The sequence below is a fragment of the Rhizobium sp. CF122 genome, assembly GCF_000282035.1.
Taxonomy (GTDB): domain Bacteria; phylum Pseudomonadota; class Alphaproteobacteria; order Rhizobiales; family Rhizobiaceae; genus Rhizobium.
In genome coordinates, this window is sequence record NZ_AKKA01000074.1 from 1 (window position 1) to 55,195 (window position 55,195).

The 55,195-nt window shown below is 61.1% G+C and carries 47 protein-coding genes; 9 read left to right on the top strand and 38 right to left on the bottom strand.

Features of this window, described 5'->3' with window-relative positions:
* Nucleotides 1-204 precede the first annotated feature (204 nt).
* From PMI09_RS17270 to PMI09_RS17280, 3 genes are all read right to left on the bottom strand, one after another.
* Nucleotides 205-1,002 carry an FAD binding domain-containing protein gene (locus tag PMI09_RS17270; protein WP_007796883.1) on the bottom strand — a complete coding sequence of 266 codons (798 nt, stop codon included), beginning with the start codon at nucleotides 1,000-1,002 and terminating at the stop codon, nucleotides 205-207.
* 12 nt (nucleotides 1,003-1,014) lie between these two features.
* The gene (locus PMI09_RS17275) at nucleotides 1,015-3,360 is read right to left on the bottom strand and encodes a xanthine dehydrogenase family protein molybdopterin-binding subunit (protein ID WP_007796887.1); all 2,346 of its coding nucleotides are present in this window, start codon (nucleotides 3,358-3,360) and stop codon (nucleotides 1,015-1,017) included.
* 82 nt (nucleotides 3,361-3,442) lie between these two features.
* Nucleotides 3,443-3,934, bottom strand: a complete 492-nt coding sequence (locus PMI09_RS17280) for a (2Fe-2S)-binding protein (protein ID WP_007796890.1) — start codon at nucleotides 3,932-3,934, stop codon at nucleotides 3,443-3,445.
* A gap of 266 nt (nucleotides 3,935-4,200) precedes the next feature.
* On the opposite strand from PMI09_RS17280, the gene PMI09_RS17285 reads away from it, so the two are divergent.
* From PMI09_RS17285 to PMI09_RS17295, 3 genes are all read left to right on the top strand, one after another.
* Nucleotides 4,201-4,467, top strand: a complete 267-nt coding sequence (locus PMI09_RS17285) for a YMGG-like glycine zipper-containing protein (protein WP_007796893.1) — start codon at nucleotides 4,201-4,203, stop codon at nucleotides 4,465-4,467.
* 172 nt (nucleotides 4,468-4,639) lie between these two features.
* Nucleotides 4,640-6,571 (top strand): autotransporter assembly complex protein TamA, encoded by a 1,932-nt coding sequence (locus tag PMI09_RS17290; protein WP_193385405.1) that lies wholly within the window; start codon nucleotides 4,640-4,642, stop codon nucleotides 6,569-6,571.
* A 66-nt stretch (nucleotides 6,572-6,637) separates the two neighbouring features.
* Nucleotides 6,638-12,748: a translocation/assembly module TamB domain-containing protein gene (locus tag PMI09_RS17295; RefSeq protein WP_007796898.1), complete on the top strand. Its 6,111-nt coding sequence runs from the start codon at nucleotides 6,638-6,640 to the stop codon at nucleotides 12,746-12,748.
* Here PMI09_RS17295 and PMI09_RS17300 read toward each other — a convergent pair.
* A complete protein-coding gene (locus PMI09_RS17300; RefSeq protein ID WP_007796901.1) occupies nucleotides 12,745-13,173 on the bottom strand; it encodes an Lrp/AsnC family transcriptional regulator in 429 nt (142 codons plus the stop codon). The two genes, PMI09_RS17295 and PMI09_RS17300, sit on opposite strands and share 4 nt — an antisense overlap.
* 128 nt (nucleotides 13,174-13,301) lie before the next feature.
* Between PMI09_RS17300 and rocF the strand changes: the two genes are divergently transcribed.
* The 4 genes from rocF (at nucleotide 13,302) to PMI09_RS17320 (ending at nucleotide 16,953) form a co-directional block, all read left to right on the top strand.
* Entirely contained in the window at nucleotides 13,302-14,237 is a 936-nt protein-coding gene (gene rocF / locus PMI09_RS17305; RefSeq protein WP_007796904.1) for an arginase, read from the top strand.
* An 11-nt stretch (nucleotides 14,238-14,248) separates the two neighbouring features.
* Nucleotides 14,249-15,448, top strand: coding sequence for an ornithine--oxo-acid transaminase (rocD, locus tag PMI09_RS17310; protein WP_007796908.1), 1,200 nt, complete (start codon nucleotides 14,249-14,251; stop codon nucleotides 15,446-15,448).
* A 94-nt stretch (nucleotides 15,449-15,542) separates the two neighbouring features.
* The gene (locus PMI09_RS17315; protein WP_007796911.1) at nucleotides 15,543-16,301 is read left to right on the top strand and encodes a glycerophosphodiester phosphodiesterase; all 759 of its coding nucleotides are present in this window, start codon (nucleotides 15,543-15,545) and stop codon (nucleotides 16,299-16,301) included.
* Nucleotides 16,302-16,476: 175 nt separating this feature from the next.
* On the top strand, nucleotides 16,477-16,953 hold the full coding sequence (locus tag PMI09_RS17320; RefSeq protein WP_007796914.1) for a chemotaxis protein CheW: 477 nt from the start codon (nucleotides 16,477-16,479) through the stop codon (nucleotides 16,951-16,953).
* 153 nt (nucleotides 16,954-17,106) lie between these two features.
* Here PMI09_RS17320 and PMI09_RS17325 read toward each other — a convergent pair whose 3' ends face one another.
* The 19 genes from PMI09_RS17325 to PMI09_RS17415 form a co-directional block, all read right to left on the bottom strand.
* Nucleotides 17,107-17,352 carry a formate dehydrogenase subunit delta gene (locus tag PMI09_RS17325; RefSeq protein ID WP_007796916.1) on the bottom strand — a complete coding sequence of 82 codons (246 nt, stop codon included), beginning with the start codon at nucleotides 17,350-17,352 and terminating at the stop codon, nucleotides 17,107-17,109.
* The gene (fdhD, locus tag PMI09_RS17330) at nucleotides 17,342-18,169 is read right to left on the bottom strand and encodes a formate dehydrogenase accessory sulfurtransferase FdhD (RefSeq protein ID WP_007796919.1); all 828 of its coding nucleotides are present in this window, start codon (nucleotides 18,167-18,169) and stop codon (nucleotides 17,342-17,344) included. Before fdhD ends, PMI09_RS17325 begins: the two co-directional genes overlap by 11 nt.
* Complete coding sequence (gene fdhF / locus PMI09_RS17335; protein ID WP_007796922.1) at nucleotides 18,169-21,048, bottom strand: formate dehydrogenase subunit alpha; 2,880 nt, start codon at nucleotides 21,046-21,048, stop codon at nucleotides 18,169-18,171. Before fdhF ends, fdhD begins: the two co-directional genes overlap by 1 nt.
* A 4-nt stretch (nucleotides 21,049-21,052) precedes the next feature.
* On the bottom strand, nucleotides 21,053-22,609 hold the full coding sequence (locus PMI09_RS17340; protein WP_007796924.1) for a formate dehydrogenase beta subunit: 1,557 nt from the start codon (nucleotides 22,607-22,609) through the stop codon (nucleotides 21,053-21,055).
* Nucleotides 22,606-23,085, bottom strand: coding sequence for a formate dehydrogenase subunit gamma (locus PMI09_RS17345; protein WP_007796927.1), 480 nt, complete (start codon nucleotides 23,083-23,085; stop codon nucleotides 22,606-22,608). The genes PMI09_RS17340 and PMI09_RS17345 overlap by 4 nt, the downstream gene beginning before the upstream one ends.
* Before the next feature lie 168 nt (nucleotides 23,086-23,253).
* On the bottom strand, nucleotides 23,254-24,147 hold the full coding sequence (locus PMI09_RS17350; RefSeq protein WP_007796929.1) for a LysR family transcriptional regulator: 894 nt from the start codon (nucleotides 24,145-24,147) through the stop codon (nucleotides 23,254-23,256).
* A 70-nt stretch (nucleotides 24,148-24,217) separates the two neighbouring features.
* On the bottom strand, nucleotides 24,218-24,559 hold the full coding sequence (locus tag PMI09_RS17355) for an ArsR/SmtB family transcription factor (protein WP_007796932.1): 342 nt from the start codon (nucleotides 24,557-24,559) through the stop codon (nucleotides 24,218-24,220).
* 106 nt (nucleotides 24,560-24,665) lie between these two features.
* Nucleotides 24,666-25,436: an SDR family NAD(P)-dependent oxidoreductase gene (locus PMI09_RS17360; protein ID WP_007796934.1), complete on the bottom strand. Its 771-nt coding sequence runs from the start codon at nucleotides 25,434-25,436 to the stop codon at nucleotides 24,666-24,668.
* Between the two features lie 69 nt (nucleotides 25,437-25,505).
* Nucleotides 25,506-25,970: a redox-sensitive transcriptional activator SoxR gene (soxR, locus tag PMI09_RS17365; RefSeq protein WP_007796936.1), complete on the bottom strand. Its 465-nt coding sequence runs from the start codon at nucleotides 25,968-25,970 to the stop codon at nucleotides 25,506-25,508.
* A 140-nt stretch (nucleotides 25,971-26,110) separates the two neighbouring features.
* Complete coding sequence (locus tag PMI09_RS17370; RefSeq protein ID WP_007796938.1) at nucleotides 26,111-26,518, bottom strand: F0F1 ATP synthase subunit epsilon; 408 nt, start codon at nucleotides 26,516-26,518, stop codon at nucleotides 26,111-26,113.
* Nucleotides 26,518-26,754 carry a hypothetical protein gene (locus PMI09_RS17375; RefSeq protein WP_007796940.1) on the bottom strand — a complete coding sequence of 79 codons (237 nt, stop codon included), beginning with the start codon at nucleotides 26,752-26,754 and terminating at the stop codon, nucleotides 26,518-26,520. Before PMI09_RS17375 ends, PMI09_RS17370 begins: the two co-directional genes overlap by 1 nt.
* A complete protein-coding gene (atpD, locus tag PMI09_RS17380; protein WP_007796943.1) occupies nucleotides 26,754-28,202 on the bottom strand; it encodes a F0F1 ATP synthase subunit beta in 1,449 nt (482 codons plus the stop codon). The genes PMI09_RS17375 and atpD overlap by 1 nt, the downstream gene beginning before the upstream one ends.
* A 23-nt stretch (nucleotides 28,203-28,225) precedes the next feature.
* A complete protein-coding gene (locus tag PMI09_RS17385) occupies nucleotides 28,226-29,110 on the bottom strand; it encodes a F0F1 ATP synthase subunit gamma (protein ID WP_007796945.1) in 885 nt (294 codons plus the stop codon).
* Nucleotides 29,111-29,134: 24 nt separating this feature from the next.
* The gene (atpA, locus tag PMI09_RS17390; protein ID WP_007796947.1) at nucleotides 29,135-30,664 is read right to left on the bottom strand and encodes a F0F1 ATP synthase subunit alpha; all 1,530 of its coding nucleotides are present in this window, start codon (nucleotides 30,662-30,664) and stop codon (nucleotides 29,135-29,137) included.
* Entirely contained in the window at nucleotides 30,664-31,224 is a 561-nt protein-coding gene (locus PMI09_RS17395) for a F0F1 ATP synthase subunit delta (RefSeq protein WP_007796949.1), read from the bottom strand. Before PMI09_RS17395 ends, atpA begins: the two co-directional genes overlap by 1 nt.
* Nucleotides 31,225-31,484: 260 nt before the next feature.
* Nucleotides 31,485-31,874, bottom strand: coding sequence for an AGROH133_08824 family phage infection protein (locus PMI09_RS17400; protein ID WP_007796951.1), 390 nt, complete (start codon nucleotides 31,872-31,874; stop codon nucleotides 31,485-31,487).
* A gap of 79 nt (nucleotides 31,875-31,953) precedes the next feature.
* On the bottom strand, nucleotides 31,954-34,170 hold the full coding sequence (locus PMI09_RS17405; protein WP_007796955.1) for a primosomal protein N': 2,217 nt from the start codon (nucleotides 34,168-34,170) through the stop codon (nucleotides 31,954-31,956).
* 60 nt (nucleotides 34,171-34,230) lie between these two features.
* A complete protein-coding gene (locus PMI09_RS17410; protein ID WP_007796958.1) occupies nucleotides 34,231-35,367 on the bottom strand; it encodes an AAA family ATPase in 1,137 nt (378 codons plus the stop codon).
* Nucleotides 35,368-35,388: 21 nt separating this feature from the next.
* Nucleotides 35,389-36,336, bottom strand: a complete 948-nt coding sequence (locus PMI09_RS17415) for a GNAT family N-acetyltransferase (RefSeq protein ID WP_007796961.1) — start codon at nucleotides 36,334-36,336, stop codon at nucleotides 35,389-35,391.
* 142 nt (nucleotides 36,337-36,478) lie between these two features.
* Between PMI09_RS17415 and PMI09_RS17420 the strand changes: the two genes are divergently transcribed.
* On the top strand, nucleotides 36,479-37,414 hold the full coding sequence (locus tag PMI09_RS17420) for a tyrosine recombinase XerC (protein WP_007796962.1): 936 nt from the start codon (nucleotides 36,479-36,481) through the stop codon (nucleotides 37,412-37,414).
* Between the two features lie 81 nt (nucleotides 37,415-37,495).
* A complete protein-coding gene (locus PMI09_RS17425; RefSeq protein ID WP_007796965.1) occupies nucleotides 37,496-38,575 on the top strand; it encodes a TraB/GumN family protein in 1,080 nt (359 codons plus the stop codon).
* Here PMI09_RS17425 and PMI09_RS17430 read toward each other — a convergent pair.
* From PMI09_RS17430 to sdhA, 15 genes are all read right to left on the bottom strand, one after another.
* The gene (locus PMI09_RS17430) at nucleotides 38,572-39,075 is read right to left on the bottom strand and encodes a cytochrome b (protein ID WP_007796967.1); all 504 of its coding nucleotides are present in this window, start codon (nucleotides 39,073-39,075) and stop codon (nucleotides 38,572-38,574) included. The two genes, PMI09_RS17425 and PMI09_RS17430, sit on opposite strands and share 4 nt — an antisense overlap.
* Nucleotides 39,076-39,171: 96 nt before the next feature.
* Nucleotides 39,172-40,578, bottom strand: a complete 1,407-nt coding sequence (gene lpdA / locus PMI09_RS17435) for a dihydrolipoyl dehydrogenase (RefSeq protein ID WP_007796969.1) — start codon at nucleotides 40,576-40,578, stop codon at nucleotides 39,172-39,174.
* A 26-nt stretch (nucleotides 40,579-40,604) separates the two neighbouring features.
* Nucleotides 40,605-41,243, bottom strand: coding sequence for a LysE family translocator (locus PMI09_RS17440; RefSeq protein ID WP_007796971.1), 639 nt, complete (start codon nucleotides 41,241-41,243; stop codon nucleotides 40,605-40,607).
* 20 nt (nucleotides 41,244-41,263) lie between these two features.
* Complete coding sequence (locus PMI09_RS17445) at nucleotides 41,264-42,016, bottom strand: SDR family oxidoreductase (RefSeq protein ID WP_007796972.1); 753 nt, start codon at nucleotides 42,014-42,016, stop codon at nucleotides 41,264-41,266.
* Nucleotides 42,013-42,567: a hypothetical protein gene (locus PMI09_RS17450; RefSeq protein ID WP_007796976.1), complete on the bottom strand. Its 555-nt coding sequence runs from the start codon at nucleotides 42,565-42,567 to the stop codon at nucleotides 42,013-42,015. Before PMI09_RS17450 ends, PMI09_RS17445 begins: the two co-directional genes overlap by 4 nt.
* A 52-nt stretch (nucleotides 42,568-42,619) precedes the next feature.
* On the bottom strand, nucleotides 42,620-43,873 hold the full coding sequence (odhB, locus tag PMI09_RS17455) for a 2-oxoglutarate dehydrogenase complex dihydrolipoyllysine-residue succinyltransferase (protein WP_007796979.1): 1,254 nt from the start codon (nucleotides 43,871-43,873) through the stop codon (nucleotides 42,620-42,622).
* A gap of 29 nt (nucleotides 43,874-43,902) precedes the next feature.
* Nucleotides 43,903-44,220 (bottom strand): YciI family protein, encoded by a 318-nt coding sequence (locus PMI09_RS17460; protein WP_007796982.1) that lies wholly within the window; start codon nucleotides 44,218-44,220, stop codon nucleotides 43,903-43,905.
* An 11-nt stretch (nucleotides 44,221-44,231) separates the two neighbouring features.
* On the bottom strand, nucleotides 44,232-47,216 hold the full coding sequence (locus PMI09_RS17465) for a 2-oxoglutarate dehydrogenase E1 component (RefSeq protein ID WP_007796984.1): 2,985 nt from the start codon (nucleotides 47,214-47,216) through the stop codon (nucleotides 44,232-44,234).
* 161 nt (nucleotides 47,217-47,377) lie between these two features.
* Nucleotides 47,378-48,283: a succinate--CoA ligase subunit alpha gene (sucD, locus tag PMI09_RS17470; protein ID WP_007796987.1), complete on the bottom strand. Its 906-nt coding sequence runs from the start codon at nucleotides 48,281-48,283 to the stop codon at nucleotides 47,378-47,380.
* A gap of 19 nt (nucleotides 48,284-48,302) precedes the next feature.
* Entirely contained in the window at nucleotides 48,303-49,496 is a 1,194-nt protein-coding gene (gene sucC, locus PMI09_RS17475; RefSeq protein WP_007796991.1) for an ADP-forming succinate--CoA ligase subunit beta, read from the bottom strand.
* A 40-nt stretch (nucleotides 49,497-49,536) separates the two neighbouring features.
* Complete coding sequence (gene mdh / locus PMI09_RS17480) at nucleotides 49,537-50,499, bottom strand: malate dehydrogenase (protein ID WP_007796993.1); 963 nt, start codon at nucleotides 50,497-50,499, stop codon at nucleotides 49,537-49,539.
* Nucleotides 50,500-50,679: 180 nt separating this feature from the next.
* On the bottom strand, nucleotides 50,680-51,843 hold the full coding sequence (gene zapE / locus PMI09_RS17485) for a cell division protein ZapE (protein ID WP_007796996.1): 1,164 nt from the start codon (nucleotides 51,841-51,843) through the stop codon (nucleotides 50,680-50,682).
* A 48-nt stretch (nucleotides 51,844-51,891) separates the two neighbouring features.
* Complete coding sequence (locus PMI09_RS17490) at nucleotides 51,892-52,401, bottom strand: protease inhibitor Inh/omp19 family protein (RefSeq protein ID WP_007796999.1); 510 nt, start codon at nucleotides 52,399-52,401, stop codon at nucleotides 51,892-51,894.
* 223 nt (nucleotides 52,402-52,624) lie between these two features.
* The gene (locus tag PMI09_RS17495) at nucleotides 52,625-53,404 is read right to left on the bottom strand and encodes a succinate dehydrogenase iron-sulfur subunit (protein WP_007797002.1); all 780 of its coding nucleotides are present in this window, start codon (nucleotides 53,402-53,404) and stop codon (nucleotides 52,625-52,627) included.
* 12 nt (nucleotides 53,405-53,416) lie between these two features.
* The coding region (sdhA, locus tag PMI09_RS17500) for a succinate dehydrogenase flavoprotein subunit (RefSeq protein ID WP_052026552.1) at nucleotides 53,417-55,195 on the bottom strand (1,779 nt) is incomplete at its 5' end.

Sequence of the window (55,195 nt, forward strand, 5' to 3'; positions counted from 1 at the left end):
TTCGAAATCCATCATCTGCTCCAGTATCGTGCGAGCGTTCTTGCCAACGGACGCGCGCACGTCAACCCCTTCCCCTCGCTTTACCATCAACTGCGGCAAAAGGCCCATAGTCTTGAATTATCTTAATTCGAAAAAGCTGGTTTTGGCCAGACGCAGCGAAGAATCGCGAGGCACCAATGCCACCTCGCGATCAGACTGGTTTCGTCAGCCTGCCTCGGCGACAGCGCGTTTGGCCATCACTTTGATCAGGTTGGCGCGGTATTCCGCGCTGGCATGCAGGTCCGACATCAGCCCGGCAGGATTGACATCGACGCCTGCCACAGAGCCCGGAGACCAGTTGGCGTTGAGTGCGGCTTCCATGGCCGTCTCGCGGAAGACGCCGTTCGATCCGGCCCCCGTGACGGCAACCCGCGCGCCGCCGGCCCCTTTGGCAACGAAGACCCCCGTTATCGCATAGCGCGATGCCGGATTTGGAAACTTCGCGTAGCCGGCCTTGTCAGGCGCCTCGAAGCTTATCGCCGTCACCAGTTCGCCATCCTCCAATGCCGTCTCGAACAGACCGGTGAAGAAGTCATCGGCGGGCATCTCACGCTTGTTGGTGATGATGTGGGCATTCAACGCCAACATGGCGGAGGGGTAGTCGGCCGCAGGGTCGTTGTTGGCGATCGAACCGCCGATCGTACCCATGTGGCGGACATGCGGATCGCCGATCGTACCGGCGAGGTCGCAGATCGCGGGACAGATCGCACGCAGAGCCGCCGACGCGGCGACTTCGGCATGCGTCGCCGCCGCCCCGATGGTCACCTTGCGACCATCGACTTTGATGCCCTGCATCGCCGGAATATGCCTGAGATCGACGAGGTCGCTAGGCGCGGCGAGGCGTTGCTTCATCGTCGGGATCAGTGTCATGCCGCCGGAAACATATTTGCCTTCCGACGTTCCCGAAATCATCCTGACGGCTTCATCGACCGAGGACGCGCGGTGATAGTTGGTCTGATACATCGTCGTTCCTCCTCAATGAACCGCGCGCGCCGCCATCCACACCTTCTGCGGCGTGGCCGGCATCGTCAGCATGTTGTTGCCGATGGCATCGGTGATGGCATTGATGAGTGCTGGGGGAGACCCGATCGCGCCGGCCTCGCCGCACCCCTTGATGCCGAGCGGGTTGCTCGGGGACGGCGTCACCTGATGCGAGACCTTGAACGACGGCAGGTCGTCAGCGCGCGGCATGGCGTAATCCATGAAACTTGCCGTCAACAGCTGGCCGTTCTCGTCATAATGCACGGCCTCGAGCAGGGCCTGACCGATACCCTGTGCGATACCGCCATGAACCTGCCCCTCGACGATCATCGGGTTGATGATGTTGCCGAAATCGTCCGCTGCGACGAACTGGATGATCTCCGTCTTGCCCGTTTCCGGATCGACTTCGACTTCACAGATGTAGCAGCCGGCCGGGAAGGTGAAATTGGACGGGTCGTAGAAGGCGGTCTCCTTCAGCCCCGGCTCCATGCCGCCCGGCAGATTGTGCGCGGTATAGGCAGCAAGCGCCACCTGGAACCACGGGAGGCTCTTGTCGGTACCGGCAACTTTGACCTCGCCGTTCTCGATGACGATATCGCCCTCGTCGGCCTCCATCAGATGGGCGGCAATCTTCTTGGCCTTGGCTTCGACCTTGTCGAGCGCCTTGACCACGGCAGACATACCGACGGCACCTGAACGTGAGCCGTAGGTGCCCATGCCCATCTGCACCTTGTCGGTGTCGCCATGCACGATCGACACGCTCTCCAGCGGAACGCCGAGACGATCCGACACGAGCTGCGCGAAGGTCGTCTCATGCCCCTGGCCGTGGCTGTGGGACCCGGTGAGCACTTCGATCGTGCCGACCGCATTGACCCGCACCTCGGCCGATTCCCACAGGCCGACACCGGCACCAAGTGAGCCGACCGCCTGCGAGGGGGCAATTCCGCACGCCTCGATGTAGCAGCTCATGCCGAGACCGCGTTTCATCCCACGGCTCGCCGCTTCGGTCTTGCGCGCCTGGAAGCCGTTCCAGTCGGCGGCCTGCATCGCAGCATTGAGGGATGCTTCGTAATCACCGGCGTCATAATTCATGATGACAGGCGTCTGATGCGGGAAGGAACGGATGAAGTTCTTCCGCCGCAGCTCGGCCGGTGAGATGCCGAGCTCGCGTGCGGCCGTTTCCATCGTCCGCTCGAGCAGGAAGGTCGCCTCCGGCCGGCCGGCACCGCGATAGGCATCAACCGGTGCGGTGTTGGTATAGACCGTACGCACATTGGCATGGATCGCCGGAATATCGTACTGGCCGGACAGCAGGGTCGCGTAGAGATAGGTCGGAACCGCCGACGAAAAGAGCGACATATAGGCGCCGAGATTGCAGATGGTGTCGACCTTCAGCCCGATGATGCGGTTGTCGCTGTCAAAGGCCATTTTCACCTTCGACACATGATCGCGGCCATGTGCGTCCGTCAGGAAGGCCTCCGTGCGATCGGAATTCCACTTCACCGGCACGCCCGTTTTCTTGGAAGCCCACAGACAGACGATCTCTTCTGGATAGATGTAGATCTTCGATCCAAATCCGCCGCCGACATCGGGGGCGATCACCCGCAGCTTGTTCTCGGGCGCGACATTGTAGAACGCGCTCATCACGAGGCGCGCGACATGCGGGTTCTGGCTGGTGGTGTAGCAGGTATAGTGATCTTCGGCGGCGTCGTAGATACCGAGCGCAGCGCGGGGCTCCATCGCATTGGGCGACAGGCGGTTGTTGTGAATCTCGATCTCGGTGACGTGTGCCGCTTCGGAAATAGCCTTGTCGGTTGCGGTGCCATCGCCAAGTTCCCAATCGAAGATCAGATTGTTCTGAGCTTCCGGGTGAAGCTGCGGCGCCCCCAATTTCAGCGCCTCGACCGCCTCGACGACAACGGGCAATTCCTCATAGTCGACGACGACGGCTTCTGCGGCATCCCGTGCCTCCGCAAGGGAATCGGCGACAACCACGGCGACGGCATCGCCGACATAGCGGACGGTCTCCACTGCCAGCGGGCGCCAGGCCCCCATCTTCATCGGCGAACCATCCTTCGAATGGATCATCCAGCCGCAAATGAGGTTGCCAATCCCGTCGGCGATCAACTGCTTGCCATCGAGCACGTCGATGACACCGGGCATGGCCTTGGCGGTGGCTGCATCGATCCCGTTGATTTTGGCGTGTGCATGCGGACTGCGGATGAAATAGGCGAATTTCATGCCCGGCACGACCATGTCGTCCGTATAACGGCCCTTGCCGGTCAGGAACCGCTTGTCTTCCTTTCGTGCGACGCGTGCACCAATTCCTTCAACACCCATGATGTCCTCCCAATGGGGTTTCGGGCCTGGCATTCCGCCAAAGAGAATCGTGTTCGGCAGTCAGCCAGACAATTCCTGAGAGCTATTCGGCCGCCTGCTTGGCAGCGCCATGCATCTGCTCGTTGGCAGACAGGACGGCTTTGACGATGTTGTGGTAGCCGGTGCATCGACAGATATTGCCGTCGAGCTCGTGGCGAACCGTCTCCTCGTCCAGGTGACCGCCGTGACGCGAGATCATGTCGACGGCCGTCATCACCATACCAGGCGTGCAAAAGCCGCATTGCAGGCCGTGATGCTCCTTGAAGGCGGCCTGGACAGGATGCAATTCGCCGTTGCTGGCAAGCCCCTCGATGGTGGTGATCGTCGACCCCGACGCCTGGACGGCAAGGATCGAGCAACTCTTCACCGACTTGCCATCCATGTGAACGACACAAGCACCGCATTGGTTGGTATCACAGCCGACGTGCGTTCCCGTCAGACCGAGTTTTTCGCGAATAAAATGGACAAGAAGCGTGCGCTCTTCACAGTCGCCACTCACTGCCCGGCCGTTCACCGTCAGTTTCACTTTCGCCATGATTTCCTCCTCGCGCCTCCTCCAGGCACGGACGGTATCATTTGACTTTTTCGCTTTGGGATCAACCACTACTTTAGGGAGGCTAATTAAATTCGGCGCGTTCGGTTGCGCCGAATTTAGGCGAAAGTTGCAACGCCAATTGTGCGAAAAACCAAACGCCGAAAGCAGGGTTGCTCTTTTTGCGCCACAGTTTGACGATTAGCATGACAAAAACAAGAATCAGGGACGGCCACCGCTCTTGAGGGCGACCAACCTAGGAGAAGAATTTGATTAAGAAGATTGCTGTATTCGCTTTGATTGGACTTTCGATCGCAAGCTGCACGCCGACACAGCAGGGCGCCGGCATCGGTGCAGCATCCGGCGCGATCATCGGGGGTGCGGTGACGGGAAATGTTCGCGGAGCCGCCGTCGGTGCGGCTATTGGCGGCGTTTCGGGCGCCCTTATCGGTCGTGTCGCTGAGCAGCCGGGACAGTGCTACTATCGCGACGAGTATGGTCGCCGCTACATCGACGATTGCCGCGGCGGTTATTGAGCCGACGCAAAATCATCCCGAAATCCCGGGTTCGCAGCCCGGGATTTCTGATTTTTTCCACCATTTCAGCGCTTAAGCGATTTAAAACGGTACACGCCGAGGAAATTTGCCGCTAAGGTTGCCGCCGGCCGGGGGGCGCGAAGCTTAATTCCAGTGTAACCAAAAGCGGCGGATGCAAACTAGAGGGACGGTACCGAAACCGGGTATAGCGTATCGGCGCGCAGGCACCATGTTGGTTGTCGCGGCTGCGTTCACGTTTTCGCCGGCGCTCATCTCGGAGGCTTTCGCCTTCAAGCTTTTCGGCATCACTTTGTGGGGCAAGGACGACGAATCGGCCAGCGACCAGATACCGGATCCGGTTCGTTACGACGTGACGCTGACGACCGACAGCAACGATGCCGATCTCAAGGAGGCACTGGAAAACAGTTCCCGTCTCGTCGGCGACAAGGACCGGCCTGTCTCCGGCGACCTGGGCGTCGTTGTCAAGGCCAGGGACGACCGCGAACGGCTGATCGCCGCTCTCTTCGAGAAGGCCCGCTACGGCGGCGTGGTGACAATCAGGGTCGATGGCCGCGATATCGACGCCCTCCCGCCCAATCCGACCTTCAATCGCTCACGCCCCGTCCCTGTGACGATCAATGTCGCCGCAGGCCCTGTCTTCAAGGTCCATGAAGTGCAATTCGGCGGGGACGCCGCACGCCGCGATCCGGCGGATTACGATCTTGCTCCAGGTGAAACGGCCGGTTCGCTGACCATCATCAAGGCTGGCGACAAGATCGTCGAGCAGCTGAAAAGCGAAGGCCGTCCGCTGGCCAAGTTGACGACCCGCAAAGTCATAGCCGACCACAGAACGAACACAGTCAACATTGTGCTCGCCGCCGAAGGCGGTCCGGTCGCGCCGATCGGCGACGTCGGCGTCAGCGGCGAAAAAACCGTTCGACCGGGCTTCATCCAGCGCTATTCAAGGCTGAACAGGGGTGAACAGTATTCGCCGGAGACCTTGAAGAAGGCGGGAGACCGGCTACGCGCATTGGGCGTCTTCTCCAGCGTCACCATCCACGAGGCAGACGCACTGGCGCCGGACGGAACATTGCCGATGACGATCGAAGTGTCGGAAGGCAAGCAGCGCTACCTCGGCGTCGGCGCCCAGTATTCGACAACGGACGGCTTCGGCGTCAACGGTTACTGGGGTCATCGCAATCTCTTCGGAGAAGCCGAAGCGCTGCGCATCGAAGGGTCAGTGGGCCGATTGGGCGAAACGACCAATATCGGCGATCTCGACTATTCCGCCGGTGTCGCCTTCACCAAACCTGGCGCTTTCTCTCCGGCCGCGACCTTGCGGGCGAGCATCCTGGCCAAGACTGAGAACCCCGACGCCTACACCGCAAAGCTCGTCACTGCCTCTCTCGGGCTCTCTTACGAGCTATCCGATCTGGATACGATCACGGGCTCCGGTGAGGTAAGCTGGGAACGCGATGACGATGCCTTCGGCAAGAACAGCTACCTGACCTTCTCGTTGCCGTTTCAGTATGACCGCGATGCGCGAGACAACAAGTTCGATCCGACCGAAGGCTATCGGGCGATGCTGAAAGCGACGCCGAGCTACGAGGCCTACAATGGAACCTTCTTCTCCGGTTTCGAGGGCTCGATTACCGGATATCAGGGCCTGGGAGCGGAAGACCGCATCGTTCTCGCCGGAAAGCTTTCCGCGGGCTTTCTTCTGGGGGCAGACGATCTCCAGAATATTCCTGCCACACGTCGATTCTTTGCCGGCGGCGGTGGTTCGGTTCGCGGCTATGGCTACCAGGAAATCTCGCCGCGCAACGCCGACAATGAGGAGACTGGTGGCGCCTCTTATGTCACTGCCTCGTTCGAGACCCGAGTGAAGATCACGGATACGATCGGCATCGTGCCATTCATCGACGTCGGGACGGTTTCAGCCGACATAGCGCCCGATTTTTCCGACATTCGGGCCGGTGCGGGCATCGGCATCCGCTATGCAACGCCGTTTGGTCCGCTGCGGCTTGATTTTGCGGTACCGCTCAACAAGTACGAGGATGGCACAGATTATGGCATCTATGCCGGCATCGGTCAGTCATTCTAACACACTCGCGGCTCACTGCGCTCGTGCGCCTTGAGCCGCCATAGAAACGGAGTAATGTCCGCGACCATGCAGACACTGGCGAAAATCTTGAATTGGATCGTGCGGCTGCTCGGCTATTCCGCTGGGGCCGCCCTGGTCCTGCTTGCCATCGCCATCGGTGTCTTCGGCTTCACATCCTTCGGTGCACGCATCGTCGCCGACAGGGTCGCCTCGAGCCTCTCCAACCGGGACATGACCATCAAGGTTCAGGACCCAGAGGGGCTGCTGACCGGCGGGCTGCGTGCCAGCCAGATCGTACTTTCCGACACAAAGGGCGTCTTCGCTCAGATCGACGGCCTTGCCATAAACTGGAATCCCCTGGCTCTCCTCACCGGCAGGTTCCACGCCAGAAGCGTCGAAGCCGCGGCAATCCACGTGCTGAGACAGCCCGTCCGCACGCTCCCCTCGCGTCCGGCTGCGGCAGGCGAAGCCGACAGTGGCTTTTCGCTGCCGATCAAGATCGACATCGACAAGATCGCCTTGCCGGAGATCAACCTCGCCCAGCCGCTGATCGGGCGGGCCTTCTCGCTTGCAGCGGACGGCAGCGTGCGCGCCGACAACGAAGGCGGGAATGCGTCGATCAACGTCCACCGTCACGATGCTCCGGATGCAAAGCTGATCGCCGATGTTGCTTTCATGCCGGATCGCAATCAGTTGCGGCTGAACGCGAAGCTGACGGAACCGAAGGGTGGGCTGCTCGCGGGACTGCTGGCACTGCCCGGCAACCCAGCCGTCGAAATCGACCTGACGGGAGACGGACCGATTTCGGATTGGCGCGGCCAACTCCAGGCCGCTCTCGACGGACAGCAACGCGCCTCGATCGAAGCACGCCACACGCTGACGCCGGAGAGCCTCCATCACCTTGACCTCAAGGGCGGCGGCGACCTCAGCTCCCTGCTGCCGGCTGCCTTCCGCCCCCTCTTTGCGGGCCAGACGAACATCGACCTCGCCGCGAACTTCGATAACAGAGGCAAGATCGATATCCAGACCGGCAATTTGGCAACCGGCGCCGTAGTGATCGCTGCATCGGGCACTCTGGATCCGAAGGGCAAGAACAGCCTGAACGCCAATCTGTTGGGAACGTCAGGCCCGGTCGATTTCCGCTGGCCGTTAGCCGAAGGCGAAGCCCGCTTCCTGATCTCCGGCGTCAATCTTTCGTTGACGGGCGATGCCAAGGCCTCCCGCCTCAACGCGAGCGCTTCGCTCGATTCCGCCGTGCTGCCACAGGGGACGATGGGCAACGTGAAGCTGACGGCAAAGAGCGACAACTTCAATCTCGCCGGCCGCTCGGGAAGCGTTCAGATTACACTCGCTGCAGGTGACACGTCGTTCGTCAATCCCGACATCAACCGGGCAATTCAAGGCCCCGTCACGGTAACGCTACCGCTGCAAATCTCGGCCGATGCGCTTGGCTTCAACGGCGCGACGATCGAAAGCGCAGCTACGAACGCAAGCCTCAACGGTTCCTACAAACTGAGCGCCAGCTCGCTGACCGGCAACGTCAAGCTGACTGTCCAACCTGCGGCGCTGCCGCCTGCGGTCGCAACGCGTTTCAGTTCACCGATTGTGATCGAGGGCCAGGTTGCAGGAACGGTTCCCTCGAAGTTCAACATCTCGAACCTCTCCATCAAGTCGAACGCTCTCGAGGCTACAGGCGGCGTGGTGCTCGACGAGGACACGCTCGATGCCAATCTCTCCGGTCGCGTTCCAAATGTTCAGGCGCTACTTGAAAGTGCGACAGGCGAGCTGACCTACCAGCTGAGCGCAAAAGGCAATGTCTCCGCTCTCGCCGTGGCAGCTGATATCAAGGGCCCGTCACTCGTGATGGCGGGCCGGCAGGTCAAACAGCTCGACATTAACGTTTCGGGAACGGCGGACCCGAAGGCGCCACAGGCGGAGATTACCGCCAAGGGCACGATCGACGAGCAGCTAATCAATGCCGGCACCGCCGTTCAAGTGGTGGACGGGAAAGTGCAGCTTCCTTCGATCGCCGCCGACGTCGGCAATAACCGCCTGACGGGCCACGTCGAACTATCTTCTGCTTTCCAGCCGACCGGACAGGCGACGTTCGACTTTCCGGACCTCGGCCTTCTCGCTGCGCTTGCCGGTCAGAAGGCGGAAGGTGACCTGAAGGGCTCCGTCGATATTGCCAACGACAACGGCAAGATTGCACTCAAGATTGTCGCTTCCGGCAACGGCTTGAAGCGCGACACATTTGCCGTCGTCAAACCCGACATCAACGTTTCTGTCAGTGACCTGAAGGCCTTTGCCGCGAACGGCACGATCAAGGCAGAAGAGCTTGCCTCCGGTGCTAACAAAGCCGAAGGACTGGCGCTGAATTTCGCCCAGCAACAGAACCGGACAAACTTCGATCTCGGCGCCACCTATGATGCCAATCCCTTGGTCGCATCTGGCAATGTCGAGCTGAACGCCGGCACAACGCTGCTTCGCCTCGACCGTTTCTCTGCGAAGCCGCGCAACATTCCAGTGGAGCTCGCATCACCGTCGGAGGTGTCAATCAGTGGCGGTACCGTAACGCTGAGCGCGATGGAGTTGACGACCGGCGACGGCTCGGTTCACGTGACCGGCACAGTCGGCGAAACTCTTGATATCAAGGCTGACATACGGGATCTGCCCGCAAGCCTTGCCAATAGTTTTGTCCCGAAGCTCGATGCCGCAGGCACGATCTCGGGCAAGGTTGCCGTGACTGGCACGCCGGCAGCGCCGATAGCCAACTTTGACCTGGATTGGAAAGATGCCGCCACCAGCCAGACAAAGGGCGCCGGCCTGTCGCCGCTGGCGATCGGTGCAAACGGGACCTTTGCCAACAACACGCTCGATTTTCAAACGAGCCTCAGTGGCAAGGGCGGCGTATCGCTGAAGGCCGGCGGCAGTGTCGTGACCGGCGGCCCGAATGCGCAGTCGCTGAAAGTCGATGCCGATATCGTCAACATCCCGGCCGGATTGGCGAATGCATTTGTTCCTGATCTTGCCGCCGAAGGCTCGATCTCCGGCAACGTAACGGCAGCCGGAAAGCTGCCTGCCCCTGCGTTCGACTTCAAACTGAATTGGAAGAACGCCGCAACGAGCCAGACCAGAAGTGCCAAGCTCTCGTCGCTTGGGCTGACGGCGAGCGGCAACCTCAAGGACAATATTCTCAACTTCGACGCTGACGCACGCGGTAGCGGCGGTATGTCGCTAGAGGCGACGGGCAATTTCGTCGTTGCTGGCGCCGACGCTCAGACGCTGAAACTCGACGGCCAGCTTGCCAATATTCCGGCGGCACTCGCCAACAGCTTTGTCCCGAATTTTGCTGCGGAAGGCATGATATCGGGAACCGTATCGGCCTCGGGCAAGTTGCCGACGCCGACAGCAACCTTCGATCTGGCTTGGAAGGATGCAGCAACCAGCCATACCAAGGCAGCCCGCCTAGCCGGCATCAGGTTGACGGCAAAGGGAAACTTCGCAGATGAAAAGTTGACCGTCCAGAGCGACCTTACCGCGAACGGCGGTGTGGCGTTGAAGGCGTCCGGCAACGTCTCGCTGGCGGGAACGAAAATCGAGAACCTCACTGCCGATGCGACGATACTGAACGTTCCCGCGAGCCTGGCAAACGCCTTCGTTCCCAACCTTGGCGCCAGTGGCACGATCTCCGGCATGGCATCCGCTTCCGGAACGCTTCAGCAGCCGACGGCAAGCTTCGACCTCACCTGGAAGGACCTCGCAACCACCCAGACGAAGGCGGCACGCCTCTCTGCCCTCGCACTCGGCGCCAAGGGCACATTCGCGAAAAACACACTCGATTTCGAGACGAATCTCGACGGCGATGGCGGCTCTGCCCTGAAGGTGAAGGGCAAGCTTACGGTTGAGGGAACGGTCGTGAAGGGTCTGCAGGCAGATGCGACGCTCAGCAACCTTCCCGCCGCGCTGGTCAACAATTTCATGCCTGATCTCGGTGCCGAAGGGACGATCTCGGGCACGGCGACAGCCTCTGGCTCGCTCCCGATTCCTGCCGTCGATTTCAAGCTCGACTGGAACAATGCTGGAACCCGTCAGACGAAGGCTGCCGGCCTTTCCGGTCTTCGGTTGAACGCTGCCGGCAACCTTGCCGACAACAAGATTTCCTTTGACGCGACGCTGAACAGCAGTCGCAGTACCTTGCTGAAAGCGAAGGGTACGGCGAACCTGCAAGGCGCCAGCGTCCAGGGCCTCTCGGTCGACGCCGACATCGTGGATCTACCTGCAAGCCTCGCCAATGGCTTCGTCCCGAACCTCGGCGCGCAAGGAACGGTATCAGGCACCGCGAAGACCTCAGGGACGCCGAACAGCCCGATCATCGATTTCAAGCTGGACTGGAAAGACGCCGCAACGACGCAGACGAGGGCATCCGGTATCCGGCCGCTTTCGGCGAACGCGAACGGAAAGCTAGTGGATGGCAGGCTCGATTTCACGACGAATTTGAGCGGCAACGGCGTGTCGATGAAGGCCGGAGGCAACTTCGTCATCGCTGGGCAGAATGCCCAATCGCTGGCCGTAGATGCCGATATCTCCAACCTGCCTGCTGGCCTTGCTAACGCATTCGTGCCCGGGCTGGCCGCCGAGGGCAACATTTCGGGCTCGGTCAAGGTATCGGGCAAGCTGCCTTTGCCGGCTGTAGACTTCAACCTCGACTGGAGGGGTGCTGCCACCAGCCAAACCAGAAGCGCCGGACTTTCGCCGTTGAGCATCACTGCAAACGGAAGGCTGAAAGACGACCGGCTGACGATCGATACCAATCTGGCCGGCGACAGCGGACTCTCCCTGCGGGGCGGCGGCAGCGTTACGATTACGGGCAATCGCGCGCTCGATATGCGCTTTTCCGGTAATCTGCCATTCGCCGTGCTCGGTACGCAGCTTGCCGCCCAGGGCTTCGTTGCCGAGGGCACCGCCAGTCTCAATCTGCAGATCAGTGGAACCGCCACCGCGCCGTCCATCAACGGTACGGTAACGACCAGTGGCGCAAGGATCGTCGATGTCCGCCGCAACTTGGCGATCAACAGTCTGACCGCGGATATCCGCTTTAACGGCAACGAGGCGGTGATTTCGCGGCTCACCGGTCAGCTCGCCAGCGGCGGCAGCGTCTCGGTGTCCGGCAGCATTGGGATACAGCCGGCCTCCAACTTCCCCGCCAGCATCGACGTTAAACTCGACAGGGCGGTCTATGTCGATGGAACGCTGGTGGTGGCGACTGTTGACGGCACGCTCGGTTTGCGCGGTCCGCTGCTTGCGAACCCCACTTTGAACGGCAGGCTGCGGCTGGAGAGAGCTTCGATCACCGTCCCCGAGAGGCTTCCGACCTCGCTGCGCGAGATCGACATCAGACACGTAAACGCCCCCAAGGCGGTTCTGGCGCAGTTGCGCGACGAGACACAACAGGGCGCTCGTGCAAAATCCAACACCATCAATCTCGATCTTCAGCTGGACGCTCCCTCACAGATCTTCGTGCGTGGCCGCGGCATCGACGCCGAACTCGGCGGCAGCGTCACGATCAGGGGAACGGCGGCAGAACCGATCGTTTCGGGCGGCTTCACCATGCGGCGCGGCCGCCTGACGATTTTGAACCGACGGCTCGATTTCACCAACAAAAGCCGTATAACATTTGCCGGCGATCTGACGCCTGCGCTTGAGATGGAAGCCAGTTCGACCTCCGGCTCCACGACGCTGACAGTCGATGTAACCGGGCTGGCAACCGATCCCTCGATCACCTTCTCTTCGTCTCCAGCCCTGCCGCAGGACGAGGTTCTGGCGCAGCTGATCTTCGGGCAATCGATGTCGCGACTGTCGCCGGTTCAGATCGCCCAGCTCGCCGATGCCGTGGCCCAGTTGGCCGGCGGTCGTTCCGGATCGCTGTTCCAGGGCCTCCGCAACCAGCTTGGCGTCGACGATTTCGACATCAGTACCGATGCCAAGGGCCGCACCAACGTCAGCGTCGGCCGCTATCTCAACGACCGGACCTATTTCGAACTGCAGCAGACCACCGGCAAGGGCGGCGCGAAGGCGATTATCAATCTCGATGTCGGCCGCGGTGTGAAGCTGCGCGCCGGCGCGGGTGGCGACGGTGCCGGTGAAGCCGGTATCGTCTACGAGCACGAATACTAGAAGCTGGCCTTCCTGGTCTTCAGCAGGATGTTGGTTTCTGTCGTATTGATGCCATTGATCAGCCGGATGCGGCGCAGCGTTTCGTCGAAGGAGACGAGATCGCGGTCCTCAAGTTCGGCAATGAAATCCCATTTCCCGTTGGTGCTGTGCAACGCACGCACCTGCGGCAGACCGCGAAGCTGATCGGCGACCTTGTCCGCAAGCTTGCCCAGCACCTCGATCATGACGATCGCGCGCACGCCGGCCGCGCGGGTTTCATGGCCGGTGCGGACGGTGAATGCAGCAATGGTGCCGTTGGCAACCAGCCGGTCGATGCGCGCGGCGACCGTCGCACGGGATGCACCGGTCATTGCTGCTAGCGAAGAAACCGAAGCGCGCGCATTGTGTCGCAAAGCGCTGAGAAGTTCCTGATCAAGATCGTCCATGGCTTTCACTTTGTCGAAATGCACTTATCAAACTGATCAATGATAGCGCATAATTGGCACTTTTTCATCTATTTGTCGCCGTGCCGATATTTCAATATGCTTCCGAAAACGCGAGCTGGAGAAAAAGCATGCAGCCACAGGCAAGATCGGTCACGCTCATCGGAGCACCGCTGGAAGAGGGTTCGGGACGCAGAGGTGCCGCCATGGGTCCGGCCGCGCTTCGCATTGCAGGCGTCGATCAGACGCTGGTCGATCTTGGCTATGATGTGGTCGATGCCGGCGACGTGCATGTCGTTCCGGCGCGCGATCTCCCGAACCATCCGAAGGCACACAATCTGCGCGTCGTCGGCGCATTTACCCGCGCGCTCGAAGCCGGTGTCTATGAGGCCGCGGCCGCCGGTCGATTTCCGCTGATCCTTGGCGGCGATCATAGCCTGTCGATGGGCACCGTATCCGGAATGGCGCGCTACGCGGCCCAACAGGGTCGGCCACTCTTCGTCCTCTGGCTCGACGCCCATTCCGATTTCAACACGCCCGCCACTTCGCCCTCCGGCAACATCCATGGCATGCCGGTCGCCTATTTCTGCGGCAAAGCCGAACTTGCCGAGATTCTGCCGAAGGAACGTTCGTTCGTTGATCCGCGCAACGTCTTCCAGGTCGGGATCCGGTCGGTCGACGCGCCGGAGCGGGAGCTCATCAAGGAGCATGGCGTCAATGTCTTCGACATGCGCTGGCTCGATGAACAGGGTGTCGCGGCGACGATGCGTCAGATCCTTGGTATGGTCTCCAATGCAAACGGCCTGCTGCACGTAAGCCTTGATGTCGATTTCCTCGATCCGGAGATCGCGCCTGGCGTCGGCACGACGGTGCCCGGCGGCGCGACCTTCCGTGAGGCGCATCTCATCATGGAGATGCTCTGCGACAGCGGCCTCGTCTCCTCGCTCGACCTCGTGGAGCTGAACCCCTTCCTCGACGACCGCGGCAAGAGCGCCCGGATCCTGGTGGAGCTGACGGCAAGCCTCTTTGGCCGCCGCATCTTCGACCGTCCGACCCGGGCCGCCTGAGGAGAACCGACATGAGCAATTCCAAGAACCTGATCGACACCGAACAGCGCCTCGGCGCCCACAATTACAAACCGCTCGATGTCATCCTCACCCGCGGTGAAGGCGTCTACGTCTGGGATACGGATGGCAAACGGTATCTCGACTGCCTGTCGGCCTATTCGGCGGTGAACCAAGGACACTGCCATCCGAAGATCCTGGCAGCGATGGTCGAGCAGGCCGGCAAGCTGACGCTGACCTCCCGCGCCTTCCGCAACGACCAGCTCGCACATCTTTATGAAGAACTCGCGGCGCTGACCGGCTCGCACAAGATCCTGCCGATGAACTCGGGCGCCGAAGCGGTCGAAACCGCCATCAAGGCCGTGCGCAAGTGGGGCTACGAGGTGAAGGGCGTGCCTGAGGGCAAAGCCGAAATCATCGTCTGCGCGGACAATTTTCACGGCCGCACGCTCAGCATCATCAGCTTCTCGACGGACCCCGACGCGCGCACCGGCTTTGGCCCCTACACGCCAGGCTTCCGGACGGTTCCCTTCGGCGATGCCGACGCGTTCGCCGCCGCGATCAACGAGAACACGGTCGCAGCGCTGATCGAGCCGATCCAGGGCGAGGCGGGCGTCATCATCCCGCCGAGCGGCTACTTCAAGCGCGTGCGCGAACTCTGCACCGAAAACAAAGTGACGCTTATCCTCGACGAGATCCAGACAGGTCTTGGACGCACCGGCAAACTGCTGGCCGAAGAGCACGAGGGGATCGAAGCCGACGTGACGCTGATCGGCAAGGCACTCTCCGGTGGTTTTTATCCGGTCTCGGCAGTGCTCTCCAATTCCGAGGTGCTCGGCGTCTTGAAGCCAGGGCAGCACGGCTCGACCTTCGGCGGCAATCCGCTTGCCTGCGCCGTCGCGCGCGCGGCATTGAGGGTGCTGACGGAAGAAGGCATGATCGAGAACGCCGAAAAGATGGGCGACTATTTCCTGGAAGGACTGCGCTCCATCCGCTCCAACATCGTCAGGGACGTGCGCGGCCGCGGGCTGATGATGGCGGTCGAGCTCGTGCCGGAGGCGGGCGGCGCTCGCCAATATTGCTACACGCTCAAGGATCGCGGCCTGCTTGCCAAAGACACGCACGAGAACACGATCCGCCTCGCCCCGCCGCTCGTAATCACCAAGAGCCAGGTCGACTGGGCCGTGGAGCAGATCGAAAAGACCCTTGCCTAGCGCTAGATTGCCGCAAGAGACAACTGGTGCGCCGGCTATTTGAAACCTAGGGTGAGCCCGATCGAATGAGTCGAGCTCGCTTGTAAGGGAACATATGGCCATCGACCTATGGAAACGCGCGCCGGACCGTTGCCCGCTTGCGGTAGCGCATCGCGGGGGCGCAGCGCTGGCTGCAGAAAACAGCATCTCTGCCTTCAAGGCTGCTGCGGCTGCCGGCGCCGACGCTATAGAGACCGATGTCCGGTTGACGTGGGATAGCGTCCCCGTTTGCGTTCACGATTCGGATCTCTATCGACTTTGCAATGACCCACGGGCCGTGTCAGATCTGGACCTTGCGACACTGCGCAGCCTGCTGCCAAGCGTAATGACCCTTGGGGAAGCCCTGGCAGCCTCTGACCCTTTGGGCATCCTGTTGGACATCAAACTGAGCCACGAGGAACCGATTGCGCAAATCATCGCCGAGGTTGCGCAGCTCGGTGCCATGCGACGCGCGCTCATTGGACTGCGTAGTATTTCGCTGATCGGCGCCGCCCGTCGTTTGTCGAACGACATCGCGATCCTCGCCTTTCTCGAGGATCCCGTCTGCGCTGGTGCGGCACACGCAGCCGGAGCGGACTGGTTCAGATTGTGGCAGGGGTCGGCGACAGCAGCATTGTCTGACGCCGTTCGTGAGGCGGGAATGCGTGTTGCTGTCATGGTTGGGCAACCTCGTTCGATCGCACTCCCGGAATATCCGCCCTTTCCGGTGGGCCACGTCGATCAGCACGGCCTCGAGCGCATCCTCGCCATCGCACCGGACGCAATTCTCCTTGACGATCCACGAATGATGACGCGACGCACCACTTCCGCCTAGCCAAAAATCAGCTGCCTCAGTTTAGATTTAGGCAACACTCTTCCATTAAGGTCCGGAGTAACCGTATCGATACTCCTCCTCAGGAAGAGCACGCGCGGTTTGAAGGCAAAGTCCATCTGCGCCAATGGTGGTGCGGTTGCTTCTGCCCTGGCTTTTGACGGTTGGGACAATACTTATGGCTACGATCAATTCCACGAACTTCAGCGGCGATACGCTGGAGATCATTGCCTTCAGACTGCACGATCAGGAATTCTGCGTTAAGACGACGACGATCCGCGAAATCCGCGGCTGGGCACCATCGACGCCGATCCCGCACGCGCCGGCCGACGTCATCGGCGTCATGAACCTCCGCGGCTCGGTAATCCCGATCATTGATCTCGCCTTCAAGCTCGGCATGAAGAGCACGGTCGCCAACGAGCGCAGCGCCATTGTCGTGGCCGAAGTCCACAATATGGTCATCGGCATGCTGGTCGATCGCGTCTCGGACATCCTGACGATCTCCTCCAGTCAGGTTCAGCCGGTCCCTGAAGTCACGGCCTCCTTCGATCGGGCTTTCTGCGAGGGCATCATCGCCTCGGAGAACGGCATGATCTGCTTCCTAAACCTCGCCAAGATGTTTAAGGAAAGCGAGACAGACGATCTCGCCGCCTGATATCAGCCCCTTGCCGATATAAAAAGCCGCCCTCAAGGCGGCTTTTTGTTGACGGATACAATCGCAGGAGAACCGTAGCGCAGACTGGCCCGACCGATGCAGGCGGCAACGCGTCGATGTCGGCTTCCAGCGCCCGCCTTCGCCACCGAGGTCCTAGTTGGGTGCGCCCGCTACCGGTTCTGGCCGTTTGATCAACGGTGCGGCCTGGATAACGAGTGGGCTGAGGCCATGGGTGTCACCCTCCAGGATCTCGAAGAGTTGACGCCGCATGCGCGGCTCCCAGAATTTGTTGATATGCGTTGCCACGCCCTGCGCAGCTTCACTCTGCGGCTGGCTCTTGAAGAAGATCGCGATCTGATTGGCCATATAGACAAGTTTGGACTGGGTATCATGCGACATCGGAAATGCTTCCTGGCTGGATGCGGTGCGGATGCGTGAAAATCTCGAAGTCCTCGCCACGCACCAAGGCGACGAGGGTCATGCCGGCTTCATCGGCCGTGCGAATGGCAAGGGCGGTCGGCGCCGAGATGGCGACAAGAACGGAACTGCCGAGGATGGCCGCCTTCTGCACCATCTCGACGGAAAGGCGACTGGTCACGGCAACGATGCCGTCGGCTCCGGATTGCTGTCGAGCGATCACCGCGCCGCAAAGCTTGTCGAGTGCATTGTGACGGCCGACATCCTCGCGCACCGCAAGCAGCCCCTTGCCCGGCAGGTAGAAGCCCGCGCCATGCACCGCCCGAGTCTCGCGATGCAGCGGCTGTGCGCCATTCAGCAACGAAACCGCTTCGACGATGTCTCGATAGGTCACTTTGAGTGCCACCGCGGCCACATCCGGAACCTTGCGGACGGCTTGTTCGATCGACTCGATGCCGCAGAGCCCGCAGCCGACTGGCCCGGCCATGCTGCGGCGGCGAACTGTCAGCGCAGCAGCAATCTCGTCGACCAGAGCGATCTGGACGTCGATGCCCTTCTCACTCTCGACGATCTCGATCCCCGCGATCTGCCCGCTATCGGAAATGATCCCTTCCGTGAGGCTGAAGCCGATGGCGAAATCCTCGAGATCGCCGGGCGTTCCCATCATCACGGCATGCGTGCTGCCGCCATAGGAGAACGCGATCGGCACCTCCTCGGGAACGATCCGCTCGCCCGGCATGACGACACCGCCGCTGCGGGCGGTGCGCTTGACGGCGACGCGGGTCGGGCGGTCAATCATCACTGCGCGGGCTCCAGCTTGCTCACAATCCGGCGGCTCTGGCGTGCCTGCTCGTCGTAGTCGCGCTGCCAGTCGGTCGGGCCGTTGGAGGGCGAGACCTGGACCGCCGTCACCTTGTATTCCGGGCAGTTCGTCGCCCAGTCGGAGAAGTCTGTGGTGATGACGTTCGCCTGCGTATCCGGATGGTGGAAGGTCGTGTAGACGACGCCGGGCGCGACGCGGTCGGTGATCAGGGCACGCAGCGTCGTGTCGCCCGAGCGGCTCGTCAGCTTCACCCAATCGCCATCGCGAATACCGCGCTGTTCGGCGTCGTGCGCATGGATCTCCAGGCGGTCCTCGGGATGCCAGACGACGTTATCCGTGCGGCGCGTCTGTGCGCCGACATTGTACTGGCTAAGGATGCGCCCGGTGGTCAGCAGCAGCGGGAAGCGCGGCCCGGTCCTCTCGTCGGTCGCAACATATTCGGTGCGGATGAACTTGCCCTTGCCGCGGACAAACCCGTCGACATGCATGATCGGCGAGCCTTCTGGATGCGCCTCATTGCAGGGCCACTGCACGGAGCCCATCTTGTCGAGATAGTCATAGGAGACAAGCGCGAAGCTCGGCGTCGTCGCGGCAATCTCGTCCATGATCTCGGAGGGATGCGCGTAGTTCCAGGCAAGGCCCATGGCCTGCGCCATCTTCTGCGTCACCTCCCAATCGGCATAGCCGTTGCGGGGGCTCATGACCTTGCGAACGCGATTGATGCGGCGCTCGGCATTGGTGAAGGTGCCGTCCTTCTCGAGGAAGCTGGAACCGGGCAGGAAGACATGCGCGTAGTTCGCCGTCTCGTTCAGGAAGAGGTCATGAACGACGACGCATTCCATGGCAGCGAGGCCCGCGGCGACGTGCTTTGTGTCGGGGTCGGACTGCAGGATATCCTCACCCTGGACGTAGAGCCCCTTGAAGGTGCCATCGACCGCAGCATCAAGCATGTTCGGGATGCGCAGACCCGGCTCATTGCTGATCTTGACACCCCAGAGCTTCTCAAAGATATCGCGTGTCGCGTCGTCGGAGATGTGGCGATAGCCAGGCAGTTCATGCGGGAACGAGCCCATGTCGCACGAACCCTGCACATTGTTCTGGCCGCGCAGCGGGTTCACGCCGACACCGGGACGGCCGATATTGCCGGTGACCATGGCGAGGTTGGCGATCGCCATGACCGTCGTCGAGCCTTGGCTATGTTCGGTGACGCCGAGACCGTAATAGATCGCGCCATTGCCGCCGGTGGCATAGAGACGCGCCGCACCGCGCACCAGATCGGCTGGAACGCCGGTGAACTTCTGCGATGCTTCCGGGCTATGATGCGGCTCGGCGACGAAGCTTGCCCAGTCCTCGAATTCGGACCAGTCACAACGCTCGCGGATAAAGGCTTCGTTGAACAGCCCCTCGGTCACGATCACATGCGCAAGCGACGTCAGGATCGCGACGTTCGTGCCGGGCTTCAGCGGCAGGTGATAGGATGCCTCGACATGCGGCGAGCGCACGATATCGGTGCGGCGCGGATCGATGACGATGAGCTTGGCGCCTTGCCGCAACCGCTTCTTCAAGCGCGAGGCGAATACCGGATGCCCGTCGGTCGGATTGGCGCCGATAATGACGACGACATCGCTCTTGTCGACGCTGTCGAAATTCTGCGTGCCCGCCGACGTGCCGAACGCCTGGCCGAGGCCATAGCCGGTCGGCGAATGGCAGACACGGGCGCAGGTATCGACATTGTTGTTGCGGAAACCGGCGCGCACCAGCTTCTGCACCAAATAGGTTTCTTCGTTCGTGCAGCGAGACGATGTGATGCCTCCGACAGAATCGCGGCCATACTGATACTGGATGCGGCGGAACTCCGACGCGACATGCGCGAAGGCCTCGTCCCAAGTCACTTCGCGCCAGGGATCGGTAATCTTCTCGCGGATCATCGGATTGAGAATGCGGTCCTTGTGGCTGGAATAGCCGTAGGCGAAGCGGCCCTTGACGCAGGAATGGCCGCGGTTCGCCTGCCCATCCTTCCAGGGCACCATCCGCACCAGCTCTTCGCCGCGCATCTCCGCCTTGAAGGAACAGCCGACGCCGCAATAGGCGCAGGTCGTGACGACGGAGTGTTCCGGCTGGCCGATCTCGATCACCGACTTCTCGATCAGGGTCGCCGTCGGGCAGGCCTGGACGCAGGCGCCGCACGAAACACACTCAGAGGATACAAAGTCCTCGTGCATGCCGGCCGAAACACGCGAATCGAAGCCGCGGCCTTCGATGGTCAGCGCAAAGGTGCCCTGCACTTCCTCGCAGGCGCGGACGCAGCGCGAGCAGACGATGCACTTTGCCGGATCGAAAGTGAAATAGGGGTTGGACTCGTCCTTCGGCGCCCATTTGAGGTTGAGATCGCCGTTGTTGCGCGCCTTGACGTGATTGTCGCCATCATAGCCATAGCGCACGTCCCGCAGACCGACCGCACCCGCCATGTCCTGCAACTCGCAATCGCCATTGGCCGCACAGGTCAAACAGTCGAGCGGATGATCGGAGATGTAAAGCTCCATCACCCCGCGGCGGACATCCTTCAGTCGGCTGGTTTGCGTCGAGACCACCATATCAGGCGCAACCGGCGTCGTGCAGGAGGCCGGCATGCCGGCGCGCCCCTGCACTTCCACCAGACAAAGCCGGCAGGAGCCGAAGGCTTCCATCATATCGGTGGCGCAGAGCTTCGGAATCTCGATGCCGGCATCCATCGAGGCGCGCATGATGGACGTCCCCTCGGGCACCGTCACTTGGTTGCCGTCGATGGTGAGCGTCACCATGGTTTCGGAGGTCGAGGCCGGCGTGCCGTAGTCGGTTTCGTGGACGAGAGGCATAGTCTTACTCCGCCGCTTCGATGAGAGGTGTGGGAACGAAGTCTTCCGGGAAATGTGTCATGGCGCTCATGACGGGATAGGGCGTAAAGCCCCCGAGCGCGCAGAGCGACCCGAACTTCATGGTGTTACAGAGATCGGCGAGCAGTTCCCGGTTCTTTTCCGGCTCGATGCCACGCGCGATCTTGTCCGCCGTCTCGACGCCACGCGTCGAGCCGATCCGGCAGGGCGTGCACTTGCCGCAGCTTTCGACGGCGCAGAACTCCATCGCGAACCGCGCCTGTTTCAGCATGTCGGCCGTATCGTCGAAGACGACGATACCGGCATGGCCGATCAATCCATCCTTGGCCGCGAAAGCTTCATAGTCGAATGGCGTGTCGAACAACGAGTGTGGGAAATATGCGCCGAGCGGACCGCCGACCTGGACCGCCTTCACCGGCCGTCCGGATGCGGTTCCGCCTGCGATGGCATCGACCAATTCGCCAAGCGAGATGCCGAAGGCTGTCTCGAAGAGACCGCCATGCTTCACATTGCCGGCGATCTGGATTGGGATGGTCCCGCGCGACCGCCCCATGCCGAAATCGCGATAATAGGCCGATCCCTTGTCCATGATCACGGGCACGGATGCGAGCGAAATGACGTTGTTGATGACGGTCGGGCAGTCGAAAAGACCCTTGTGGGCCGGCAGCGGAGGCTTGGCCCGCACGATGCCGCGCTTGCCTTCGAGGCTGTTCAGAAGCGCTGTTTCCTCGCCGCAGACATAGGCGCCGGCGCCGGTGCGGACTTCCATATCGAAGGCCTTGCCGGAGCCGAGCACGGAGGTGCCGAGAATTCCGGCGCTGCGGGCAATGTCGATTGCCCGGCTCATCGCCGCAATCGCATGCGGATATTCCGAGCGGGTGTAGACGAAGCCCTTGGTCGCGCCGGTCGCAAGGCCTGCGATTGCCATGCCTTCGATCAGCACGAAGGGGTCGCCTTCCATGATCATCCGGTCGGCGAAAGTGCCGCTGTCGCCTTCGTCGGCGTTGCAGACGATATATTTACGCTCGCCCGGAGCATCGAGAACCGTCTTCCACTTGATGCCTGTCGGGAAACCCGCACCGCCGCGCCCGCGCAAGCCGGAATCGGTGACCTGCTTGACGATGTCGGCGGGCAACATCGAAATCGCCCGGCGCAGGCCGGCAAGGCCGCCATGGGCTTCATAGTCATCCAGAGAAAGGGGATCGGTGATGCCGCAGCGTGCGAAGGTAAGGCGCGTCTGACGCTTGAGGAATGGCAACTCCTCCACCTCGCCAAGACAGAGGGGGTGGTCGCCGCCGGCGATCAATCCGGCACCGAAGAGCGAAGCGACGTCCTTCGCCTTGATCGGCCCGTAGCCAATCCGTTTGCCGGCGACTTCGACTTCAATCAGCGGCTCCAGCCAGTGCATGCCGCGTGAGCCGTTGCGGACGATCTTCGCGTCGAGACCGCGAGCGGCAATCTCCTCGGAGATTGCCCTGGCAACGCGCTCGGCACCCAGTGCCAGCGCGGCAGCATCACGGGGAACATAGATTCGGACGGTCATCGACGTGCCTCCGAAATCAGCGCCTCGAGATCGGCGACATCCACCCGACCATGTACTTCACCGTCCATCATGGCGGACGGCGAGCACGAACAGAGCCCGAGACAGAAGACAGGTTCGAGGGTGATCGCTCCGTCCGGCGTCGTGGCGTGCCAGTCGATGCCAAGCAGCGCCTTGACGCGGTCGGCCAGTGCATCGCCGCCCATCGATTGGCAGGCCTCGGCGCGACAGAGTTTCAGCACATGCCGGCCAGCGGGATGATCGCGATAGTCGTGATAGAAGGTGACGACGCCGTGCACCTCTGCGCGCGAAAGATTGAGCTCCTTCGCAATGACTGGCAGCGCCTCTTGCGGCACATAGCCGAATTCATCCTGGATCTCATGGAGGATCGGCAGCAGCGGGCCTTCGAGATGCTTAAGCTGATCGATGATCGCGGTGGCACGTGTTGCGATATCGCCCTTGGCGACATGAATATTCATCAGCAGCTCTCCCACGGCCTGCAAGTTACACGTCGCGGCCTAGGCAGGCGGATTTTCTTCAGAACCCTGTGGCCGACAGAACCGCTCGCGTTCGTTCATTATAGAACTTTCTCAGGGATGGACGAAGCGATCAATAACGCTGTTCCGTCAAACGATAGAAAATTTCTATCAAGATTCCGGCTCTTCAGCGAGAATCCGAGCCTCGTGCAGCAAGGCGGACACCAAGGGCGTGAACGGCTCGCGATGCGTCGCAACCAGACCAACAAGATGGTGCGCAAGCGGCTCGACAATCGGAATCATGCGTATTTCGGCAGGAAAGCCAAAGGATTTCGCGACATTGCGGGGCATGATGCTGGCCCAGCGTCCGGTTCGGACATGCGAGAACAACACGATCATCGAATTGGATTCGAGCGTCGGATGCGCCGTCATGCCGGCTTCGGCCAGGTGATGATTGATGATACGGCGGTTCTGCATGTCCGCCGTCAATAGACAAAGCCGAAGGTTACCCACTTCCTTCCAGGTGACGCTATCACGATCGGACAGAGGACTGCCAGCGGCCGTAATCAAATTGTAGTGCTCGGCATAGAGCGGCACGCTGGTCACGCGTCCAAGCGGCTCGTTTTCCAGGTAGGTGATGCCGGCGTCGATCTCGAGATTCTCCAGCATGCTGAGCACCTGCAGCGAGTTGCGCGAGACGATGGAAAAGGTCACATCAGGATGCCGCTCCTGAAATGGCGTCGTGATGCGCGGCAGCATGGCGAGCGCTGTCGGGATCACAGCGATCCTGATATGCCCCGACAGGCCCTTGCGGGCCGCCCGCATCTCTTCGCGCATCGTGCGGGCGTCGCCGACAATGCGGCGCGCCCATTCGAGCACGCGCTGACCCTCCGGCGTCAGCCCCTGGAAACGCGAGCCGCGCTGCACGAGCATGACGCCAAGTTGGTCTTCGAGCTGGCGAATGGCAGCCGACAGCGTTGGCTGCGAGATACCGCATTCCTCCGCGGCACGGCCGAAGTGCTTCTCATTGGCGAGCGCAATAAAGAATTCCAGCTTATCGATCATTCGGTTTCTCTGCCGAGCTGCGGCACGCCGCCATCTTCAAATCAGAGAGAGCAGTCGGCAAGGCCGATTGTCAATTGTCCTGTGCTCCTGGAAACATCGCGAACAGAAAATGCAGCAGCGTGGTCGTGTCCGGATGAGCAACGCTGTAATAGATCATACGACCGTCACGACGGCTGAAAACGAGCCCGTCCAGTCTGAGGCGCGCCAACTGCTGCGAAACCATCGCCTGTTGAATGCCGAGGCTTTCCTCGAGCTGCCCCACCGTCTTTTCTCCCTCCGTCAGGAGGCAGAGAATAATCAGTCGCGTGTGATGGGAGAGCGCCTTGAGGAAGTCGCTCGCTTCCCGCGCCCTCGCAGAAAGCTTCTGCAGATCCCGATCGGCCATGCCCGCTTTCGGTGTATGCAAGCGCATTCTTTATCTCTGGTTGCACAAACAATATGTATGAAACGGAGTCATAACATATTCGCAGCAGCCAGCGGTTTGGATCTGTCAAAATGCCAAAAAAAGTCCCGGCAACTCAGCAGATGAGTTGGCCACCATTGATCTCAAGCACTTGGCCCGTGATGTAACCGGAAAGCGAAGGCGCCGAAAGGAAGAGGTATGCGGGCGCACAATCCTCGGAGGTGCCCAGTCGCTGCAGGGGAATGGTCTTGCGGGTCTGCTCTAGCTTATCTGGCGACGAGTACCGCTGGTGGAAGTCGGTTTCGATCGTTCCAGGCGACACGCAGTTCACGCGAATGCCGTCCGGCGCGAGCTCTTTTGCGAGCGCTTTGGAGTAGGTTGCGACAAATGCCTTTGACGCCGAATAGATAGCCGAGCCGGGGCTGCCGCCCGTCGACGCGGAAATGGAGACCGTGTTGACGATTGCCGCATCCTGCGATGCTCTCAGTGCCGGAATGAGGGCGCGCGTTACCTCGACGACCGATGTCTGATTCAGCCGCACAATCGTCTGGTACTGCTCGTCGGTCAGATCGCCTGCCGGAAAGCGGCCGACCATGGTTCCGGCATTGTTGATAAGCACATGGACACGGTCAAAGGTTGCAAGGACCTTCTCGGCAAATCCGCTGGTGCCGCCCGGCGTTGAAAAATCGGCGGTCACGAGAAAGGCCCGGCGGTCTTCTTCCGCCGTCAGCAGGAAATCAGGCAAATCGCGCTCGGTGCTGCGACCGAGGTGCACCAATACCCTCGCCCCGCAGTCGAGAAACTGCCGCGCCACTTCCAGACCGATACCCCTCCCCCCACCGGTGACAACCACGTTGCGGTTTTCGAACAGCTTGGGGTGAAACATCCAGTCCTCCACGGCGTGACCGAGCCGTATGCGGCTCTCGCATTGTTCTGATGCAGCGGGAAACGTTGCCTAGTCGCAGGTTTCCAGCAGACGCGGACCCGGCCCATCTTTTGCCAGCCGATCATCAGGATTGCGCAGCGGGCAGCTTTCAACCGAGAGGCAACCACAGCCGATGCAATCCGTCAACCGGTCGCGCAGGGCAATGAGGCGACTGATGCGCGTATCAAGATCCTCCTTCCAGACGGCCGACAGGCGCTGCCAGTCCGTAGCGGTCGGCGTGCGGCCCTGCGGCAGCGTATCGAAAGCAGCCTGGATCTCGACCAAGGGAATGCCGACGCGCTGCGCGACCTTGATGATGCCAAGACGGCGGAGCACATCGCGGCCGAAGCGGCGTTGATTGCCGCGTGAACGGATGCTGGAAATGAGGCCTTTCGCTTCGTAGAAATGCAGCGCAGAAACGGCAAGCCCACTGCGGTCGGCGACTTCACCGACTGTCAGTAATTTCCTGAAGGGATTGGTGAAGCCTTCTTCCATGGCGCGGACCTCAAGTTTTCTTGAGGTAGTCTAGTCACGCACTTTACAGGCGTCCACTTGCCATTCTTTTTTCGCAACCACGGGAACAAACAAAAAAGCGGCCCGAAAGGCCGCTTCAAATTACCGGAATGTGGAGCCGATCAATCCTGGGTGATCACACCCCGCAGGTGCGTCAGTTCCATGATGTAGTGTTCCAGACGCGATTTGTGCTCGTGATGCACGGCGTCTGCGATCTCTCTCTGTGCCGCTTCGATGCGAAGCGTCAGTTCGTCCTTCGAGAGATCCTGAACGATGACGGCGGACTCAGCCAACAGCGTGCAGCCGGTCGGCAGAATGTCGGCGAAGCCGCCAAAAACCACGTAGTCCTGCTTCGAGCCATTGGCCGAACGAACGCTGACGATACCCGGCTTGATGGTCGTCATCGCCGGGGCGTGGTTCGCCATAACGGTCATCTCGCCGTCGGTTGCCGGAATGACAACTTCGGTCACCATCTCCGAAAGGAGCAGGCGCTCGGGAGACACGAGTTCAAAATTGAAATTGTCAGCCATCAGTGACTTACCTTCTCGGCGGCTTCTGTATCTTGCAAATTGGTCCCGCAGAACGGGCAGTGCACTATCGCCTGATCAAGATATCCAAGACCTTCCTCGGTCTGGATCAATCCCACCACCATCATCAGCTTGCCATCGTCCGATCTATAGATCGTCGGCGCTGCCGGAGCGGGAAGCTCTGCTGCGACTTCCCGAAGGGCGTCGCAGCAGAAGATCTCGTTGTGAGCCTCGCTCATCAGGCAGCTGCGGACAGCTTCTTGGCCTTCTCGATGGCTTCGTCGATCGAGCCGACCATGTAGAAGGCAGCTTCCGGCAGGTGGTCGTATTCGCCGTTGACCAGGCCCTTGAAGCCCTTGATCGTGTCTTCGAGCGCGACGAGCTTGCCTGGCGAACCGGTGAAGACTTCAGCAACGAAGAACGGCTGCGACAGGAAGCGCTCGATCTTACGGGCGCGGGCAACGGCCAGCTTGTCCTCTTCGGACAGTTCGTCCATGCCAAGGATGGCGATGATGTCCTGCAGAGCCTTGTACCGCTGCAGCGTCGACTGAACCTTACGAGCCACTTCGTAGTGCTCTTCGCCGACAACGATCGGGTCGAGCATACGCGAGGTGGAGTCGAGCGGATCGACGGCCGGGTAGATACCCTTTTCAGCGATCGAGCGCGACAGAACGGTCGTTGCGTCCAAGTGGGCGAACGAGGTTGCCGGAGCCGGGTCGGTCAAGTCGTCGGCAGGAACGTAAATGGCCTGAACCGAGGTGATCGAGCCGGTCGTCGTGGTCGTGATGCGCTCCTGCATCTGGCCCATATCCGTGGCGAGCGTCGGCTGATAGCCCACGGCCGACGGAATACGGCCAAGTAGAGCCGACACTTCGGAACCTGCCTGCGTGAAGCGGAAGATGTTGTCGACGAAGAACAGAACGTCCTGGCCCTGGTCGCGGAAGTTTTCAGCAACCGTCAGACCGGTCAGAGCCACACGAGCGCGGGCGCCAGGCGGTTCGTTCATCTGGCCGTAAACGAGGGCAGCCTTGGAGCCTTCGCCGCCGCCATGCTTGTTGACGCCGGATTCGATCATTTCGTGGTAAAGATCGTTGCCTTCGCGGGTGCGCTCGCCCACGCCAGCAAAGACCGAGTAACCACCGTGCGCCTTAGCGACGTTGTTGATCAGTTCCATAATGAGAACGGTCTTACCGACGCCGGCGCCGCCGAAGAGGCCGATCTTGCCGCCCTTTGCGTAAGGGGCGAGAAGGTCGACGACCTTGATGCCGGTGACGAGGATCTGCGCTTCCGTGGACTGATCGACGTAAGCCGGAGCGTCCTGGTGGATGGCGCGCTTGGAGGCGGTGACCAGCGGACCAGCTTCGTCAACCGGCTCACCGATGACGTTCATGATACGGCCAAGCGTTTCCGGGCCAACCGGAACGGCGATCGGTGCACCGGTGTCGGAAACGGCCTGACCGCGAACCAGACCTTCGGTCGAGTCCATGGCGATGGTGCGAACTACGTTCTCGCCGAGGTGCTGCGCAACTTCGAGAACCAGGCGGTTGCCGCCGTTGCTCGTTTCAAGCGCGTTCAAAATCGCCGGCAGTTCGCCTTCGAAAGCAACGTCCACGACGGCGCCGATAACCTGCGTGACCTTGCCGGCAGAGCCTGCCGCAGTCTTCTTGGGGGTAGCTGCCTTAGCCATCTTCTTACCCTCTTTCCCTAACCTCAGAGCGCTTCCGCGCCCGAAATGATTTCAATGAGTTCCTTGGTGATCTGAGCCTGACGCTGACGGTTGTAGTTGAGCGTCAGCTTATTGATCATTTCACCAGCGTTGCGCGTTGCATTGTCCATCGCGCTCATCTTGGCGCCCATTTCGCCGGCGACGTTCTCAAGGAGCGCGCGGAAGATCTGGACGGAGATGTTGCGCGGGATCAGATCCTCGAGGATCGATGCCGGATCCGGCTCGTATTCGTAGACCGCGCCAGCGTGCGCCGCATCTTCGACAACGGCCGTAGGAGCCGATGCCGGGATGAGCTGCTGTGCCGTCGGAACCTGCGAAATCACCGACTTGAATTCGGAGTAGAACAACGTGCAGACGTCGAACTCGTCGGCTTCGAACATCTCGATGACGCGCTTGCCGATCTGATCGGCATTCTCGAAACCGACCTTCTTCACCTCACGCAATTCCTTTCGCTCGACGATGAGCGAAGCGAATTCACGGCGCAGAACGTCGTAACCCTTCTTGCCGACGGTAAAGATCTTGACGGTCTTGCCTTCGGCGACAAGCTTGCGAGCGTGATCGCGCGCAAAACGCGAGATCTGCGAGTTGAAGCCGCCGCACAGGCCACGTTCGGCGGTGCAGACGACCAGCAGGTGAACCTGGTCCTTGCCGTTGCCCCTCATCAGAGCCGGCGCACCGTCGGCCTCCGTCATCGCACCAGCGATGTTTGCCAGAACGGCACCCATGCGCTGCGAGTACGGACGGGCGGCCTCGGCCGCCTCCTGGGCACGCCGAAGCTTCGCCGCGGCGACCATTTTCATCGCCTTGGTGATCTTCTGCGTCGCCTTGACGGAGGCGATCCGGTTTTTCAGATCCTTAAGTGAAGGCATCCGTTATCCGTCCTTTGGGTCCGATTAGGCGAAGGACTTCGCGAAGCTATCGATGGCAGCCGTGAGCTTGCCCTTCGTATCGTCGCTGATTGCCTTGTCCGTGCGGATCGTGTCGAGGATAGCCGAGCCTTCCGAGCGAAGGTACGACAGCAGGCCCTGCTCGAACTTGCCGACCTGTGCGACTGGGATCTTGTCGAGGTAGCCGTTAACGCCGGCGAAGATCACCGCAACCTGCTCTTCCGTCTTCAGCGGCGAGAACTGCGGCTGCTTCAGGAGTTCGGTGAGGCGTGCACCGCGGTTCAGCAGGCGCTGCGTCGAGGCATCGAGGTCGGAGCCGAACTGAGCGAAGGCGGCCATTTCGCGATACTGGGCGAGTTCGCCCTTAATCGAGCCGGCGACCTGCTTCATCGCCTTGACCTGAGCGGCGGAGCCGACGCGGGAAACCGACAGACCGACGTTAACGGCCGGACGGATACCCTGATAGAACAGGTCGGTTTCGAGGAAGATCTGGCCGTCGGTGATCGAGATCACGTTGGTCGGAATGAAGGCCGAAACGTCGTTGCCCTGGGTTTCGATGACAGGCAGAGCCGTCAGAGAGCCAGCGCCCTTTTCGTCGGAGAGCTTTGCAGCGCGCTCGAGGAGACGCGAGTGCAGGTAGAAAACGTCGCCCGGATAAGCTTCGCGACCCGGCGGACGGCGCAGCAGCAGCGACATCTGGCGGTAAGCAACAGCCTGCTTGGACAGGTCGTCATAACCGATCAGCGCGTGCTGACCGTTGTCACGGAAGTATTCGCCCATCGTGCAGCCGGCGAACGGTGCCAGGTACTGCATCGGAGCAGGATCGGAAGCCGTTGCGGCAACGACGATCGAGTACTTCATTGCGCCGCGTTCTTCGAGAACCTTGACGAACTGGGCAACAGTCGAACGCTTCTGGCCGATAGCGACGTAGACGCAGAACAGCTTCTCGCTGTCCGGGCCGTTGTCGTGGATAGCCTTCTGGTTCAGGATCGTGTCGAGAATGATCGCGGTCTTGCCGGTCTGGCGGTCACCAATGACGAGCTCGCGCTGGCCACGGCCGACCGGGATGAGCGCGTCGATAGCCTTGAGGCCAGTCGACATCGGCTCATGAACCGACTTGCGCGGAATGATGCCCGGAGCCTTGACGTCGACGCGCGCGCGGCGGGTCGAATTGATCGGGCCCTTGCCGTCGATCGGGTTGCCGAGAGCATCGACAACGCGGCCGAGCAGCTCCGGACCAACCGGAACGTCAACGATGGCGCCGGTCCGCTTGACGGTGTCGCCTTCCTTGATGTCGCGGTCCGAACCGAAAATAACAACACCAACGTTGTCCGATTCCAGGTTCAGCGCCATGCCACGGATGCCACCGGGGAACTCGACCATTTCGCCTGCCTGAACATTGTCCAGACCGTAAACGCGAGCGATACCGTCACCGACGGAGAGAACCTGACCGACTTCCGAGACTTCTGCCTCTTTGCCGAAGTTTTTGATCTGGTCTTTGAGAATTGCGGAAATTTCCGCAGCGCGGATATCCATCAGCCGACCTCTTTCAATGCAAGCTTAAGGGTAGAGAGTTTCGTACGAAGAGACGTATCAATCTGACGGGACCCGACCTTCACGATCAGACCACCAAGAATTGACGGATCAACCGTGACGGCAATCGCCACGTCCTTGCCGGTGACGCCCTTGAGCGCCGCCTTCAATTCGGTTTCCTGCGCTGCATCAAGCGCATGGGCCGAGGTGACCTCGGCAGTAATTTCGCCACGCTGGTTTGCGGCGATGATGCGAAAGGCCTTGATCATGCCCGGGAGGGCAAAGAGGCGGCGGTTACGCGCCACGACCTTCAGGAAATTTGCGAAGAAGCCGCTAATTCCAGCCTTCTCACTGATGGCAACGATCGCCTTGAGCTGGTCGTCGGCCGAGAAAACAGGGCTCGAAACGAAACGCTTCAGGTCGTCGCTCTCGTCGAGCATCACCTGGAACCTGTCGAGATCCTTGGTGACGCTTTCGACGGCGCCCTGCTCGAGCGCCAGATCGAACAGCGACGAGGCATAGCGCTCTGCAACACCAGAAGTAAGCTGGGATGTGTCTGCCACTGGCCCAAATTTCCCTGATTTCAACTCAAGAATCCGGTCGCCGGCGGGCGCCTGACCTAGGATCTTGAATTCGTTATGATTTCCCCCAGAAATCGCAAGAGAAGCCTCTTGCTTCTTCCGAAATTCGGGGTCCGTCTAACATAGGATGTTCGGACTCGCAACACGCGTAACGCCCGAATACGGCTTTCCCATCGATTTCTAACGCAAAAATGCTCAAAGCCCAGCAACAAAGAGCTCGGCACGAGAGATATCCGCTCAACTCAAGCGGAAAAGAAACCGAAAACATAGGCGAGTGGCAGTGCTGCCAAAACGATTTGCACAACCAGAAGTAAATAGTTGAGAATTGCGCTCCCCTTATCTGAAAGGAGCGAGATGATCCGCGCAAACGCCGCCATGGCGAAGGACGCGCCAAGCGCCATGTAGATCCAGTTCTGCGCCAGCATAATGGCCGAAAGACCGAAGCCGAGATAGAAGCCGCCGACGGATCGTTGTTCGGCATAACCGTCACGCCGGCCCTCGCGCGGCATGAGGCCGAACAGCCGCATCGCATAGCCTGGTGCAAACATGATGACAAAGCCCGCCAGCGCCGTGAATGTGGCTGCTGCGAAAGCGAGCTGTTCGCCCAACTCTGTTGGAAAATAAAAATCCATTCGACCGACCCCGAATCCCCTGCTTCGCCGTCCTTATGGCATGATTGCCGTACCCGGTAAAAGCCCGTCGGAACACCATCTACAGGAAGCTTTGCGGGTCCACATCGAGCTGCACATGCACCGACCTGCGCTCCTTCGGCGCTTGCGCAAGCATGGCCCTGAGAAACGCTTGCATGTCTGAATTCCGCCGCCCATGCACGAGGAGCCGGAAACGATAGCGGCCTCGAACCAGCGCAAGCGGCGCTTCCGCAGGCCCGAGCACGGAAATGCCGGAAACATTGGGGGCGGCGTTTCGAATGCCGCGGGCGTGGTTTTCCGCATCGTGGCGGGTTTCCGCCGAGACGATGATCGACGCCAGCCGCCCGAACGGCGGCAGGATGGCACGCTCGCGCTCGGCTATCTCGCGCTCGTAAAAGGCGCTGGCGTCGCCCGACACGATCGCCTGCATGACGGGATGTTGCGGCTGGTAGGTTTGTAGCAGGCCGTGGCTCTTCAGGCCGGTACGGCCGGCGCGGCCCGTGACCTGCGACAAGAGCTGAAAGGTGCGCTCGGCAGCGCGCGGATCGCCATTGGCAAGCCCGAGATCGGCATCGACGATGCCGACTAGCGTCATCAGCGGGAAGTTATGACCCTTGGCAACAAGCTGCGTGCCGATGACGATATCAGCTTCTCCCTTCGCGATGGCCTCGAGCTCGAGCCGCAGCCGCTTGACGCCGCCCATCATGTCGGACGAGAGCACGATCGTTCGCGCTTCAGGAAAATGGCGCTCCACCTCTTCGGCGATGCGCTCGACACCCGGCCCGCATGCAACGAGGTGATCGAACGTGCCGCATTCCGGGCAGGCTTCGGGCGTCCGCTCGGCATGACCGCACTGATGGCATTGCAATTGTCTCTTAAACCGGTGCTCGACGAGCCAACTGGAACACTGCGGGCACTGGAAGCGGTGGCCGCAGACGCGGCAGAGCGTTAGTGGGGCATAGCCCCGCCGGTTGAGAAAGAGAAGCGCCTGCTGCCGCTTTTCGATCGTCTTGCCGATCGCCCGGATCAGGACAGGCGACAGGAAGCCGCCGCGCTCGGGCGCATGGCGACGCATGTCGATAAGGTGCAGATCCGGCAACGCTGCATCGCCGAAACGGGTGGGCATGTGAATGGTGCTGTAACGCCCGCTCTGCCCATTGACCTGGCTCTCGACCGAGGGCGTGGCGGACACGAGAACCACGGGGAAATCGCCAATGCGAGCGCGTACGACCGCCATGTCGCGCGCATTGTAATAGACACGGTCCTCCTGCTTGTACGCCGGGTCGTGCTCTTCATCGACGATGATGAGGCCAAGATCCTCGAACGGCAGAAACAGCGCCGAACGCGCGCCGGCAACGACGCGAACCTCGCCCGTGACTGCCTGACGCCAGACCTTTTCGCGGGTGCGTGGTGCCAGGTCGGAATGCCATTCGGCGGGCTTTGCGCCGAAGCGATCCTGAAATCGCTCCAAAAAGCTCGCCGTCAGCGCGATCTCCGGCAAGAGGATCAGCACCTGCTTGCCGCGCTTCAGTGTTTCCGCGATCGCCTCGAAATAGACTTCCGTTTTTCCCGAACCGGTGACGCCGTCGATCAGCGAGACCGCGAACTCGCCCTTTCGAACTTCGGCGAGAATCTCGTCTGCGGCGTCCTTCTGCGGGCCTTCAAGCCGTGCTGACACGAAATCTGGATCCGGTTTGGCGACCACCGGCGGCGGCGGCAGGAACACCGTCTCGAAAACACCCTGGCTGACTAGGCCGTCGACCACGCTTGTCGAGACGCCGGCGGCATGCGCAAGCCCGCTTCGCGTCCATGACAGACCATCACCGGCGATATCAAGCACACGGGCGCGTGCCGACGTCATCCGCTCCGGCTCGCCGCCGACGAAGCGCAGTCCTTCCACCATCGGCTCCGGCTCGAAGGCGTTGGGCGCGCGCAGCGCCATACGCGCCACGAGACCAGGGGGCGAAAGTGTGTAACTCGCCACCCAGTCGATGAAATCGCGCATCTCCTTGGTCAGCGGCGGGCAATCGAAGACATGGCTGATCGGCCTGAGCTTCTTCGGATCGACACCGTCTTGGCCGCCATCCCAGACGACGCCGATCACCTGCCTCGGACCGAGCGGCACCTGTACGACCGAGCCCGGTTCGACCGCCATGCCCTCCGGCACGGCATAGGAATAGGGCTTCGGCGCAGGCATGGGAACGAGCACCGGAACCGTGCGGTTGGCCGGCGGCGTCTCAAACAGCGCTCCAAAGAGATCGGACGAATCTGTGCTCATCGGGCGAGACCATGCCCGGATCGGCTTAAAAAGAAAACCTGGAACATGATCCGCGCCGTCTCACTCGTTCTCGTCGATGACGCCGGTGAGCCGCATTCCTTCAATCCAGGTGGCACCGTCCTGCCGCACGACATGGCGGGCGCGTGCACCGCATCGCTCGCACACGGCAGCCGCCAGCGGCTCGGAGTGGGTGACGATCCAGATCTGGCTGCTTCGCGCCGCGTCCGCGATCATGTCGGCCAGCGGCAGCAGCATGTCCGGATGCAGGCTTGCCTCCGGTTCGTTCAGTGCAATCAGCGGCGGCAGACGATATGACATCAGCGCGGCCGCAAGCCCCAGAAAGCGGATCTGCCCGTCCGACAGCTCGCGCGGCTGAAACACACGGTTCGCAAATTCCGGGAAGGAAAGGCCGAACTCCGCCGTCTCCTCGGGCAGCGGCACGACAAGCCGCGCACCGCCGAGGGCGGCGACGACGGCCCGATCGAGATCGACGGTATCTTCACGCGTATGTACAAGCGTCGCGAAGACTGCGGCGATGTTGGCGCCATCCTCGTCCAAAAGCGGCGCTGTGACGGCAAGACAGGGTGCGCGCAGCGGCGAAGAGCGGTCCGTGCGGAAGCCGTGAAAGAAGCGCCAGCCGTCGATCGCACGCCGAAATGTTCCGATCTCGGGATAGTGGCCGGCATCGCCGAGCAGCGCGATTGCCGTTTCCGAGGTCAGCGCCTGCTCCGGATAGTCCTGCATCCGCCCATTCTGGTCGCGAACCGAGATGGCGGGGCCAGCGCGCTTCATCATCGTGACCGGTCGCGTCCCCGTCTCGATCGAAAGCTCTTCGGCCTTGATCTGCGGCTCGAAGGGAAATCCTGCCGCAGCGCTCGGCGGCCGCAAGCCGGCTTCGACACGATAGCGGAAGGTGATCGCCCTTTCCTCGTCGAGAAGTTCGGTTTCCAGACGGATACGGAACGGCCCGTCGGCGGCCCGTCGCGGCCCGGACCAGACCGCCGAGAACATGCCACCTTCTGCCGCGATCTCATGCGCCAGGCGCCCGCGCGTTGCCGCCTGGATAAGCTGCAGCGCGCGGTAGAGGTTGGACTTCCCGACCCCATTCTCACCGATGAATAGATTGATGCCCGAAAGATCCATGCGGATCGATCGCAAGGACCGGTAGTTCTGGGCAAACATCGAGCGGAGCAGCATGCCTCGCTTTAACCTATCCGGTCAGGGAATTGAATGGGCGCCGGCCAGCACCGGCTCGGCCGGTCGGACCAGAGGAACGAACTGCGCGTCGTCATCCATATCGAGGGCGCGCACCGTATGGTCTTCCAATGCCTTGGTCACCTCGTTGATGTCGCCGTCGAGATGCTCCACCGGGATCAGGTTGCCGACCACGAAGTCGAACCGGTCGCCGCGCTTGTTCAGAAGCTCGTGAAAGACGGTCATATCCCTGAGCTCCGTCGACCACTTTGCGAGCCAGTAGAAGAGGCCCGAATTCCGTGCCGTCATATGCACCGGCAGGATCGGCAGATTGTACTTGCGGGCAAGCCCGACAGCCGAGGTTTTCCACGGACGCTCGTTCAGCCGTCCGTTCGCCCAATAGGCAATCCGCCCGGACGGAAAGAGAACCGTTGCCTTGCCTTCCCTGACCGCACGGTTGGTGATCAGCAGCGTCTCACGGGTCTTGAGCTTGCTCTTATACTCTTCCCGCCATTCGACCGGAATAATGACCTCGGCAAAACGCGGATTGACACGTATGGCATCGCGGTTGGCGAACACCATCATGTCGGGCCGCTTGTTCTTCAAGAGATCGAAGACGGCCACCCCATCGGCAATGCCGGTCGGATGGTTGCTGACGAGGATGAAGCCGCCGGTATCAGGAATGCGTTCACCATGCCTGACATTGATCTCGAGCTTCAACAGGTTGCTCATGTAGTCGAAGCACTGGAAGCCTGGCATGTTCGCGACGTCGTTGGCGAAGCTGATGGCCCTGTTGTAGCGCAGGAGCGTATGGAGAAAGGGCCGCATGATCGGCCAGAACGGATGCTTGACGATTCTCTGTCCGCGCTCGGCGATCAACGTGTCAACGATATGTCCCGGCTTGCCATGGGAAACGAGGGCAATCGCTTCCGCGAATTGTCCGAAAGCGGTCGTGGGGTGGCGCCGTGGCATGCAAGATCCTGCGTCGTTGGGAAACCAGTTACGTCGATTAATATGATGGAACCATGACAACCACTTGGGCGGTATTAGCAATTCCATAACTGTCGGTCCCTCAGAATTGGCAGCCGGATTGGCAAATTCAAGGGCCAGACACGTGAACGAACTCCTGATCATCGCCGACCCGCGCCTGATGGCGGAACGCACCGCCTGGCTCGACAGCCTGGCCAGCGAGCGCCGCCTTTCCGAGCATACGCTCGATGCCTACGAGCGCGACACGCGCCAGTTCCTTACCTTCCTGACCGGTCATCTCGCGGGACCCGCAACGCTGAAGGATATCCATGCGCTGCGGCCCGCCGACTTCCGCGCATTCCTCGCCGCACGTCGCAAAGAGGGATCCGGACCCCGCTCGCTCGGCCGCAATCTCGCCGGTTTACGCTCACTGCTGCGTTACCTCGAAAAAAAGGGGCTGGTGAATGCAGCCGGCGCCGGTGCAATCCGCTCGCCGAAGCAGCCGAAGTCGCTGCCGAAGCCACTTTCCGACAGGCAGGCCATCACCGTCGTCAGCGACGAAGCGCAGCTACACGAAGAGCCCTGGATCGCGGCACGCGACGCCGCCGTTTTCACCCTGCTCTATGGCTGCGGCTTGCGCATCTCCGAAGCGCTCGATCTGACGCCTGACGACTTCAACCGGGGAGCGGCGACGCTGCGCATTACCGGCAAGGGCAACAAGACCCGCCTCGTGCCGCTGCTTACCATCGTCTTCGAGGCAGTCGAGAAATACCGGTCGTTGTGTCCCTATCATCTTGAAGGCAACGAGCCTCTCTTCCGCGGCGCGCGCGGCGGCAAGCTGCAGGCGGCGATCATCCAGCGCACGATGCAGAAGATGCGAAGTGCCTTCGGCCTGCCCGAGACAGCGACACCGCACGCGCTGCGGCACTCCTTCGCGACCCATCTTCTGGCGGGCGGCGGCGACCTACGAACCATTCAGGAATTGCTCGGCCACGCCAGCCTTTCCACCACCCAGGTCTACACTGGTGTGGATTCATCCCGTCTGCTGGAAGTTTACGACCGCGCCCATCCTCGGGCGTAATCTTTTGTTAACGGCTTCTCTTAAAGGAATATCCGCACGCGAAGCGTAGAGTTTGGCGATCACAGTGACCGGAACACCATCATGACGATTTCCATCGGCCACCGCAGCCTGCACATCGCATCGCCGGGCAATCTCCTGCTTTGGCTGATCGCTGCATTTCACATGCTGCTCGCTGCAACGCTGATCGCCGTGCTGTTCTCGGTCTCACCGGCAGCTGCCGCAGACGACGCCAGCTGCACTGGCCGCAACATCCTCACCGATCTCAAGCAGCGCGACCCAGCCCGCTACGCCGAAGCGGTCAAGGAAGCGGACGCCGTACCGAACGGCAAGGGCATTTTCTGGAAGATCGAAAAGCCGGGCGTGAATCCGTCTTGGCTGCTCGGCAGCATGCATGTCACCGATCCACGCGTGCTGACGCTCCCGCCGCGCACGCAGGCGGCCCACGATGGTGCCGACACCATCGTGATCGAATCCGACGAGATCCTCGACGAGAAAAAGGCTTCCGCCGCTCTGCTGATGAAGCCGGAGCTGATGATGTTCACCGATGGGACGACGATCGAGAAGCTCCTGTCCCACGACGACTATGTTCGTCTGGAGGAAGGTCTGAAGCAGCGCGGCATCCCGCTTGCCGCGGTCTCGCGCATGCGCCCCTGGATGATATCGAGCGTCGTTGCCCTGCCCGGCTGCGAAATGGCCCGCAAGGCGAAGGGCGTAAAGTTCCTTGACCAGAAGATCGCCGCGGACGCCGTTGCCGAGGGCAAGCAGGTCAAGGGTCTGGAAACTCTTGCCGAGCAGCTGCAGGCAATGGCCGAGCTGCCGACCGAATTCCACATGAAGTCGCTGATCGAAACGCTGGCCTTGGGCTCCAGGATGAACGACGTGGTGGAGACCATGACCGATCTCTACCTCTCCGGCGATATCGGCATGACCATTCCGATGCTGAAGACCGTCTCGCCTGACGGCAAGGACGAGGACGGCGACTACGCCGCCTTCGAGCAACGCATCATTCTCGACCGCAACAAGGTGATGGCCGAGCGTGCAGCCCCGATCCTTGCCAATGGCAACGTCTTCATGGCCGTCGGCGCCCTGCATCTGCCGGGCGAAGGCGGCGTGATTGAACTCTTGCGCAAGCAGGGCTTCACGGTGACGGCCGTCAACTAGCTCCCGACGGTCATTCGCCTGAGAACATTGGTCTTCCAGTAGAACTGATGGGCGAGCGCGCCAGCGACATGCGCGGTGATCACGGCCCACAGGACCGCCTTGAAGATACCACCATGAAGCTCGCCGGAAATATTGACCCCTAGATAGTACGCCGCCATGCCGGTCAGCGGCAGGAGGAAGATCAGCAGGTAGAGCGCGGCATGTGCGACCTTGGCGCCAATCCGGAATATCTTCGGTTCCGCCGCCGGCTCAGCGGGCGCACCCTGAAAAAGGCGCAAGCAAACACGAAGGATTGCCAGAATGAGAATGCCGATGCCGACATAGGCATGCACATTGGCAGATGCAACCTGATCAACCGATGGGATGCCACCCCGACGGACCGTCCGGTTCCAAGCGTTCATACCATCTGGAAAGAGCAGGTTGAAAAAGATCATGAGCGCCATCACCCAATGCAGCAACCGCTGCGGCAGGCTATATGCATCACGAGAATCGGTAGGCATGTATCTATCCTCAAAACAGCAATTAGAACTGTTCTAAGGTAAATGGGCCGCCTGCTGTGAAGCAAGCGGCCCGTCCCGTATTGCCAAAATTTAATATTACATATGGATCGGCTTGAAGAAGGCGGCGAGAGCCGCTTCCTTGACCGCTTCCGACATGGTCGGGTGCGCGTGGCACGTGCGGCCGAGATCTTCGGCGGAACCACCGAACTCCATCAGCACGGAGATCTCGTGGATCATCTCGCCGGCACCAAAGCCGACAATGTGGCCGCCGAGGACACGATCAGTTTCCTTGTCGGAAAGGATCTTCACGAAGCCATCGGTCGCCAGCATGGCGCGGGCACGACCGTTGGCCGTGAACGGGAACTTGCCGACCTTGTAGGCGACGCCTGCGGCCTTCAGCTCTTCCTCGGTCTTGCCGACGGAAGCGACCTCCGGCTGCGTGTAGACGACGCTCGGGATGACGTCGTAGTTCACATGGCCATGCTGGCCGGCGAGGATTTCGGCGAGTGCCACGCCTTCGTCTTCAGCCTTGTGGGCCAGCATCGGCCCCTTCACCACGTCGCCGATTGCGTAGATGCCGGGAACGTTCGTACGGAAATGACCGTCGATCTCGACGCGGCCACGGTTGTCGAGCTTGACGCCTGCTTCTTCAAGACCGAGGCCGGCCGTGTAAGGAATGCGGCCGGTCGCGATCAGAACGACCTCGGCTTCCAGCGTCTGCGCATCGCCACCCTTGACCGGCTCGAACGTTACCTTGGCACCCTTGCCGCCCTTTTCGACGCCCGTCACCTTGGAACTCAGGTTGATGGCCACGCCCTGCTTGACGAGCATCCGCTGGAATTGCTTGGAGACTTCGCCATCCATACCGCCGAGAATTGTATCGAGATATTCGACAACGGTGACCTTGGCGCCGAGGCGCGACCAGACGGAACCGAGCTCGAGGCCGATGACGCCACCGCCGACAACGATCATCGTTTCCGGCACCTTCTCGAGCGCGATCGCGCCCGTCGAGGAAATGATCACCTTCTCGTCGATGTCGACCTTCACACCCGGAATGCCGGCCACGTCGGAGCCGGTGGCGATGACAATGTTCTTGCCTACGATTTCTTGCACCTTGCCGTCTTCGCCAGTCACGGAAACCTTGCCAGCCGATACGATCTTGCCGGTGCCCTGGAAGGCATCGATCTTGTTCTTCTTGAAGAGGAAGGCAACGCCGTCGACGTTCGACTTCACCGTCGCATCCTTGTGCGCCAGCATCTTTTCGAGGTTCAGCTTCGGAGCGGCTACCTCGATGCCAAGCGCATCCATGCCGTGGCCGGCCTGATGGAACATTTCGGAGGCATGCAGCAGCGCCTTGGACGGGATGCAGCCGACGTTCAGGCAGGTGCCGCCGAAAGTCGCGCGCTTTTCAACGACAGCGACCTTGAGGCCAAGCTGCGCCGCCTTGATGGCGGCGACGTAGCCGCCGGGGCCGGTTCCGATAACGATCACATCGTAGGACATTGTTTCTTTCCCTTTTCGTTATTTGCTTAGTCAGCCGCGCGGGCGAGCGCGAGGCGGAATCCGAAGCCGACCAATGCGGCGCCGGTGATGCGGTTGAACCATTTGCCGCTTGCGATGAAGCGGTCGCGAATGGGCTTGACGGTGAAGAAGGTCGAGACGCCGGCGAACCAGGCGACGAGCGCTGTGGCCATGCCGATGCCGTAGCTGAACTGGATCAGCGCCGGGGTATCGTGATGCACCAGCGTCGAGAACAGCGACAGGAAGAAGAGCACCGGCTTCGGATTGAGCGCGTTGGTGATGAAGCCCATGCCTAGGCATTCCAGCGCCGAGATCGGCTTGCGGTCTTCCTCCGTCACCTCGATTTCATTCACGTTGAAACCCGGCTCGCGGAACGATCTGATGCCGAGGTACACCAGATAGGCGACGCCTGCCCATTTGATCATGGCAAACAGCATCAGCGATTTGGAAACGATCAGGCCGAGGCCGAGGATCGTGTAGCTGATGTGAAACAGCAGAGAGAAACCCATGCCAAGGCCGGTCATGATAGCGGCACGACGGCCATGCACGATGCTCTGACGCAGGATGACGGCAAAGTCAGCGCCTGGCACAACGATGAAGATTGAAAAGACGGCCATCAGGCCGAGAAATTCGAGAGGATATTGCATGAGAAAATGGTCTCCGCGTCCTAACGGCCGCCGCTTACATTGAGTATGGCGCCCGTTATATAGGAAGCCGTCGGCGAAAGAAGGTAGAGGACCGCATCGGCGATTTCCTCCGCCGTACCGGGCCTTTGCATGGGGATGCTCGGCGCCAGGTCGCGCGCGCGGTTCGGCAGGCCGCCGGACGCATGAATGTCGGTATCGATGACGCCGGGACGGATGGCGTTCACACGCACGCCCTCGTTCGCCACTTCTCGTGAGAGACCGATGGTGAAGGTATCGATCGCGGCCTTCGACGCGGCGTAATCGACATACTGCGAGGCCGAACCCAGAACCGCTGCCATCGACGAGATGTTGACGATTACGCCGCCTTTACCGCCATGCTTCGACGACATGCGGCGGACGGCCTCGGCCGCGCAGAGAATCGAGCCGGTCACATTGATCCGCATCATCCGCTCAAGGCGTTCGACGCTCATCTCGTCGACGCGCTGCTGCGTATCGACGATGCCGGCATTGTTGACCAGTCCATCCAGCCGTCCGAAATGTCTGTCGACGGCCTGGAACATCAAAGTGATATCCTGCGCGCTTCCGACATCGCCCTTGATCGCGATAGCGTCGCCACCCTCAGCCTTGACTTCGGAGACAACAGTGTCGGCAGCAGCGCGGTTCGCGGCGTAGTTCACCGCGACGTTCCAGCCCTGGCGGGCAGCAAGCCGGCAGACCGCAGCACCGATGCCCCGGCTGCCGCCGGTGACGAGAAGGACCGGTCGTTTTGTCATTTCGCGCACTCCTTGAATGCCAGGACGTCCCACGGCGCAACACTCGCCTTGTCGTTACCCCAGATCTGCGATTGGCGGATCGACGGACCGAGGCCTGGCAGAAAGACGCTGTCAGCGGCAGCCGCAGCTTCAGGCTGAAGGTTGTCGATCTCGCCCTTGGCGTTTGCGCCGTAGACTGTGCCCTGCCAGATTGTGCAGGCGTCAAGATCGGCGCCCGTCACGTCGCCGCCTGGGCATTTAAACATCAGGATACCGACGGCGCGCTCGGGATCGTCCGAGGGCATGACGTAGCCGTCGAGTTCGATCGAGGTTTTCAGCACTTTCAGCGTGAACCGGTTGCTGGCAGCCGCCGCTTCCGAATCGATCGGCGTGAAGCGCAGCTCGTAGGCGCCATCCCTGTCGGCATAGACAGCGCTCGCCTGCCGGCAGTCGGAAGCGCCGACAGCGGCCGCAGGCAGCGCCAACAGAAACGCGAACGAAACCCCGACCACCCTGCCTTTGGCAAGGGGAGGCATGATCGTCATACGCCCTGTGGAAATTGCCAGCGACATCGCGCGCCCCCGCCGAGGTGAAAAGGGCCGCTCATGCGGCCCAGTCGATTGCTTAGAGATCGAGAACCAGACGTTCCGGGTCTTCCAGGCTTTCCTTGACCCGAACGAGGAAGGTCACGGCTTCCTTACCGTCGACGATGCGGTGATCGTAGGAGAGCGCGAGATACATCATCGGACGGATGACGATCTGGCCGCCGACGACAACCGGACGGTCCTGGATCTTATGCATACCGAGGATACCGGACTGCGGAGCATTCAGGATCGGCGAGGACATCAGCGAACCGTAGACGCCACCGTTGGTGATCGTAAACGTGCCGCCCTGCATATCGGCCATCGAAAGCGAGCCGTCGCGAGCAGCCTTTGCCAGACGCGCCAGTTCCTTCTCGACTTCGGCAATCGACATCTGGTCGGCGTCACGGATGACAGGCACGACGAGACCCTTGTCCGTGCCGACGGCCATGCCGATGTGGCAGAAGTTCTTGTAGATGATGTCGGTGCCGTCGATCTCGGCGTTGACGGCCGGGAGCTCCTTCAGCGCATGCGTGATCGCCTTGGTGAAGAAGCCCATGAAGCCGAGCTTCACGCCATGCTTCTTTTCGAAGACGTCCTTGTACTTGGCGCGCAGATCCATGACGGCCTTCATGTCCACCTCGTTGTAGGTGGTCAGCATGGCGGCGGTGTTCTGTGCGTCCTTCAGGCGCTTGGCGATCGTCTGGCGCAGGCGCGTCATCTTCACGCGCTCTTCGCGAGCGGCGTCCTCGAGCGTCGACGGGCCGCGGGCAGCAGCCGGAACGGCAGGGGCCGCAGCGGCCGCCGGGGCGGAGATGCCCTTGGCAACAGCGGCGATCACGTCGCCCTTCAGAACCTGGCCGCGTTTGCCGCTGCCGTCGACCTGATCGGCCGACAGGCTGTTCTCGGCAAGCATCTTCGCAGCAGCCGGTGCCGGCGGCATGGCGGATTCGGAAGCAGCCGGCGCAGCAGCAGCGGCGACCAGTGCAGGTGCCGCGGCAGCAGGTTCGGCGGCCTTGGCAGGAGCGGCAGCAGGAGCCGGAGCAGCTGCAGCAACGGCGCCTGCGGCGATCTGGCCGAGCAGTGCGCCAAGACCGACGGTTTCGCCAGCCTGGGCAACGATTTCAGACAGCGTCCCCGAAGCGGGAGCCGGCACTTCGATGGTCACCTTGTCGGTTTCAAGCTCGAGAATCGGCTCGTCGGCCCTGATGGCGTCGCCGACCTTCTTGAACCAGGTACCGACGGTTGCCTCGCTGACGGATTCACCGAGAGTTGGAACGCGGATTTCTGTGGCCATTGTTCAAATCCTGATTTGCTTGTGTTCGTTTATTCGTTTCCGGCAACAGATGGCCGGAGAATGATCGAGGGCATTGGCAATATGTCAAAGCGAAAGCCGTAACCGGACTGGATGATCGGATCGGCATCGGCAAGCGCTTGCGCCGCCTTTTGATCCACTGCCGAAACGACTGCCATGCCCCAGGCTCCCTCACCTTCGAAGACGGGACCGACGGCAATCGCCGATCCCTCTTCTGCATTTTGGTGCCAATAGGTGACATGGCGCTTCATCGCGGCCGTTTCCTCCCCGGTCGCATCATGCGGAAAACGGGGACGAGGCGGCACAAGTCTGAGGAAGAAATATGCCATCGCCCGATCCCTTAGCCGCCCAGCGCATCCTCGAGGAATGCGGCGAGCTGCGACAGATGCTTGGACATCAGACCCGTCGCCGGCGAAGCGGCGGCCGGACGACCGGTGTAGCGGACGCGCTGGTACTTCGCATCGATATGGGCGAGCACCCATTCCAGATACGGGTCGATGAACGACCATGCGCCCATGTTCTTAGGCTCTTCCTGGCACCAGACCATCTCTGCGTTCCGGAAGCGGCTGAGCTCGTTGATGAGCGCCTTTGCCGGGAACGGATAGAGCTGTTCGACGCGCAGCAGGTAGATGTCGTCGACGCCACGCTTTTCACGCTCTTCCAGAAGGTCGTAATAGACCTTGCCGGTGCACATGACGACGCGGCGGATCTTGTTGTCCTTCTGCAGCTTGATCGGGCCGTCCTTGATGACCTCCGCATCGTCCCAGAGCAGGCGATGGAAGGAGGACTCGCCGGCGAGTTCCGCAAGGCTGGAAACAGCCCGCTTGTGGCGCAGCAGCGACTTCGGCGTCATCAGAACGAGCGGCTTGCGGAAGTCACGCTTCAGCTGCCGGCGCAGGATGTGGAAGTAGTTCGCCGGCGTCGTGACGTTGGCGACCTGCATGTTGTCTTCAGCGCAGAGCTGCAGGAAGCGTTCGAGGCGGGCCGAAGAGTGCTCGGGGCCCTGACCTTCGTAGCCATGCGGCAACAGGCAGACGAGACCGGACATGCGCAGCCACTTGCGTTCGCCCGACGAGATGAACTGGTCGAAGACGACCTGCGCGCCGTTGGCGAAGTCCCCGAACTGGGCTTCCCAAAGGGTCAGCGCGTTCGGACGAGCCAGCGAATAGCCGTATTCGAAGCCGAGCACCGCTTCTTCCGAGAGCATCGAGTTGATGACTTCATAACGGGCCTGGTTGGGCGACAGGTTCGCAAGCGGAATAAAGCGCTCTTCGCTCTCCTGATCGTAGAGAACCGAATGACGTTGCGAGAACGTGCCGCGTTCGCAATCCTGACCGGAGAGACGGATCTTGTGGCCTTCGACCACCAGCGATCCGAAGGCAAGCGCCTCAGCCATCGCCCAGTCGAGGTTCTCACCCGTCTGGATCATGTTGGCGCGGTTTTCCATGAAACGCTGGATCGTGCGGTGCGCACGGAAGCCTTCCGGAATTTCCGACAGCTTGCGGCCGATATCCTTGAGCGTCTTCATCGGAACGGCGGTCTTGCCGCGGCGTTGCTCGTCGGCATTGTCAGCCGTGCGCAGGCCCGACCACTCGCCGTCCAGCCAGTCGGCCTTGTTCGGCTTGTAGCTTTGGCCGGCGTCGAATTCCTGCTCGAGATGCGCGCGCCAATCGGCCTTCATCCTCTCGACTTCGCCGTCGCTGACGAGACCCTCGGCAACAAGGCGGTCCGCATAGATCTGCAGCACGGTCTTGTGAGCGCGGATGACCTTGTACATCTTCGGCTGCGTGAAGGACGGCTCGTCGCCTTCGTTGTGGCCGTAGCGACGGTAGCAGAACATGTCGACGACGACAGGCTTGTGGAACTTCATGCGAAATTCCATGGCAATCTTGGCAGCGTAGACAACCGCTTCCGGATCGTCGCCGTTGACGTGGAAGATCGGCGCCTCGATCATCTTGGCGACATCGGACGGATAGGGCGACGAACGCGAGAAGGCCGGATTGGTGGTGAAGCCGATCTGGTTGTTGATGATGACGTGCATCGTGCCGGCAACGCGGTGACCGCGCAGGCCGGACAGGCCGAGGATCTCTGCAATCACGCCCTGGCCGGCAAAAGCCGCGTCGCCATGGATCAGCAGCGGCAAAACCTTTGCGCGCTCGGAAAGCGGAATGGTGTCGCCTTCCCAGACGGTAGCGCCCATATCCTGCTTGGCGCGGGCCTTGCCCATGACGACAGGGTCGACGATTTCGAGGTGCGACGGGTTGGCCGTCAGTGACACGTGAACCTTGTTGCCGTCGAACTCACGGTCTGAGGACGCCCCGAGGTGATATTTCACGTCGCCCGAACCTTCGACTTCATCAGGTGCGTAGGAACCGCCCTTGAACTCGTGGAAGATGGCGCGGTGCGGCTTGCCCATGACCTGTGAGAGCACATTCAAGCGGCCGCGGTGAGCCATGCCGAACACGGCTTCGCGAAGGCCGAGATGGCCGCCGCGCTTCAAGATCTGCTCGAGCGCCGGGACGAGCGATTCACCGCCATCGAGACCGAAGCGCTTGGTGCCCTTGAACTTCACGTCGAGGAACTGCTCGTAGCCTTCGGCTTCGACCAGCTTGGCGAGGATTGCCTTCTTGCCTTCCGGTGTGAAGGCAACGCCCTTGTCCGGGCCTTCGATGCGCTCCTGAATCCAGGCCTTCTCTTCCGGATTGGAGATGTGCATGAATTCGACGCCGAGGGTCGAGCAGTAGGTGCGCTCGAGAATCTCGATCATCTCGGGCAGGGTGGCGTATTCGAGGCCGAGAACGTTGTCGATGAAGATCTTGCGGGAATAGTCGGCCTCGGTGAAGCCGTAAGCTACGGGCGACAGTTCCTTGTAGTCTTCAACAGGCGCGGCGATCCCGAGCGGATCGAGCTTGGCATGCAAGTGACCGCGCATGCGGTAGGCGCGGATCATCATGATGGCACGGACGGAATCGCGCGTTGCCTGCAGGATATCGGCGCCATCGGTCGGCTTGCCGGCGGCTTCCGCTTTGCCCTTGACCTTGGTCTCGATGATCTTTTCAACAGTGCCCCAATCACCGTCGAGCGCCGATACGAGGTCGCTCTTGGGCTGCAGAGGCCAATCCTTCTTGCGCCAGGATGCACCCTTGGCCGCCTTCTTCACATCTTCCGGATTGTCTTCCAGCGCCTTGAAGAAAGACCGCCACTCCTCGCCGACCGAGTTCGGGTCTTCCTCATAGCGCGCATAAAGCTGCTCGATATACGAAGCATTGGCGCCATCCAGGAACGAGGTAATCTGAAACTGCTCGTTGGCTTCTTGCCGTGCCATGGTTACATGCGGACGCTTTCGTCCGCCTCCTGACTTGTGAATCCGCCGGATACTCGACCGGCTTGCCGCATCTGTCGTTAGCCGCCTGTCCGCGGCTCATTTCATTTCGAAGTCGAGATCCGGGCAGACAGTAAGAACCGCTGCCCGGGTTATAGATTGGATTAGCCCTTGAGGACTTCAACCAGCGTCTTACCGAGGCGAGCCGGGGACGGCGATACCTTGATCCCGGCCGATTCCATGGCCGCGATCTTCGATTCCGCATCGCCCTTGCCACCGGACACGACAGCACCGGCGTGGCCCATCGTACGGCCCTTGGGAGCCGTACGGCCAGCGATGAAACCGGCCATCGGCTTTTTGCGGCCCTTCTTGGCTTCGTCGATCAGGAACTGTGCCGCGTCTTCTTCAGCCGAGCCGCCGATTTCGCCGATCATGATGATCGACTGGGTGGCTTCGTCTGCGAGGAACATTTCCAGGACGTCGATGAACTCGGTGCCCTTGACCGGATCACCGCCGATGCCGACGGCCGTCGTCTGGCCGAGGCCTTCGTTCGAGGTCTGGAACACCGCTTCGTAGGTCAGCGTGCCCGAGCGGGAAACGATACCGACCGAACCCTTGCGGAAGATCGAGCCCGGCATGATGCCGATTTTGCATTCTTCCGGCGTCAGGATGCCCGGGCAGTTGGGCCCAAGCAGTCGCGACTTGGAGCGGTCGAGGCGAGCCTTGACGCGGACCATGTCCATAACAGGGATGCCTTCGGTGATGCAGGTGATGAACGGGATCTCGGCTTCGATCGCCTCGATGATCGCGTCGGCGGCGCCTGCCGGCGGAACGTAGATCACGGTCGCGTCGGCGCCGGTCTTTTCCTTGGCCTCGGCAACGGTCGCGAAGATCGGCAGCGAGGTGCCATCGACGCCCGACGACCACGATTCGCCGCCCTTTTTCGGATGAATACCGCCGACCATCTTGGTGCCGTAATAGGCGAGCGCCTGTTCGGTATGGAAGGTGCCGGTCTTGCCGGTCAGGCCCTGAACGAGAACCTTCGTGTCTTTGTTGACGAGAATAGACATTCTTTCCGGTCCTTCCAGATTAGGCTTTGATCGCCGCGACGATCTTCTTCGCCGCATCGTCAAGGTCGTCGGCTGCGGTGATCGCCAGGCCCGACTCGTTGAGGATCTTCTTGCCAAGCTCGACATTGGTGCCTTCGAGGCGCACGACGAGCGGAACCTTAAGACCGACTTCCTGAACAGCCGCGACAACGCCTTCGGCGATGACGTCACAGCGCATGATGCCGCCGAAGATGTTAACGAGGATGCCCTCGACCTTCGGGTCGGCGGTAATGATCTTGAAGGCCGCAGCGACCTTCTCCTTGCCGGCGCCACCGCCGACGTCGCAGAAGTTCGCCGGCTCCTTGCCATAGAGCTTGATGATGTCCATCGTCGCCATCGCAAGACCGGCGCCGTTGACCATGCAGCCGATATTGCCATCGAGGGCGACATAGGCGAGGTCCCACTTCGAGGCCTCGATTTCCTTGGCGTCTTCTTCGGTCTCGTCGCGCAGCGCCTTGACGTCGTCATGGCGGAACAGCGCATTGCCGTCGAACGACATCTTAGCGTCGAGAACGCGCAGGTGGCCGTCCTTCATGACGATCAGCGGGTTGACTTCAAGCAGAGCCATGTCCTTTTCGCCGAAGGCCTTGTAGAGCGCCGGGAACAGCGCCTTTGCGTCTTCGGCGGCAGCGCCGTCGAGCTGCAGCGCCTTGGAGATCGCAGCAACATCGGCAGCCGTGACACCGGCTTCCGGATCGATCGCAATCGTGTGGATCTTTTCAGGCGTGTCGTGAGCGACGGCCTCGATGTCCATGCCGCCTTCCGTCGAGACGACGAAGGCAACGCGGCCGACGGAGCGATCGACGAGCAGCGAGCAATAGAGCTCGCGAGCGATGTCGGCGCCGTCTTCGATGTAGAGGCGGTTGACCTGCTTGCCAGCTTCACCTGTCTGCGCCGTCACCAGCGTATTGCCGAGCATTTCCTTGGCGTGGGCAACGACTTCGTCGATCGACTTGGCGAGGCGAACGCCGCCCTTCGCGTCAGGGCCGAGTTCCTTGAACTTGCCCTTACCGCGGCCGCCGGCGTGAATCTGGCTCTTGACCACGTAAAGCGGGCCGGGGAGCGACTTGGCGGCAGCTTCGGCCTCCTCGACCTTGAGGATCGCCACACCTTGCGCGACCGGCGCGCCATAGCCCTTCAGCAGGGCCTTGGCCTGATATTCATGAATATTCATGGGTCTATTCCTGTTTGGATGACGTCAGCGCGTGGTCTGATTACTTGAGCGCAGGCGCGATGTTGATGCAGGCTTCGCATAGGCCGGCGACAGCGCCGACAGACTTGTCGAAGGCTTCCTTCTCGGCCTTGTTCAGGTCGATCTCGATGATGCGCTCGACGCCGCCGGCACCAATGACCGTGGGAACGCCGACATACATGTCCTTGACGCCGTACTGGCCGGTCAGCTGAGCCGCGCAAGGCAGGACGCGCTTCTTGTCCTTGAGGTAGGATTCAGCCATTTCGATCGCGGAAGCAGCCGGCGCGTAGTAGGCCGAGCCAGTCTTCAGCAGGCCGACGATTTCGGCTCCGCCATCGCGGGTGCGCTGGATGATTTCTTCCAGACGCTCCTTGGTGACCCAACCCATGGTGATAAGGTCGGTCAGCGGGATACCTGCGACCGTGGAGTAACGAGCGAGCGGCACCATGGTGTCGCCGTGGCCGCCGAGAACGAATGCCGTGACATCCTGGACGGAAACGTTGAATTCTTGGGAGAGGAACAGGCGGAAGCGCGAGCTGTCGAGCACGCCGGCCATGCCGACGACCTTGTTGGCAGGGAGGCCGGAGAACTTCTGCAGCGCCCAGACCATCGCGTCGAGCGGGTTGGTGATGCAGATAACGAAAGCGTTCGGGGCGTACTTCTTGATGCCGGCGCCGACCTGTTCCATGACCTTGAGGTTAATGCCGAGAAGATCGTCGCGGCTCATGCCCGGCTTGCGGGCGACGCCGGCGGTGACGATGCAGACGTCCGCGCCTTCGATCGCGGAGTAGTCGCTGGCGCCCGTCAGGTTGGCGTCGAAGCCCTCGACCGGAGAGGACTGAGCAATGTCGAGGCCCTTACCCTGAGGAATACCGTCGGCGATATCGAAGAGAACGATGTCGCCCAGTTCCTTCAGGCCGGCGAGATGCGCCAGCGTGCCACCAATCATGCCAGAACCAATGAGTGCGATCTTGTTACGCGCCATTTCGCTGTTTCCTTTGCGATCAAAATTCGTCAGGCGACGCGCGGAGGGGGCATCGCCCAATGCCGCCATCGCATAGCCCCAAAGCCAAAAAATGGCAAACGATTATTTTTGAGCGAGGAATTTCAATCGTTTAGATCATAAAATTCTTACGTAAACGTAATATAGATTGTCACCAAAGCGTTACTCGGCAGCCCGTCGCTCATGGTGCAATGCGAGATACTCGGCGCTGCGCATTTCGAAAAGACGCGAGACAGTGCGGTCGAACTCGAAGCCCTCGGTACCACGCGCTTGTGTCAACAAATTTTCAGGCATCGCTGCTGCGGAGACATAGAGCCGCACCGCATGATCGTAAAGCGTATCGATCAAGATGATGAAGCGCTTGATCTGATTCCGTTTGTCAGGCCCCAGCAATGGCACGTGTTCGAGGAAGATCGCATCGAAACGCTCTGAAATCGCGAGAAAGTCAGCCGGACCGAGCGGTTTTTCGCAAAGGTCGGCAAAGGAGAAGCGCGCGATGCGATCGACTGCAAGGGGAACGTGGATTGAGCGCCCTTTCATCGGAATTTCGAGCGGTTGCGCCTTTCGCCCATGCAGTGCCTGAGTCCAGGACGCTTCCATCGCCATGTCCGTGCGCTCGTCGATGGGCGTCAGGTAGACCGGCTGACTGTCGAGCTTCTCCATCCGGTAATCGGTCGGCGAGTCGAGGGTCACGATCTCGACATTCTGTTTCAGAAGGTCGACGAAGGGCAGGAACAGGCTTCGATTGAGGCCGTCCTTGTAAAGATTGTCGGGCTCGACATTCGAGGTCGCGACCAGCAGGCATCCGCGCCGGAAAAGTTCGGAGAAAAGCCGCGACAGAATCATCGCATCGGCAATGTCCGTCACGGTAAACTCATCAAAGCAAAGCAGTTCGGCTTCGTCATAGAGAGCAGCAGCGACGACCGGAATGGGATCGGCCTGCTTCGTTTCGCCCTGCTTCAGCTTCAGCCGGTGTGCCGCAATGCGGTGGTGCACGTCGGTCATGAATTCATGGAAATGCGCGCGCCGCTTCTTCGCGCAGGGCGCCATCCCGAAAAACATATCCATCAGCATCGTCTTGCCGCGGCCGACGCTGCCGTGAATGTAGAGCCCCTTGACCGATTCCGACGGCTTCTTCTTGTTGGCGAACAACCAGCCGAGAGCGCTTGCCTTTGCCGCCGGCCGCCTCTGCTTCAGCGCCGACAGAACCCGGTCCAGACATTTCGCCACATGCATCTGGGCTGAATCGATTTGAAGCGCGCCCGAAGCCGTCAGCGACTTCAACTGTTCGCTGACGCTCAGGGAATAGTCTGGCATGGGTTGCATAAAGGAGGTCCGCCTATGCAGGATCGGCGGCCTTCGCCGCCTGATCTTTTAACGGCTGAGGCTGATCGGCTGGCCGGTATTGGTCTGGCCGCTAAAGGCGTTGTCGGCAGTCTTGTAGACGCTGCCGATCTGATTGCCGCTGCGGTCCTTCAGGATGACCTGCTTGCCCGTGACTTCCCAGGAGCCCATCGCCGTCAGTTCGCCGACGCAGCCGCGCGTACCGCCGCGCGAGCCGCTGCCAAGATTGGTCAGCGTCAGGAACATGTCGCAGGACCCGTTGACGCGCCAGCTGCCGACCATCGATTCCTTGGTGACATCCATCGCATTCGCGGCCATGGCGCCGGGCTGGCCGCCGGCGACAGGTGCCGTGGTCGTCGGAGCGGCAGGGAACTGGGAAGAGCCGGAAGGCGGCGGAAGCTGCCCGCCCTGAACCGAAGGAACCGGCTGCGCCGTGAGCGGCGCCGGGGCAGAATAGCTTGCATCATTGTAAGCGGTGCGCTGGCAGCCAGCTAACGACAGAATAACCACGAGACCTGTCGCCATATGTCTGAACTGCATCATGATACTCCTGATTTTTCCAGTATTGTCCTGAAGTTGCCGCGCAATCACGGCGGAATTATCTTGAAAGGCTGTATTGAATCAAGCCAGCGCGAGGAGAAATTGTGTCGATGTGGGAGCAACGCCGTAAACCCGAGACAAATTTGGCGCAATCCCGGGCAAATCAAGGCTCCGTGATCGGATAAAGAAAAGGGCCGCATCTGCGGCCCTCTTGCTGGATCGATCAGACGCGGCGCTCGACCATCATCTTCTTGATCTCGGCGATCGCCTTTGCCGGGTTCAGACCCTTCGGGCAGGTCTGCGCACAGTTCATGATGGTATGGCAGCGATAGAGGCGGAACGGATCCTCGAGATTGTCGAGGCGCTCGCCGGTCGCCTCGTCTCGCGAGTCGATCAGCCAACGGTAGGCCTGCAAGAGAACAGCCGGGCCGAGGTAACGGTCGCCGTTCCACCAGTAGCTCGGACAGGAGGTCGAGCAGCAGGCACAGAGGATGCACTCGTAAAGGCCGTCCAGCTTCTGGCGATCCTCGTGGCTCTGCTTCCACTCCTTGGCCGGCGTCGGTGAAACCGTCTTCAGCCACGGCTCGATCGAGCGATGCTGGGCATAGAAGTTGCTCAAGTCGGGAACCAGGTCCTTGACGACAGGCAAATGCGGCAGCGGATAGATCTTCACCGTGCCCTTGATGTCGTCGAGGCCCTTGGTGCAGGCCAGCGTATTGGCGCCATCGATGTTCATCGCGCAGGAACCGCAGATGCCCTCACGACAGGAACGGCGCAGCGTCAGCGTCGGGTCGATCTTGTTCTTGATATAGAGCAGACCGTCGAGCACCATCGGGCCGCAATCGTCGACATCGATGTAGAAAGTGTCGATCGACGGGTTCTGACCGTCATCCGGGCTCCAGCGGTAGACGCGGAATTCGCGGGTGTTCTTCGCACCCGCCGGCTTCGGCCACACCTTGCCTTCGCGCATCTGGGAGTTCTTGGGAAGAGCGAGTTCAACCATGTCCAGTTCCTCTTAGTACACGCGAGCCTTGGGCGCGATCTTCTTGGGATCGATGCCCTCTGCGATGAGCTCGGTGTGAACCGGGCGGTAGTCGAGCTTGACGTCGCCGGCGTCGTTGACCCAGGCGAGCGTATGCTTGCGCCAGTTGACGTCGTCGCGGCCGGCAAATGCGCCTTCGGTGTAGTCCTCTCGCGCATGCGAGCCGCGGCTTTCCTTGCGCGCCTCGGCGCCGTAGATGGTGGTGATGGCATTGGCCATCAGGTTCTGTAGCTCGAGCGTTTCCACGAGGTCTGAGTTCCAGATCATCGAACGGTCAGTGACCTTGATGTCGCGCATTTCCTGCCAGATGGCCGAGATGCGCTTGCAGCCCGATTCCAGCGATTCCTGCGTGCGGAACACGGCAGCGTCTTCCTGCATGGCGCGCTGCATCTTCTCGCGCAGCACAGCCGTCGGCGTGCTGCCGCTGGCGTGACGCAGGCCGTCGAAGCGATCCATGATCTTGTCGCAGGCAGCGACGTTGAGGTGCGGGATTGGGGCCGCACGGTCGATCACCTCGCCGGCGCGGATCGCGGCAGCGCGGCCGAAGACCACGAGGTCGATCAGCGAATTGGAGCCGAGGCGGTTGGCCCCATGCACGGAGGCACAGCCGGCTTCACCGACGGCCATCAGGCCGGGGATGATGCGTTCCGGATTTGAGCTGTCGGCATTCAGCACTTCGCCCCAATAATTGGTCGGAATGCCGCCCATGTTGTAGTGAACGGTCGGCAGGACCGGGATCGGCTCGCGCGTCACGTCGACGCCGGCGAATATCTTGGCGCTCTCGGAAATTCCCGGCAGGCGTTCATGCAGAACGCCCGGATCGAGATGGTCGAGATGCAGGAAGATGTGGTCCTTGGCCTTGCCGACGCCGCGGCCTTCGCGGATTTCCAACGTCATGCAGCGCGAAACAACGTCGCGCGAGGCAAGGTCCTTGGCCGAAGGCGCATAGCGTTCCATGAAGCGTTCGCCCTCGGAATTGACGAGGTAACCGCCTTCGCCGCGCGCGCCTTCGGTGATGAGACAGCCCGAACCGTAGATGCCGGTCGGGTGGAACTGCACGAATTCCATGTCCTGCAAGGGCAGGCCGGCGCGTGCCACCATGCCGCCGCCGTCACCGGTGCAGGTGTGGGCAGACGTTGCCGAGAAATAGGCGCGGCCGTAACCGCCGGTCGCCAGCACCACCATCTTGGCGGCGAAGCGATGGATCGTGCCGTCGTCAAGGCACCAGGCAACGACGCCGGTGCAGCGGCTGCCGTCTTCCGACATGATCAAGTCGAGCGCGAAATACTCAATGAAGAACTCGGCATTGTTGCGCAGCGACTGACCGTAAAGCGTGTGCAGGATGGCATGGCCGGTACGGTCGGCAACGGCACAGGTGCGCTGTACCGGCGGGCCTTCGCCGAAGTTCTGCATGTGGCCGCCGAACGGGCGCTGGTAAATCTTGCCTTCCTCGTTGCGCGAGAAGGGCACGCCGTAATGTTCGAGTTCATAGACCGCCTTCGGCGCTTCCATGGTGAGATACTGCATGGCGTCGACGTCGCCGAGCCAGTCGGAGCCCTTGACGGTGTCGTAGAGGTGCCACTGCCAACTATCAGGCGTCATGTTCTGCAGCGAGGCGGCGATGCCGCCCTGGGCCGCGACCGTGTGCGAGCGGGTCGGGAAAACCTTGGTGATGCAGGCCGTGCGGAAACCCTGTTCGGCCATGCCGAGCGTGGCGCGAAGCCCGGCGCCACCGGCGCCGACGACGATCAC

Bases quoted from the DNA above. Each gene is read 5' to 3' on its own strand.
- PMI09_RS17270 (WP_007796883.1), bottom strand. From the start codon at position 1,002: ATGTATCAGACCAACTATCACCGCGCGTCCTCGGTCGATGAAGCCGTC.
- PMI09_RS17275 (WP_007796887.1), bottom strand. From the start codon at position 3,360: ATGGGTGTTGAAGGAATTGGTGCACGCGTCGCACGAAAGGAAGACAAG.
- PMI09_RS17280 (WP_007796890.1), bottom strand. From the start codon at position 3,934: ATGGCGAAAGTGAAACTGACGGTGAACGGCCGGGCAGTGAGTGGCGAC.
- PMI09_RS17290 (WP_193385405.1), top strand. From the start codon at position 4,640: ATGCAAACTAGAGGGACGGTACCGAAACCGGGTATAGCGTATCGGCGC.
- PMI09_RS17295 (WP_007796898.1), top strand. From the start codon at position 6,638: ATGCAGACACTGGCGAAAATCTTGAATTGGATCGTGCGGCTGCTCGGC.
- PMI09_RS17300 (WP_007796901.1), bottom strand. From the start codon at position 13,173: ATGGACGATCTTGATCAGGAACTTCTCAGCGCTTTGCGACACAATGCG.
- rocF (WP_007796904.1), top strand. From the start codon at position 13,302: ATGCAGCCACAGGCAAGATCGGTCACGCTCATCGGAGCACCGCTGGAA.
- rocD (WP_007796908.1), top strand. From the start codon at position 14,249: ATGAGCAATTCCAAGAACCTGATCGACACCGAACAGCGCCTCGGCGCC.
- PMI09_RS17315 (WP_007796911.1), top strand. From the start codon at position 15,543: ATGGCCATCGACCTATGGAAACGCGCGCCGGACCGTTGCCCGCTTGCG.
- PMI09_RS17320 (WP_007796914.1), top strand. From the start codon at position 16,477: ATGGCTACGATCAATTCCACGAACTTCAGCGGCGATACGCTGGAGATC.
- PMI09_RS17325 (WP_007796916.1), bottom strand. From the start codon at position 17,352: ATGTCGCATGATACCCAGTCCAAACTTGTCTATATGGCCAATCAGATC.
- fdhD (WP_007796919.1), bottom strand. From the start codon at position 18,169: ATGATTGACCGCCCGACCCGCGTCGCCGTCAAGCGCACCGCCCGCAGC.
- fdhF (WP_007796922.1), bottom strand. From the start codon at position 21,048: ATGCCTCTCGTCCACGAAACCGACTACGGCACGCCGGCCTCGACCTCC.
- PMI09_RS17340 (WP_007796924.1), bottom strand. From the start codon at position 22,609: ATGACCGTCCGAATCTATGTTCCCCGTGATGCTGCCGCGCTGGCACTG.
- PMI09_RS17345 (WP_007796927.1), bottom strand. From the start codon at position 23,085: ATGAATATTCATGTCGCCAAGGGCGATATCGCAACACGTGCCACCGCG.
- PMI09_RS17350 (WP_007796929.1), bottom strand. From the start codon at position 24,147: ATGATCGATAAGCTGGAATTCTTTATTGCGCTCGCCAATGAGAAGCAC.
- PMI09_RS17355 (WP_007796932.1), bottom strand. From the start codon at position 24,559: ATGCGCTTGCATACACCGAAAGCGGGCATGGCCGATCGGGATCTGCAG.
- PMI09_RS17360 (WP_007796934.1), bottom strand. From the start codon at position 25,436: ATGTTTCACCCCAAGCTGTTCGAAAACCGCAACGTGGTTGTCACCGGT.
- soxR (WP_007796936.1), bottom strand. From the start codon at position 25,970: ATGGAAGAAGGCTTCACCAATCCCTTCAGGAAATTACTGACAGTCGGT.
- PMI09_RS17370 (WP_007796938.1), bottom strand. From the start codon at position 26,518: ATGGCTGACAATTTCAATTTTGAACTCGTGTCTCCCGAGCGCCTGCTC.
- PMI09_RS17375 (WP_007796940.1), bottom strand. From the start codon at position 26,754: ATGAGCGAGGCTCACAACGAGATCTTCTGCTGCGACGCCCTTCGGGAA.
- atpD (WP_007796943.1), bottom strand. From the start codon at position 28,202: ATGGCTAAGGCAGCTACCCCCAAGAAGACTGCGGCAGGCTCTGCCGGC.
- PMI09_RS17385 (WP_007796945.1), bottom strand. From the start codon at position 29,110: ATGCCTTCACTTAAGGATCTGAAAAACCGGATCGCCTCCGTCAAGGCG.
- atpA (WP_007796947.1), bottom strand. From the start codon at position 30,664: ATGGATATCCGCGCTGCGGAAATTTCCGCAATTCTCAAAGACCAGATC.
- PMI09_RS17400 (WP_007796951.1), bottom strand. From the start codon at position 31,874: ATGGATTTTTATTTTCCAACAGAGTTGGGCGAACAGCTCGCTTTCGCA.
- PMI09_RS17405 (WP_007796955.1), bottom strand. From the start codon at position 34,170: ATGAGCACAGATTCGTCCGATCTCTTTGGAGCGCTGTTTGAGACGCCG.
- PMI09_RS17410 (WP_007796958.1), bottom strand. From the start codon at position 35,367: ATGCTGCTCCGCTCGATGTTTGCCCAGAACTACCGGTCCTTGCGATCG.
- PMI09_RS17415 (WP_007796961.1), bottom strand. From the start codon at position 36,336: ATGCCACGGCGCCACCCCACGACCGCTTTCGGACAATTCGCGGAAGCG.
- PMI09_RS17425 (WP_007796965.1), top strand. From the start codon at position 37,496: ATGACGATTTCCATCGGCCACCGCAGCCTGCACATCGCATCGCCGGGC.
- PMI09_RS17430 (WP_007796967.1), bottom strand. From the start codon at position 39,075: ATGCCTACCGATTCTCGTGATGCATATAGCCTGCCGCAGCGGTTGCTG.
- lpdA (WP_007796969.1), bottom strand. From the start codon at position 40,578: ATGTCCTACGATGTGATCGTTATCGGAACCGGCCCCGGCGGCTACGTC.
- PMI09_RS17440 (WP_007796971.1), bottom strand. From the start codon at position 41,243: ATGCAATATCCTCTCGAATTTCTCGGCCTGATGGCCGTCTTTTCAATC.
- PMI09_RS17445 (WP_007796972.1), bottom strand. From the start codon at position 42,016: ATGACAAAACGACCGGTCCTTCTCGTCACCGGCGGCAGCCGGGGCATC.
- PMI09_RS17450 (WP_007796976.1), bottom strand. From the start codon at position 42,567: ATGTCGCTGGCAATTTCCACAGGGCGTATGACGATCATGCCTCCCCTT.
- odhB (WP_007796979.1), bottom strand. From the start codon at position 43,873: ATGGCCACAGAAATCCGCGTTCCAACTCTCGGTGAATCCGTCAGCGAG.
- PMI09_RS17460 (WP_007796982.1), bottom strand. From the start codon at position 44,220: ATGGCATATTTCTTCCTCAGACTTGTGCCGCCTCGTCCCCGTTTTCCG.
- PMI09_RS17465 (WP_007796984.1), bottom strand. From the start codon at position 47,216: ATGGCACGGCAAGAAGCCAACGAGCAGTTTCAGATTACCTCGTTCCTG.
- sucD (WP_007796987.1), bottom strand. From the start codon at position 48,283: ATGTCTATTCTCGTCAACAAAGACACGAAGGTTCTCGTTCAGGGCCTG.
- sucC (WP_007796991.1), bottom strand. From the start codon at position 49,496: ATGAATATTCATGAATATCAGGCCAAGGCCCTGCTGAAGGGCTATGGC.
- mdh (WP_007796993.1), bottom strand. From the start codon at position 50,499: ATGGCGCGTAACAAGATCGCACTCATTGGTTCTGGCATGATTGGTGGC.
- zapE (WP_007796996.1), bottom strand. From the start codon at position 51,843: ATGCAACCCATGCCAGACTATTCCCTGAGCGTCAGCGAACAGTTGAAG.
- PMI09_RS17490 (WP_007796999.1), bottom strand. From the start codon at position 52,401: ATGCAGTTCAGACATATGGCGACAGGTCTCGTGGTTATTCTGTCGTTA.
- PMI09_RS17495 (WP_007797002.1), bottom strand. From the start codon at position 53,404: ATGGTTGAACTCGCTCTTCCCAAGAACTCCCAGATGCGCGAAGGCAAG.